This window comes from Nocardioides donggukensis (genome assembly GCF_014842875.1).
In the GTDB taxonomy this organism is placed as follows: Bacteria; Actinomycetota; Actinomycetes; order Propionibacteriales; family Nocardioidaceae; genus Nocardioides; species Nocardioides donggukensis.
This window is the reverse complement of record NZ_JACYXZ010000003.1, coordinates 450951-506899: the sequence shown is the minus strand read 5'-3', so window position 1 is coordinate 506899 and position 55949 is coordinate 450951. Positions and strand designations below refer to the sequence as shown.

59 protein-coding genes and 1 tRNA gene (2 of these 60 cut by a window edge) are annotated in these 55949 nt (G+C 72.7%); 33 read left to right on the top strand and 27 right to left on the bottom strand.

Annotated elements, in window-relative coordinates:
* The 3 genes from IE331_RS12675 to IE331_RS12665 all read right to left on the bottom strand — a co-directional run.
* Positions 1–725, bottom strand: partial view of a hypothetical protein gene (locus IE331_RS12675; RefSeq protein ID WP_192143771.1) — the 5' portion only. The gene continues 16 nt to the left of window position 1, outside the view; 725 of the gene's 741 nt are visible here — the first part of the coding sequence; it begins with the start codon at positions 723–725; its stop codon lies beyond the left edge, outside the window.
* A 116-nt stretch (positions 726–841) separates the two neighbouring features.
* Positions 842–2194, bottom strand: a complete 1353-nt coding sequence (locus IE331_RS12670; protein WP_192143770.1) for an O-antigen ligase family protein — start codon at positions 2192–2194, stop codon at positions 842–844.
* Positions 2195–2203: 9 nt separating this feature from the next.
* Positions 2204–2944 (bottom strand): YveK family protein, encoded by a 741-nt coding sequence (locus tag IE331_RS12665; RefSeq protein ID WP_192143769.1) that lies wholly within the window; start codon positions 2942–2944, stop codon positions 2204–2206.
* Between the two features lie 112 nt (positions 2945–3056).
* Between IE331_RS12665 and IE331_RS12660 the strand changes: the two genes are divergently transcribed.
* On the top strand, positions 3057–3728 hold the full coding sequence (locus IE331_RS12660) for a hypothetical protein (RefSeq protein ID WP_192143768.1): 672 nt from the start codon (positions 3057–3059) through the stop codon (positions 3726–3728).
* Here IE331_RS12660 and IE331_RS17010 read toward each other — a convergent pair.
* The 8 genes from IE331_RS17010 to IE331_RS12620 form a co-directional block, all read right to left on the bottom strand.
* Positions 3667–4848 carry a GNAT family N-acetyltransferase gene (locus tag IE331_RS17010; protein ID WP_192143767.1) on the bottom strand — a complete coding sequence of 394 codons (1182 nt, stop codon included), beginning with the start codon at positions 4846–4848 and terminating at the stop codon, positions 3667–3669. The two genes, IE331_RS12660 and IE331_RS17010, sit on opposite strands and share 62 nt — an antisense overlap.
* A complete protein-coding gene (gene wecB / locus IE331_RS12650) occupies positions 4845–6032 on the bottom strand; it encodes a non-hydrolyzing UDP-N-acetylglucosamine 2-epimerase (protein ID WP_318646822.1) in 1188 nt (395 codons plus the stop codon). The genes IE331_RS17010 and wecB overlap by 4 nt, the downstream gene beginning before the upstream one ends.
* A gap of 4 nt (positions 6033–6036) precedes the next feature.
* Positions 6037–7293, bottom strand: a complete 1257-nt coding sequence (wecC, locus tag IE331_RS12645; protein WP_192143766.1) for a UDP-N-acetyl-D-mannosamine dehydrogenase — start codon at positions 7291–7293, stop codon at positions 6037–6039.
* Between the two features lie 43 nt (positions 7294–7336).
* The gene (locus IE331_RS12640) at positions 7337–8113 is read right to left on the bottom strand and encodes a WecB/TagA/CpsF family glycosyltransferase (protein ID WP_192143765.1); all 777 of its coding nucleotides are present in this window, start codon (positions 8111–8113) and stop codon (positions 7337–7339) included.
* Positions 8106–9260: a hypothetical protein gene (locus IE331_RS12635; protein ID WP_192143764.1), complete on the bottom strand. Its 1155-nt coding sequence runs from the start codon at positions 9258–9260 to the stop codon at positions 8106–8108. The genes IE331_RS12640 and IE331_RS12635 overlap by 8 nt, the downstream gene beginning before the upstream one ends.
* Positions 9260–10297 (bottom strand): TolB-like translocation protein, encoded by a 1038-nt coding sequence (locus IE331_RS12630; RefSeq protein ID WP_192143763.1) that lies wholly within the window; start codon positions 10295–10297, stop codon positions 9260–9262. Before IE331_RS12630 ends, IE331_RS12635 begins: the two co-directional genes overlap by 1 nt.
* Positions 10294–11478, bottom strand: coding sequence for an MFS transporter (locus IE331_RS12625; protein ID WP_201931754.1), 1185 nt, complete (start codon positions 11476–11478; stop codon positions 10294–10296). Before IE331_RS12625 ends, IE331_RS12630 begins: the two co-directional genes overlap by 4 nt.
* A gap of 400 nt (positions 11479–11878) precedes the next feature.
* Complete coding sequence (locus IE331_RS12620; protein WP_192143762.1) at positions 11879–12571, bottom strand: hypothetical protein; 693 nt, start codon at positions 12569–12571, stop codon at positions 11879–11881.
* Positions 12572–12763: 192 nt separating this feature from the next.
* On the opposite strand from IE331_RS12620, the gene IE331_RS12615 reads away from it, so the two are divergent.
* The 15 genes from IE331_RS12615 (at position 12764) to IE331_RS12545 (ending at position 26169) form a co-directional block, all read left to right on the top strand.
* Positions 12764–13555, top strand: a complete 792-nt coding sequence (locus IE331_RS12615; RefSeq protein ID WP_318646821.1) for a 3'(2'),5'-bisphosphate nucleotidase CysQ — start codon at positions 12764–12766, stop codon at positions 13553–13555.
* A gap of 41 nt (positions 13556–13596) precedes the next feature.
* Positions 13597–14001, top strand: a complete 405-nt coding sequence (locus IE331_RS12610; RefSeq protein ID WP_192143760.1) for a VOC family protein — start codon at positions 13597–13599, stop codon at positions 13999–14001.
* Positions 14002–14245: 244 nt separating this feature from the next.
* Positions 14246–17773 carry a transcription-repair coupling factor gene (gene mfd / locus IE331_RS12605; protein WP_201931753.1) on the top strand — a complete coding sequence of 1176 codons (3528 nt, stop codon included), beginning with the start codon at positions 14246–14248 and terminating at the stop codon, positions 17771–17773.
* A complete protein-coding gene (locus IE331_RS12600; protein WP_192143758.1) occupies positions 17770–18462 on the top strand; it encodes a hypothetical protein in 693 nt (230 codons plus the stop codon). The genes mfd and IE331_RS12600 overlap by 4 nt, the downstream gene beginning before the upstream one ends.
* Before the next feature lie 3 nt (positions 18463–18465).
* A complete protein-coding gene (locus IE331_RS12595; protein WP_201931752.1) occupies positions 18466–19095 on the top strand; it encodes a MazG family protein in 630 nt (209 codons plus the stop codon).
* 136 nt (positions 19096–19231) lie between these two features.
* On the top strand, positions 19232–20512 hold the full coding sequence (gene eno, locus IE331_RS12590) for a phosphopyruvate hydratase (protein ID WP_192143757.1): 1281 nt from the start codon (positions 19232–19234) through the stop codon (positions 20510–20512).
* Positions 20513–20678: 166 nt separating this feature from the next.
* Positions 20679–21074 (top strand): FtsB family cell division protein, encoded by a 396-nt coding sequence (locus tag IE331_RS12585; protein ID WP_201931751.1) that lies wholly within the window; start codon positions 20679–20681, stop codon positions 21072–21074.
* Between the two features lie 32 nt (positions 21075–21106).
* Positions 21107–21601 carry a DUF501 domain-containing protein gene (locus IE331_RS12580; protein ID WP_192144015.1) on the top strand — a complete coding sequence of 165 codons (495 nt, stop codon included), beginning with the start codon at positions 21107–21109 and terminating at the stop codon, positions 21599–21601.
* Positions 21598–22536, top strand: a complete 939-nt coding sequence (locus IE331_RS12575; protein ID WP_201931749.1) for a Ppx/GppA phosphatase family protein — start codon at positions 21598–21600, stop codon at positions 22534–22536. Before IE331_RS12580 ends, IE331_RS12575 begins: the two co-directional genes overlap by 4 nt.
* 309 nt (positions 22537–22845) lie before the next feature.
* Positions 22846–23139, top strand: a complete 294-nt coding sequence (locus tag IE331_RS12570) for a hypothetical protein (protein WP_192143756.1) — start codon at positions 22846–22848, stop codon at positions 23137–23139.
* A 22-nt stretch (positions 23140–23161) separates the two neighbouring features.
* On the top strand, positions 23162–23995 hold the full coding sequence (locus tag IE331_RS12565) for a uracil-DNA glycosylase (protein WP_192143755.1): 834 nt from the start codon (positions 23162–23164) through the stop codon (positions 23993–23995).
* A gap of 20 nt (positions 23996–24015) precedes the next feature.
* The gene (locus IE331_RS12560) at positions 24016–24534 is read left to right on the top strand and encodes a glycine cleavage system protein R (RefSeq protein ID WP_192143754.1); all 519 of its coding nucleotides are present in this window, start codon (positions 24016–24018) and stop codon (positions 24532–24534) included.
* The gene (gene def / locus IE331_RS12555) at positions 24531–25088 is read left to right on the top strand and encodes a peptide deformylase (RefSeq protein WP_192143753.1); all 558 of its coding nucleotides are present in this window, start codon (positions 24531–24533) and stop codon (positions 25086–25088) included. The genes IE331_RS12560 and def overlap by 4 nt, the downstream gene beginning before the upstream one ends.
* Before the next feature lie 16 nt (positions 25089–25104).
* A tRNA-Leu gene (locus tag IE331_RS12550) sits at positions 25105–25178 on the top strand.
* 112 nt (positions 25179–25290) lie between these two features.
* Positions 25291–26169, top strand: coding sequence for a Bax inhibitor-1/YccA family protein (locus tag IE331_RS12545; protein ID WP_192143752.1), 879 nt, complete (start codon positions 25291–25293; stop codon positions 26167–26169).
* Positions 26170–26344: 175 nt separating this feature from the next.
* Here the strand turns inward: IE331_RS12545 and IE331_RS12540 are convergent, their stop codons facing one another.
* On the bottom strand, positions 26345–27364 hold the full coding sequence (locus IE331_RS12540; protein WP_192143751.1) for an SGNH/GDSL hydrolase family protein: 1020 nt from the start codon (positions 27362–27364) through the stop codon (positions 26345–26347).
* A 64-nt stretch (positions 27365–27428) separates the two neighbouring features.
* Between IE331_RS12540 and IE331_RS12535 the strand changes: the two genes are divergently transcribed.
* Both IE331_RS12535 and IE331_RS12530 read left to right on the top strand, forming a co-directional pair.
* Positions 27429–28850: a cystathionine beta-synthase gene (locus IE331_RS12535; RefSeq protein WP_192143750.1), complete on the top strand. Its 1422-nt coding sequence runs from the start codon at positions 27429–27431 to the stop codon at positions 28848–28850.
* Between the two features lie 12 nt (positions 28851–28862).
* Positions 28863–29642: a TSUP family transporter gene (locus IE331_RS12530; RefSeq protein ID WP_192143749.1), complete on the top strand. Its 780-nt coding sequence runs from the start codon at positions 28863–28865 to the stop codon at positions 29640–29642.
* 98 nt (positions 29643–29740) lie between these two features.
* Here IE331_RS12530 and IE331_RS12525 read toward each other — a convergent pair whose 3' ends face one another.
* Genes IE331_RS12525 through IE331_RS12510 form a run of 4 tightly spaced genes read right to left on the bottom strand, consistent with a single transcriptional unit; the run spans position 29741 to position 33384 of the window.
* Positions 29741–30691 (bottom strand): glycine betaine ABC transporter substrate-binding protein, encoded by a 951-nt coding sequence (locus IE331_RS12525; RefSeq protein ID WP_192143748.1) that lies wholly within the window; start codon positions 30689–30691, stop codon positions 29741–29743.
* A 49-nt stretch (positions 30692–30740) separates the two neighbouring features.
* Positions 30741–31550: an ABC transporter permease gene (locus IE331_RS12520; protein WP_192143747.1), complete on the bottom strand. Its 810-nt coding sequence runs from the start codon at positions 31548–31550 to the stop codon at positions 30741–30743.
* Entirely contained in the window at positions 31550–32743 is a 1194-nt protein-coding gene (locus IE331_RS12515; protein WP_192143746.1) for a betaine/proline/choline family ABC transporter ATP-binding protein, read from the bottom strand. Before IE331_RS12515 ends, IE331_RS12520 begins: the two co-directional genes overlap by 1 nt.
* Positions 32740–33384: an ABC transporter permease gene (locus tag IE331_RS12510; RefSeq protein ID WP_192143745.1), complete on the bottom strand. Its 645-nt coding sequence runs from the start codon at positions 33382–33384 to the stop codon at positions 32740–32742. The genes IE331_RS12515 and IE331_RS12510 overlap by 4 nt, the downstream gene beginning before the upstream one ends.
* Positions 33385–33592: 208 nt before the next feature.
* Between IE331_RS12510 and IE331_RS12505 the strand changes: the two genes are divergently transcribed.
* The 3 genes from IE331_RS12505 to IE331_RS12495 are packed head-to-tail and all read left to right on the top strand — an operon-like array spanning position 33593 to position 35377.
* Positions 33593–34348, top strand: a complete 756-nt coding sequence (locus tag IE331_RS12505) for a VOC family protein (protein ID WP_192143744.1) — start codon at positions 33593–33595, stop codon at positions 34346–34348.
* Between the two features lie 10 nt (positions 34349–34358).
* Positions 34359–34889 (top strand): DinB family protein, encoded by a 531-nt coding sequence (locus IE331_RS12500; protein ID WP_192143743.1) that lies wholly within the window; start codon positions 34359–34361, stop codon positions 34887–34889.
* Positions 34886–35377: a GNAT family N-acetyltransferase gene (locus IE331_RS12495; protein ID WP_192143742.1), complete on the top strand. Its 492-nt coding sequence runs from the start codon at positions 34886–34888 to the stop codon at positions 35375–35377. Before IE331_RS12500 ends, IE331_RS12495 begins: the two co-directional genes overlap by 4 nt.
* On the opposite strand, the gene IE331_RS12490 is transcribed toward IE331_RS12495, so the two are convergent.
* The gene (locus tag IE331_RS12490; RefSeq protein WP_201931748.1) at positions 35312–35941 is read right to left on the bottom strand and encodes a GNAT family N-acetyltransferase; all 630 of its coding nucleotides are present in this window, start codon (positions 35939–35941) and stop codon (positions 35312–35314) included. The two genes, IE331_RS12495 and IE331_RS12490, sit on opposite strands and share 66 nt — an antisense overlap.
* Positions 35942–35989: 48 nt before the next feature.
* Between IE331_RS12490 and IE331_RS12485 the strand changes: the two genes are divergently transcribed.
* The 3 genes from IE331_RS12485 to IE331_RS12475 are packed head-to-tail and all read left to right on the top strand — an operon-like array spanning position 35990 to position 39876.
* Positions 35990–37414: a MoxR family ATPase gene (locus IE331_RS12485; RefSeq protein WP_192143741.1), complete on the top strand. Its 1425-nt coding sequence runs from the start codon at positions 35990–35992 to the stop codon at positions 37412–37414.
* A complete protein-coding gene (locus tag IE331_RS12480) occupies positions 37411–39504 on the top strand; it encodes a vWA domain-containing protein (RefSeq protein WP_192143740.1) in 2094 nt (697 codons plus the stop codon). The genes IE331_RS12485 and IE331_RS12480 overlap by 4 nt, the downstream gene beginning before the upstream one ends.
* A gap of 45 nt (positions 39505–39549) precedes the next feature.
* Positions 39550–39876, top strand: a complete 327-nt coding sequence (locus IE331_RS12475) for a putative quinol monooxygenase (protein WP_192143739.1) — start codon at positions 39550–39552, stop codon at positions 39874–39876.
* Here IE331_RS12475 and IE331_RS12470 read toward each other — a convergent pair whose 3' ends face one another.
* From IE331_RS12470 to msrA, 5 genes are all read right to left on the bottom strand, one after another.
* Positions 39877–41214, bottom strand: a complete 1338-nt coding sequence (locus IE331_RS12470; protein ID WP_192143738.1) for an ABC1 kinase family protein — start codon at positions 41212–41214, stop codon at positions 39877–39879. It abuts the gene before it with no gap.
* Positions 41215–41237: 23 nt separating this feature from the next.
* Positions 41238–41645, bottom strand: a complete 408-nt coding sequence (locus IE331_RS12465) for a nuclear transport factor 2 family protein (protein WP_192143737.1) — start codon at positions 41643–41645, stop codon at positions 41238–41240.
* Between the two features lie 33 nt (positions 41646–41678).
* On the bottom strand, positions 41679–41930 hold the full coding sequence (locus tag IE331_RS12460; protein ID WP_192143736.1) for a hypothetical protein: 252 nt from the start codon (positions 41928–41930) through the stop codon (positions 41679–41681).
* 289 nt (positions 41931–42219) lie between these two features.
* Positions 42220–42573 (bottom strand): hypothetical protein, encoded by a 354-nt coding sequence (locus IE331_RS12455; RefSeq protein WP_201931747.1) that lies wholly within the window; start codon positions 42571–42573, stop codon positions 42220–42222.
* A gap of 99 nt (positions 42574–42672) precedes the next feature.
* On the bottom strand, positions 42673–43317 hold the full coding sequence (msrA, locus tag IE331_RS12450) for a peptide-methionine (S)-S-oxide reductase MsrA (RefSeq protein WP_318646820.1): 645 nt from the start codon (positions 43315–43317) through the stop codon (positions 42673–42675).
* 89 nt (positions 43318–43406) lie between these two features.
* On the opposite strand from msrA, the gene IE331_RS12445 reads away from it, so the two are divergent.
* The 4 genes from IE331_RS12445 to ilvA are packed head-to-tail and all read left to right on the top strand — an operon-like array spanning position 43407 to position 48629.
* The gene (locus IE331_RS12445; RefSeq protein ID WP_192143734.1) at positions 43407–44567 is read left to right on the top strand and encodes a cystathionine gamma-synthase; all 1161 of its coding nucleotides are present in this window, start codon (positions 43407–43409) and stop codon (positions 44565–44567) included.
* Between the two features lie 22 nt (positions 44568–44589).
* Positions 44590–45984, top strand: coding sequence for a glutamate mutase L (locus tag IE331_RS12440; protein WP_192143733.1), 1395 nt, complete (start codon positions 44590–44592; stop codon positions 45982–45984).
* A gap of 10 nt (positions 45985–45994) precedes the next feature.
* Positions 45995–47422, top strand: a complete 1428-nt coding sequence (locus IE331_RS12435) for an AI-2E family transporter (RefSeq protein ID WP_201931746.1) — start codon at positions 45995–45997, stop codon at positions 47420–47422.
* Entirely contained in the window at positions 47415–48629 is a 1215-nt protein-coding gene (gene ilvA / locus IE331_RS12430; protein ID WP_192143732.1) for a threonine ammonia-lyase, read from the top strand. The genes IE331_RS12435 and ilvA overlap by 8 nt, the downstream gene beginning before the upstream one ends.
* A gap of 18 nt (positions 48630–48647) precedes the next feature.
* On the opposite strand, the gene greA is transcribed toward ilvA, so the two are convergent.
* Together greA and IE331_RS12420 are read right to left on the bottom strand one after the other, a co-directional pair.
* Complete coding sequence (gene greA, locus IE331_RS12425; protein WP_192143731.1) at positions 48648–49142, bottom strand: transcription elongation factor GreA; 495 nt, start codon at positions 49140–49142, stop codon at positions 48648–48650.
* 203 nt (positions 49143–49345) lie between these two features.
* Positions 49346–49735: a DUF4307 domain-containing protein gene (locus IE331_RS12420; RefSeq protein ID WP_192143730.1), complete on the bottom strand. Its 390-nt coding sequence runs from the start codon at positions 49733–49735 to the stop codon at positions 49346–49348.
* 43 nt (positions 49736–49778) lie between these two features.
* Here IE331_RS12420 and mca point away from each other — a divergent pair, with 43 nt between their 5' ends.
* Positions 49779–50660 carry a mycothiol conjugate amidase Mca gene (mca, locus tag IE331_RS12415; RefSeq protein ID WP_192143729.1) on the top strand — a complete coding sequence of 294 codons (882 nt, stop codon included), beginning with the start codon at positions 49779–49781 and terminating at the stop codon, positions 50658–50660.
* Between the two features lie 29 nt (positions 50661–50689).
* Positions 50690–50986: a hypothetical protein gene (locus IE331_RS12410; RefSeq protein WP_192143728.1), complete on the top strand. Its 297-nt coding sequence runs from the start codon at positions 50690–50692 to the stop codon at positions 50984–50986.
* Positions 50987–51022: 36 nt separating this feature from the next.
* On the opposite strand, the gene IE331_RS12405 is transcribed toward IE331_RS12410, so the two are convergent.
* From IE331_RS12405 to IE331_RS12395, 3 genes are read right to left on the bottom strand one after another with little or no spacing between them, the layout of a single operon-like run.
* Complete coding sequence (locus tag IE331_RS12405) at positions 51023–51652, bottom strand: class I SAM-dependent methyltransferase (RefSeq protein ID WP_192143727.1); 630 nt, start codon at positions 51650–51652, stop codon at positions 51023–51025.
* Between the two features lie 54 nt (positions 51653–51706).
* The gene (gene fdhD, locus IE331_RS12400; protein ID WP_192143726.1) at positions 51707–52540 is read right to left on the bottom strand and encodes a formate dehydrogenase accessory sulfurtransferase FdhD; all 834 of its coding nucleotides are present in this window, start codon (positions 52538–52540) and stop codon (positions 51707–51709) included.
* Between the two features lie 9 nt (positions 52541–52549).
* A complete protein-coding gene (locus IE331_RS12395) occupies positions 52550–53548 on the bottom strand; it encodes a YihY/virulence factor BrkB family protein (RefSeq protein WP_201931745.1) in 999 nt (332 codons plus the stop codon).
* A gap of 99 nt (positions 53549–53647) precedes the next feature.
* Here IE331_RS12395 and IE331_RS12390 point away from each other — a divergent pair, with 99 nt between their 5' ends.
* From IE331_RS12390 to IE331_RS12380, 3 genes are all read left to right on the top strand, one after another.
* Positions 53648–54295, top strand: coding sequence for an SDR family oxidoreductase (locus IE331_RS12390; protein WP_192143725.1), 648 nt, complete (start codon positions 53648–53650; stop codon positions 54293–54295).
* 229 nt (positions 54296–54524) lie between these two features.
* Positions 54525–55250 carry a (Fe-S)-binding protein gene (locus tag IE331_RS12385; RefSeq protein ID WP_192144011.1) on the top strand — a complete coding sequence of 242 codons (726 nt, stop codon included), beginning with the start codon at positions 54525–54527 and terminating at the stop codon, positions 55248–55250.
* Positions 55247–55949, top strand: partial view of a lactate utilization protein B gene (locus tag IE331_RS12380; RefSeq protein ID WP_201931743.1) — the 5' end (the start) only. The gene runs 788 nt beyond the window's last position; 703 of the gene's 1491 nt are visible here — the first part of the coding sequence; its start codon is at positions 55247–55249; its stop codon lies off the right edge, out of view. The genes IE331_RS12385 and IE331_RS12380 overlap by 4 nt, the downstream gene beginning before the upstream one ends.

Genomic DNA, 55949 nt, shown 5'->3' with positions numbered 1-55949 from the left:
TCGCCCATCTCGGGGCCGTCCGCCCAGACGTTCGCGGACCAGAGATTGCCCTCGGCGGTCCAGTTGGCGACGACGCCCCAGTGGCCGGAGCTGGGCCAGAACCGGGTCGAGAACGCGTTGTCCCGGACCTGGATCCCGCCGTCAGCGCCGCCCGGTCCGGCGTACACCGAGTAGCCGCCACCGCCGATGAGGTTGCCCTCGAGCACGCCGCTGCTCGGCCCGTACCGGGCGTCGCCGACCCAGACGGCAGCGGTCTGGTCGTGGGCGTTGAGGATCGTGTTGCCGGTGATCGACCATCCGGAGTGGCCGTCCGCGGTGACCCCGTCGTTGTGACGACCGTCACCTCCGCTGAGGTCGTGGACGAAGCTGTCGGCCAGGACGCAGTCGTCGGCGAGCCGGACCCCGTCCTCGGCCCCGGAGACGTCCAGTCGGCGGGCGACGAACTGCCCGCCCTCGGCCGCCGCGAGCGACGCCGTGGACTCCGGCCCACCGGTCAGCGTGGAGTCCTCGATCAGGACGTCGCGACCACTGACGAGGATCGCGTAGTAGCCCTCGCTCACCACCCGGACGTTGCGGACCACGACGCGATCGGCGTCGATGGTCAGCTGGCCGCGGATCTCGACATCGGCCAGCACCGTGCCGTCCTCGGTCACGGTCAGCCCCTTCCGCACGGGCAGCTCGCCGCGGGCGCCGACGCTCGTGGCGTCCGGCCAGGTCCTGGCCACCACGGAGGGCGTGCCGACCCGGACCTCGTCCGCTGCCGGGGATGCACCCCTGCACCCTGTGGGGGCCAGCAGCAGCGCGGCCGCTGCGACAGCGACCGCGGCGCGCCGACGCGCGGTCATGTCCCGTCCGGGGCGGGGACCGGCTCGGGACTCGAGTCGTCCCGGGGGCCGATCCGTTCGTGCACCTCGCCGTACCGGACCAGCCGGTACAGCGCACCGGCCATGCCGAGCAGGAGGAACATGACTCCGGTCGCCATCGGGAAGCTGAAGCCGTCGTAGAAGGCCAGGCCGAGCGAACCGCCCACGAGCCCCGCAGCCAGGGCCTGGGCGTGCTCGGCGAGCACCGGGTCGGAGGTCAGCCGCCGGGTTCGTCGGGCCGCGTCGATCCCGGCCACCAGCACCGCGAGCACCGTCACGAGGCCCACCACGCCGACCTCCACGAGGAGTAGGAGGTACTGGTTGTCGAAGATCCGGTACATCGGCAGGAACGTCGAGTAGCCGCGTCCGAAGAACGGCGCGGTCTCGAAGAACTCCCAGGCGAACGGGTAGGAGCCGGTCCGTGACGCCACGCTGTTGTCGGTGCCGGCGGTGACGAACAGACCTCGGATGCTGCCGAGCATCCCCGGCACGGCGATGGCGACGAACACGAAGATGCCCGCCACGGCGGCGACCAGCATCCGTCGTGCCCGGGGCTGCCACCCCGCGGCCACCACGATCAGGGCGGCGCCGGCGCAGATCAGGGCGGACCGGGACACGGAGACGACCACGCCGAACCCCATCAGGGCGGCCGGTGCCCAGCTGAGCAGCCAGGGCCGTGCGGAGGGTCGATGCGCCCACGAGATGGCGAGGGGGAGGAGCATGCTGATCACCGCGCCGTACTCGATGGGGTGCAGTGCGGTGCCGAACGGACGCGTGAACCCGTTGCGCATCCCCAGGCCGGGCAGGGCGTCGTCACCCACGAGGCCGGGCAGGCTCAGTGCCCGCACCAGCGGGTCGCCCGTGACGAACTGTGCCACCCCGAGGGTCCCCAGGAACGCTCCGGCCACCACCACCCGGGTGATCAGCGTGTCCATCCGGACGAAGGTCGGGACCCCGTCGAGGGTCAGCAGGGCCACCCCCATCCAGCTCAGCACGGTCAGCAGGCCGAGGTGCGCCGTCCCGGACTCCAGTCCGGTGATCGGCCGGGTCATCGCCGCGACGAAGCTGGCGAGGAAGGCCACGGTCATCGCCAGGAGGGCACGCCGCAGCGGCTCCGGCCCGACGCCGGTGGGCAGCGGACGCTGGACGTGGTGGTAGGCCCACCACGCCAGACTGGCGCAGGCCACCAGGAACGCCGGTCGGCCGGCGCCGCCGAGCGGGCCGATGACCAGCCGGGACTCGACGAGGAACAGGGTGGCCAGGTAGACCGTCAGCGCCGAGACGGCGTCCAGCTGGCTGCGCCGGACCGCGTCGCGTCGTGAGAGGTCCATCCTGGCCACCTAGCCGCGCAGCCCGCGGCGCCTCAGGCGCTGGACGACCTCGCCCGCGTCCGGCTCCGGACGGTCGGGTGCCGCGACCGCTGTCAGCGTGGTGGGCGGGTCCTCCACTGGGTCCGGGGCATCCTCGGCGGCTGCCCGGCGCTGGGCGCGGCGGAGCACGAGACCGTCGATCGCCGCGGTGAGCAGGGCGGCGCCGAGCAGCAGCCCCGCCGCCAGCACGGCCAGCACCCTCACCTGTCCCTTGCGGTTGACCTCCGGCTCCGGGCCGGCCGCGACCTGAACGACGGTGATCTGGTTGCCGGCGTCGATCCCGATGGAGCGCTGCAGCTCGGCGAGATTGGTCGAGACCCGGGCCAGCGCCGCCTCGAGCAGGTCGGTGGCCGACGCCGGGTCGGGAGCCTCCACGAGCACGAGCAGGATCGGCGCACTCGTGGTGTCGTCCTTGTCGACCTCGTACGTCGCACCCGGTGCCACACGCTCCAGGTCCTGGGCGGTCTCCTCGGAGAGCATCGAGCGAGCCAGCACCTCCACGGAGTCGGAGAGGCTGCCGAGGTTGAGATAGCGGTTCGCGTCGGGTGTCTCGACGGTCTTGGGCGGGATCAGCACCAGGCTGGCCTTCACCTCGTACGTCGGCTTGACCAGTCCGGACGCGAACCAGCAGAGCCCGGCCGCGATGCCGAGGAGCACGACCAGCACGTACCAGCGGCGACGGAGGCTCGCCCGGAGCTCACTGAGGTACATGCCCTGCTCCTCCTCGGCCGGGTCCGACCGTGTCGTCCGGGATGCTCGACGCTTCCGGGTGATCGTGACCGCGGGCGCGGAGCCGTGTGTCAAGATCGGATCGGAGGCGGGAATGACGACCGGTGACGTGGTGCGGGCGATGGTCAGCCGTTGGTACGTCACGGCCGGCGGCCTGCTCGCCACTGCCGCGGTGGTCCTGCTGCTGCAGGGCGCCCCCGGCGCCTACACCACCACGGTCGACGTGCAGTTCCTCGCCCCCCGAGGTCCGACGGCTCAGCCCGGGAATCCGCGTGCCGACCTGATCGCCCTGGCCGGGCTGGTCGAGCGCGAGGTCGGCTCGGGCGTGCAACGGGAGACACCCGTCTCCCCGGACGTCGGCCTGGCCGGCCTCGGCGTCACCGAGGGCACGATGGTCTTCGTGCCGAACTCGGGCGGCCAGTGGAACTACTTCTTCGACGATCCGGTGGTGCGGGTCCAGGCCGTCGCCCCCTCGGACGGCCGGGCGGCCGAGCTGCGCGACGCTGCCGTGACCCGGGTCCGGAGCACGCTCGAGGACCTCCAGGTCGCCGACGGCGTGCCGGCGGCGAGTCGGGTCGGCACCCGGTTGGTGCCGGCCCGCCCACCGGTGCTGCTCGAGCAGGGCTCGGCCCTGCGGGCGATGGCCGTGACGGCCCTCCTCGGGGCCGCCCTCACCTGCCTGGCGGCGGTCCTGTTCGACCGGTTCATGCGGCACCGGGCCCACCTCCCCGCGTCGCCACCATCCGCGCCCGCCACCAGCGCCTGAGCTCGGCCGCCCGACCCCCGCGCTCGGCGGCGGCCCGACCGGCCCGGAGGATCCGGTCCTCGGCCCACAGCAGAGCCCTGACCGCTCCGGGCCGAGGACGCCGGGCGAACAGCAGGACGTCGGCCACGGGCACGCTGGAGCTGGCGAAGCGTTGCTTGTAGTCGGCGTCGCCCGGCCCGTAGTCGATGCGCGTGATGTGCGGGTCGTCCGCCGCGGCCTCGAGCATCCTCCGCAGCGTGTAGTAGCCCACGCGGTCCTTCGCGTGCTCGGGCACGAATCCGGGGGAGCCGATCGTCAGCACGCCGCCGTGGACGATGCCCCACCAGAACGCCACCGGCGCGTCGTCGATGTAGAGCATCCACACCCGCAGGCGGCCGCGCTCCTGCGCCCGGGTGAGCAGTGCCTCCTGGACCGGCCCGTCGACGAGGCTGACCCCGAGGCCACGCTGGTAGGAGACGGCGGCGACGGTCCGGAGGTCGGGCAGCAGCCTCTCGGCGTGCTCCGGGTCGTGCAGCGGGCGCAGCGTCAGCCGGTCGCCGTAGGCGCGCCTGAGCTTGTTGTCGTCGTAGCGGATCTGGCGCCGCGACTTCGACGAGCGAGCCGCCAGCAGCTGCTCCCAGGAGTCGGGGAGATCGGTGAACCAGCGAGGCTGGACCGCGCGTACGAGCGTCCCCCGCCGCCGCCCGCCGCCCGCGGTCACGTGGGTGAACCAGGGTGAGTCCGTGGCCACCTTCTGCAGGACCACGAGGTCGGCGGTGCCCGACGCCAGCACGTCGTCCAGCGCATCCGTGACCGCGGCCCGCAGCTCCGGGGTCTCGGCACCGACCACGCCGTCGAAGGCCACCACGAGGGCGCGGGCCCGCACGGAGCCGAACCTGGCGCCGGCCACACCGGGGCGGAACCGCTCGTCGACCAGACGTGCCGCCACCAGCGCGGGTGGCAGGTCACCGGCGCGCACCCGGAGCGCGTAGGGGCTGACCACCGAGGTGTCCGTCCCGGCCACGGTGAGGAAGTAGTCCAGCTCGGCGTCGACGTCGCCGATGGGCAGCAGCTCCCACCAGGAGCGCCAGGACTCCACCTGGGCCTCGGTGCTGGCCACGTCCGTCGTGTAGGTGCTCACCCCTCACCCCACTCCGGCAGCCGGGTGCCGACCCCGAGGAACTCCTCGACCGCGGCCCGGATCCGGCCCGAGGCCAGCCCGTCGCCGTACGGGTTCGTCGCCCGCGCCATCTCGTCGTGGGCGTCGGGATCGGTCAGCAGCAGGCGGGTCTGCTCCACGATGAGGTGCTCGTCGGTGCCCACGAGCCGCACCGTGCCGGCCTCCACGGCCTCGGGCCGCTCCGTGGTCTCGCGGAGCACGAGCACGGGCTTGCCGAGGCTGGGTGCCTCCTCCTGGACGCCACCGCTGTCGGTCAGGATGAGGGTGCTGGCGTCCATGGCGCGGGCGAAGTCGCCGTAGGACAGCGGGTCCGTGACAGTCACGTTGGGCAGCCCCTCCAAGGGCGGGAGCAGCACCTCTCGGACCGTCGGGTTGAGGTGTGCCGGCAGCAGGAACGCCACGTCGTCGAACTCCTTGGCCAGTCGGCCGACGGCGGCGGCCGTCCGCGCCATCGGCTGACCCCAGCTCTCCCGGCGGTGGCTGGTGACGAGCACGCAGCGGCGACCGTCGAGGGCGGCGACGGCCGGGTCCGCCACGGGCAGTCGCCGGGAGACCACGTCCAGGAGGGCGTCGATCACGGTGTTCCCGGTGACGACGACGTCCGCAGGGGCGATGCCCTCTCGCAGCAGGTTGTCGCGGGAGGTGGGTGTGGGCGCCAGGTGCAGGGAGGAGAGCTGGGACGTCAGCCGCCGGTTGATCTCCTCGGGGAAGGGGTCGTAGCGGTTGTCCGTGCGCAGCCCGGCCTCGACGTGGACCACCGGCACCTGCTCGTAGAAGGCGGCCAGGCCGGCGACGAACGAGGTCGTCGTGTCGCCCTGCACGACCAGGGCCGACGGCCGCTCGGCGCGGATCACCTCGGTCAGTCCGGCCAGGACCCGGTGCGTCACCTCGTGGAGCTGCTGCCGGGGGCGGATGATGTCCAGGTCGTGCTGGGGGACGATGCCGAAGAGCGTGTTGACCTGGTCGAGCATGGCGCGGTGCTGCCCGGTGACCACCACGGTCACCTCCACCGTCGCCGACCTCTGGAGCTCCCGGACGACGGTGGCCAGCTTGATCGCCTCGGGGCGGGTGCCGTAGACGACCATCACCCGCGGCCGGGCGGACCGGGTGCCGGAGGACGGGCTGCCGGAGGACCTGGAGCTCACGACCTCACCTCCACAGACCGCGGGTGTCGTAGACGACCTTGCCCTCGAGCCGGGAGCGGCTCAGGGACCGGAAGTGGTCGTGGTCCACGAGGAGCACGACGATGTCGGCGTCCTCGATCGCCTCGGTCGCACGCTGCAGCCGCACGTGGGAGAAGCCGCTCAGCTCCTCCGGCAGGGTGGTCGCGAACGGTTCGGCGACCCGGAGGTCGAGGTCCGGCAGGGCCTTGGCGATGTCCACGACGATGTCGAGCGCCGGGCTCTCCCGGAAGTCGTCCACGTTGGCCTTGTACGTCAGCCCCAGGCAGGCCACCGTCGGAGTGCGGAACCGCTCGGTCTTCCGCACGATCTGCGCGGCGACGTGGTGTGGCTTCTCGTCGTTGATCTCGCGGGCGACGCGGATCAGCCGGGACAGGGCCGGGGCCGCACCGACGATGAACCACGGGTCGACCGCGATGCAGTGTCCGCCGACGCCCGGTCCGGGGGTGAGAATGTTGACGCGGGGGTGGTGGTTGGCCACCTTGATGACCTCCCACACGTCGAGCTGGAGCTCCTCGCTGATGAGGGAGAGCTCGTTGGCGAAGGCGATGTTGACGTCGCGGTAGGCGTTCTCCACCAGCTTGGCCATCTCGGCGCTCGCGGCGTCGGTGAGCACCATCTGCCCCTGGCTGAAGACCCGGTACACCTCAGCCGCCTTCTGCGCGCACCGCGTGGTCACGCCGCCGATCACCCGGTCGTTGGTGACCATCTCGATCATGATCCGTCCCGGCAGCACCCGCTCCGGGCAGTGCGCGACGTAGAAGTCGGGCACCCCCTCGCTGGTGTGGGGCGCGACCAGGTCCGGACGCAGCTCGGCCAGCCAGGTGCTCAGCGTCTCGGTGGTGCCCGGGGGCGAGGTCGACTCCAGGATGACCACCTCACCGCCGTTGAGCCGGGGGGCGATCTGCTCGACGGCCGACCGCACGAAGGTCAGGTCGGCCGTGTGGTCGTCGAGGAACGGCGTCGGGACGGCGATGATGAAGGCGTCCGCCTCGGGCGTCTTCGTGCTGGCCTCGAGCCTGCCCATCGACACCGCGCCGCTGACGCCGACCGCCAGCTCCGGCTCGACGAAGGGCACCTCGCCGCGGGAGATCGACTCCACGGTGCGCTCGTTCACATCGACGCCTACGACCTCGATGCCGCGGGTGGCCAGGGAGACGGCCGTGGGGAGCCCGATGTATCCGAGCCCGATGACGGCGGCTCGTCCGGTGAATACCTCGTCCATGGTGGTTCTCTCTCCGGTGGATGGGTGGATGGTCGGTGGCAGGTCAGTGCGGGGTCGGTCGGTAGGGCGGTCGCCGGTGCAGTCGCTCGCCGAGGAGCAGCAGCAGGAAGGCCGAGTTGGTGACGAGGTAGCGCCGCCACAGACGGCGGGGCTCCTGCAGCACCCGGTAGGCCCACTCCATCCCGCTGGCCTGCCAGCGCTCGGGCGCCCGACGGGTGACCCCGGCCATCACGTCGAACGACCCGCCGACGCCGTGCAGCACGGGGACCCCGAGCCCGTCGCCGTAGGTCCCGAGGAAGATCTCCTTGGCCGGTGTGGTCATCCCCAGGAACAGCATGTCCGCGCCGGAGGAGCGGATCTCGGCCGCGACGTCGTCGGCCTCGGTCGGGGCGAAGTAGCCGTCCCGGGAGCCCGCGACGGTGGCTCCGGGGAACCGGTCGGCCACGACCCGCTCCACGGCGGCCAGCACCTCCGGTCGCGCCCCCAGCAGGTAGACCCGGTAGCCCTTGCGGTCGGCGAGCGCGAGCAGCTCCTCGAACAGGTCGATGCCGGCGACCCGGGCCGGCAGGTCGCGGCCGAGGAGCCGACTCGCCCACACGACGGACTGACCGTCGGCGAGCAGCAGGTCGCACGTCAGCAGCGACTCGCGCAAGAACCCGTCGGCCTTCAGCTTGACCACCTTGGCCGCGTTCACGACGCCGATCTGGAGCCGTTGCCGGGTCTGCAGGGCGTGGTCGGCCAGCGCCACCGTCTCCGCCATGGTCACGGCGTCCACGGTGAGCCCGAACAGCACCTGGCGCCGGTGTGCGGTCTCAGTCATCGAGGTCACCCCCGTCCAGCCAGGCGTAGAGCAGCCAGCCCAGCTCGTAGGGCCGACACTCGTGGTCCACCGACGCGGGGGGCAGGATCCGGTCCAGTCCGGGGAGCCGGTTCCCCGCGCGTACCGAGCTGGTGGCCGCCTGGGCGGCCCGGGCCGCCTTGAGTCGCTCGCGCCGAGCCACCTTCCGCCAGACCAGGCCCCACCGCTCGGACACCAGTTCCTCGACGACCTCCGGGTGCGAGTCGAGCCAGTGCACACCGCGCGCGACCTCCGCGCGGTGGTCGTCGCCGCCGGCGTCGAGCAGGTCGAGCAGCGCCATCGGTGCCATCGCGTGCTGGTGCACGCTGTAGACGGGGAAGCCCTCCACCACGGTGCCGTCCCGCACGTCGTAGTGCCACCACCACTGGCCCTCGCGGCCCTGGCGCCCGCAGATCATCCGGGCGGTGGTGTTCGCCGCCGCCAGCCACGAGCTCTCGCCGGTGAGCGCTGCTGCCCGCGCGAGAGCCTGGATCGGGTAGACCTGGTCGGCGAAGCAGCCGACGTGGGCCCGCCAGCGGGGGAGCGCCTGCGGCGGCAGCAGGTGCGGGAAGGTCCCTTGGTCGCCGGCATGCGCGAGCAGCCGCTGGGCGGCAGGCTCGAGCACGTCGCGGGCGGGCCCCAGGCCGTCGGCGGCGACGGCCGCGGTGAGCATCCATGCCGTGTCGACGGTCGGCAGCGGCCGGCCCCCGGAGAGCAGGTCCCGCAGCCGTCCGAGCAGCCGGCCCGGGTAGGAACCGGTCAGCTCCGCCTCCGCCCAGGCGGCGAGGGCGACCGCTCCCGGATCGGTCGACCCGAGCACCCGGGCCGCGGTCATGGCGGCGACCTCGCTCGCCGTACGGCCGCCGAGCACGTCGTGCTGCACCTCCAGCGGCACCCGCGACAACCCCATCGCCGCGATCGCGGCGTAGCGCGGGTTCACCCCCTCGGGGCGGATCCGCACGGTCGGGCTCCCGGCGACGCCCCGGACCGTCTGGGCGAACTCCGCGCTGTCGGGCAGGTACGCCGCTGCCAGGCCCCGGGGCGCGAGCTCGAGCAGCCGCTCGACCAGGCGAGCCGCTCCCTGGTCGACCTCTCGCTGCCGGCGCGTCGCCGCTGTGCGTGTGTGCATCACTGCTCTCCTGACTGCGGGGCGGTGCGGATCACTGACGGCGACCAGGCGTGCGCGATCAGCAGCTGCGGACGCGCCCCCCTGCCGGTCCCGATCGACCACACGTCGGTGACCCCGGGCTGGTCGGCCCGGGGCAGGCCGTAGAGAAGGGTCCGTCGGTCGAGCCACTCGACCTGGTCGTCGACGCCCTCGGGGCTGTGCGCGAGGATCGTGCGCTTCCCGGTGCTCAGGTCGAGCACGGCCAGCTGCCACAGCTTCTCGGGCCCGCGGGCCACGTCGACCTTGAACGCGACCCTCGTCCCGTCGGGGGAGACCGCGGGGCACTCGGCTCCGCTCCCCACGGAGGTGAGGGTGCGCTCCACGAGGTCGCCCTCGACCAGGTACGTCCTCCCCCCGGTTCCGACGGTCGCGTAGAACGTGCGGTCGTCGACGAAGGTGACCCCCCAGACGTTGCGGTCGCGCGGGGAGGAGGCCCGCCCGTCCAGGCGAAGGGTGAACTTCTCGAGGTTCCCGTGGTCGGTGCCGTCGAGCTCGTGGATCTCGGTCGCGGTGGAGAAGCCGGAGCTCATGTAGGAGTGTCCGGCGACGAACGAGGTGGTGGCCACGAGTCGGCCGTCGTCGGAGAGCCGGGTGCGGCTCGGGATGCCCGGCAGCGGCTCGGCGCCGACCTCGGTCCAGGTGTCGTCGAGGAGGGCGGCCTCGAACCTGGTCACCACGCCGCGCTCGGTGCGCAGGCAGGAGGCGCCGTGCTCGGTGGCGTCGACCCGGTCGCACTCGGCCTCGGTGAAGGCGCGCGGGCCGGACGGGTCCGCCAGCGGGACCAGCGCGACCCGGCCGTACCGCTCGTCGAGCCCGGTGTGCCGGAACGCCACCCGGGGGCCGCCCTCGACCTGCCCGATCGTGGTCTGAGCGTCCTCGGTGGACACGGAGAAGGTCTCCTCATGACGCTGGGCCTCCCGGGCCGCGAAGGCGGAGGCGACGAGGGTCGCGACCACGGCCACGACCGCGAAGAGCACCCACCGGGACCGGCTGCTCATGGCGTCACCGGAGCCCGGTCGAGCGGGCGGACCTGCGTGGCGGCGACCGCCGTGGCCAGCACCAGCGCCGCGGCGACGGCGGCCATGGCGGTCGCCGGCCCGACGAGCACCCAGAGGACGCCGAAGCCCACGGTGGCCAGCATCCGGGCCAGCGCGACGACGGTCTGCGCGGCGGCGATGCCGCTGGCCCTGGCCTGTACCGGCACCAGCCGTCCGGCCATGGCCGCGATCACGCCGTCGGTGGCGGCGTAGAAGAGGCCCAGCAGCGCGAGCGTGGCGAGGGTGGGCACCGTCCCGGAGGCGGGAACTGCCGCGCAGACGTAGGCGCCGGCCAGCGCCACGTGGCCGCCCACCAGCACCCTGGCGCGTCCTGCGCGGTCGGCGGCCCAGCCGACCGGCATCGCCAGGACGAGGTAGACCACGTTGGTCCCCACGTAGAGGAGCGGGAACCACTCCGCGCCGAAGTCGCTGCGCTCCAGCAGCGTGAGGTAGAGGAACCCGTCACCGATCGTGAGGATGCCGAGCCCGGCGGCCAGCACGAGAAGCCTGGTCAGTCGACGGTCGGTCAGGTCCTTCCACACGAACGGCGGCGATGCCGGACGAGAGGTCGGGCGGGGGCGTGGCGGGCGGATCCGCTGGTCCGGGGCGATGAGGCCGAGCAGGGCCACCCCGATGACCGCGAACGCCAGGCTGATCACCATCACCGTGAGGTATCCGTCCGGGATCCACCACAGCACCAGGAAGGCGATCAGCGGACCCATCGCCGCCCCGACCGTGTCGAGCGCGCGGTGCACGCCGAACGCCAACCCGAGGTCCTCGCTGCGCGTGGCCGACGAGATCATCGCGTCCCGGGGCGCCGTCCGCAGGCCCTTGCCCACGCGGTCGGCGGCCACGACGGCGGCGATCGAGCCGGCGCCGGCCGCGAAGAGGAGGAAGAAGCGCGCCACGCACGACAACCCGTAGCCGGCGAAGGCGACCCACTTGGGTCGATCGGTGCGGTCGGAGATCCAGCCCCCGCCCAGCCGGACCAGCACGCTGGCGCCCTGGTAGAGACCGTCGATGAGACCGAACGCGACGGGGGAGAGCCCCACGACGACCGTCAGGTAGAGCGGGAGGATCGCGGCGACCGACTCCGTCGAGATGTCGGTCAGCAGGCTGACCATGCCCAAGGTGAGCACCACGCGTCCGACCCGTGGCCGTCGGCGCGGGTGCGGAGCCGTCGCCGGCGTGACGTCGGAGCTGCCCGCACCACCTGTGCGCGGCGGTCGGTCCCGGACGGAGAGGTACATCCTCAGGCCCCCGCACACCCGGAGCGGCCGGCCCGCAGGCGCAGACCGACGCGTCCGCAGGCGCTCTGCGTCCGCGTGCTCGTCGTCCGCCTCGTCACGTCATCCCCCCCAGGCCCGTCGTTCCACGGTACGGGCGAAATCGGCCCGTGCGGCCTCGTCCGCCGCGAACTGGGGCCGGCCTGCCCAGATGGGCCACCACCCGAGGACGCACCCCCCGAGGAGGTGGGACTGGGGTTGCGGATACCGATCAGCGCGGGCCTCTCCGTCCCGACCACGACAGTGGGGGAGCCGGTCAGCTGCGGCGAGCCCACAACGTCGCCAGGAGCGAGTAGTGCGTCGTGGAGCCGGCGTCGCGAGTCGTGATGGTGACGGTGTCCCGACCGCGCCGGAACACGGTGGCCTCGGAGCCGGCCACGGCGACGATCGGGGCCTCGCGGAAGCCCCGCTCCGCGAGGCGGCGCCGGTAGTGCCGGAGCACCCCCTCGGGCGTCCGGCCCGATCGGGCGCTCAGGCCGACCTGCAGGCTTCGTCGCGCCGGCGAGACGCTGGTGGCCAGGGCGTCGCTGCGCGCAACCGGCGACAGGGCCGGCCGCGGATATCCGGCGACCACGCCGCCACCGCTGGCGGCGGCCGGAAGGGGCAGGGAGACCAGGGGCCTCCGGTCGGCCCGCGGAGCACGGGGCAGCCGGGCCGTGCCGCTGGTCAGCACCGTCCCCTCACCGCCCGTCGCCTCCGGCGGGGCCGTGCCGCGAGGGCTCGGTGAGTCCGTCGTGGGCGGGTCGGGCAGCCCCGCGCGACCGGTGCCGGACGGCAGTGGCGCAGCAGGGCCGGGTGTGGACTCCTCGTCCTGTCCCGCGGCCTGCCCCACGGACGGCGTACCGCTCGCCCCTGGGGTCGGACCGGCCTCGGTGGAGGCCTGGCACCCGGTGCCCAGCAGCAGCAGCGCTCCGGCCAGTGCGCCGGCTCCCCCGCAACACTTCAGCATCGACGATCTCCCCCGGGGGGAACGGACATCCCCCACTTTCCAGCCCCGACTCCGGAGTCTAGGTACGGCGGGCGGTGGTCCGAGCCGGTCTGGCCGAGGACTGGGGTGACCCCCGGGGGGTCGTGGCCCGTTGTGGCCATGGCGCGGGGCGCGGCCGTCCTGCACGGACCTCACTCGTGGCAGAGTTGGCCCGTGACCTTCGATCCCGGAACCCCGCCGCCCGCCGCCGCCCACGACGACCACGTGCTCGCCACCTGGCTGGCCGGCGTGGCCGGCGACCGCCTGCTCGAGGTGCGGGAGGAGGGGCACGAGGGCAAGGCGCTCAAGGATGCCGGTGACCTGGCCGCGCACGACCTGCTGATGTCGCTGCTCGCCGAGCACCGGCCCGACGACGCGGTGCTCTCCGAGGAGGCCCTCGAGAACGCCGCCGACAAGGACGCCCGGCTGAGCGCCAAGCGGGTCTGGATCATCGACCCGCTGGACGGCACCCGTGAGTTCTCCGAGCCCCCGCGCGACGACTGGGCGGTGCACGTGGCGCTCTGGCAGGAGGGCGAGCTGGTCGCTGGGGCCGTGGCGCAGCCGGTGCTGGGGGAGACCTTCAACACCGGCACCCCGTCCGTCGTGCCGCCGCGCACCGCGCAGCGGCCCCGGATCGCGGTCTCCCGCAGCCGTCCGCCGGCGTTCGTCGAGGCGCTGGCCGCCGAGATCGGCGCGGACCTGGTGCCGATGGGCTCGGCCGGGGTGAAGGTGATGTCGGTCGTGCGCGACGTCGCCGACGCCTACGTGCACGCCGGGGGACAGTACGAGTGGGACAACGCGGCGCCGGTCGCGGTGGCCCGGGCCGCTGGCCTGTTCTGCTCCCGGGTGGACGGCTCGGAGCTGGCCTACAACCAGTCCGACGTGTCGCTGCCCGACCTCATCGTCTGCCGCCCCGAGCTGGCCGAGCCGATCCTGGCCTTCGTGCGCGAGCACGGCACCGACTGAGGGCTGTCGACGCAGGTCTCGCGCGGGTGCACGCTGGTGCCATGACGTCCTACATCGCGCACACCAGCGTCGACTGCGTCGACGCCTACCGGCTCGCGGAGTGGTGGAGGCAGGTCCTGGGGTACGTCGACCCACCCGACGACCCCAACGACCCCGAGCACAGCGAGTGCCTGATCCAGAGCCCGGACGGTGAGCGCCAGCTGCTGTTCATCGAGGTCCCGGACGAGAAGCTGACCAAGAACCGCCTGCACTTCGACCTGCGGCCCTCGGCCGGAACACGGGACGAGGAGGTCGAGCGGCTGCTCTCGCTGGGGGCGACCGAGCTGGCCGACCACCGCGACCACTACGGCCCCGGCGTCGGCTGGGTGGTCCTCGCCGACCCCGAGGGCAACGAGTTCTGCGTGCTCCGCAGCGAACCCGAGCGCGCCGCCGCCGAGTCCCCCTGACCCGTCGCTTGTGTCGGCTCTGGAGTCGTCGACGCCGGCGACCCGGCGTACCGGTCCGGCCGACTGCGGCCCGCGCCCCGCCCGCACGTATCATCGGATTGCACCCCCTCGTCCATGGACAGGGGGCTTCCGTGGTGTCCGAAGTCCCGCAATTGCGGCCGAATGACACAGAATCGGCTCGCCGATGTGTCACACGGCCGCAATTGCGGAGTTCCGGCGCCTCCGCTCACCTGAAGGGACCCCCGTGCGCCTGCAGGGCCTCGCCGATGCCGTCCTGGCCGATGACACCCTCGACGCCGCGCTGCGCGACGTCGACGGCGTGGATGCCCTGGACCTGACCGGGCCGGCCGGTCTGCGGCCGTTCGTGGTCGCCGGGCTGGCCCGCGGCGACCGCACGGTGCTGGTGGTCACCGCGACCCAGCGCGAGGCCGAGGACCTGGTCGAGTCGCTCACCGACCTGGTCGACCGCGACGAGGTCGGCTACTTCCCGAGCTGGGAGACCCTGCCGCACGAACGGCTCAGCCCGCGCAGCGACACCGTGGGTCAGCGACTGGCGATCCTGCGCCGCATCTGCCACCCCGAGGAGGGGCGGCTGCGGGTGGTGGTGGCCCCGGTCCGCAGCATCCTCCAGCCCCAGGTGCCCGGCCTCGGCGACCTCGCCCCGGTCGAGGTCCGGCCCGGCGACAGCGTCGAGCTCGACGATCTCGCCCGTCGGCTCACGGACGCCGCCTACACCCGGGTCGACCTGGTCGAGCGGCGCGGCGAGTACGCCGTGCGCGGGGGCATCGTCGACATCTTCCCGCCCACCGAGGAGCACCCTCTCCGGGTGGAGCTCTGGGGTGACGACGTCGAGGAGATCCGCAGCTTCGCGGTCGCCGACCAGCGCACCCTCGAGGCGGTCGACCGGCTGTGGGCGCCGCCGTGCCGCGAGCTCCTGCTCACCGACGAGGTACGCCGCCGCGCGGCGGACCTGGGCGAGCAGCACCCGCAGCTGCTCGAGCTGACGGACAAGATCGCCAACGGCATCGCCGTGGAGGGCATGGAGTCGCTGGCTCCGGCCCTTGTCGACGGGATGGAGCTGCTGGTCGACCTGATGCCGAAGGACACCCACGTCCTCGTCCTCGACCCGGAGCGGGCCCGGACCCGCGCCCACGACCTGGTGGCGACCAGCGAGGAGTTCCTCGGCGCCTCCTGGGCCGCGGCGGCCAGCGGCGGCCAGGCGCCGATCGACCTCGGCGCCGCGTCGTACTGGGCGCTCGCCGACGTCCGCGAGCAGGCGCTGGGCCGGGGCCTGGCCTGGTGGTCGGTGAGTCCGTTCGGCATCGACGACGCCGACGCGCCGGCGGGTCCGGTGACCGGGAGCGACACGGGCGCGGTCGAGACCCGCACCGTCCGCGCCAACCCGGTCGAGGCGTACCGCGGTGACGTGGAGGCCGCGATCCGCGACATCCGCGGCTGGCTCGACACCGGACGCCGCGTGGTCGTCGTGCACCAGGGGCACGGCCCGGCGGAGCGCATGGTCGAGGCCCTGGGCGAGCACGACCTGCCGGCCCGGCTCGAGGACGAGGTCAGCGGCGAGGGCGTCGGGGGAGTGGTCACCGTGACCACCGGCTGCCTGGTGCACGGGGTGGTCACCGACCACGTCGCGGTGCTCACCGGCGAGGACATCTCCGGCCAGAAGTCCAGCACCCGCGACATGCGCCGGATGCCGGCCCGCCGCAAGAAGCAGATCGACCCGCTCGAGCTGGCCCCAGGCGACTACGTGGTCCACGAGCAGCACGGTGTCGGCCGCTACGTGGAGATGAAGCAGCGCGAGGTCGGCGGCGCCACCCGCGAGTACCTCGTCCTCGAGTACGGCGCCTCGAAGCGCGGCGCGCCGCCGGACCGGCTCTACGTGCCCGCCGACGCGCTGGACCAGGTGACCCGGTACGTCGGCGGGGAGCAGCCCTCCCTCGACCGGCTCGGTGGCGCCGACTGGGCCAAGCGCAAGGGCCGGGCCCGCAAGGCGGTGCGTCAGATCGCCGCCGAGCTGATCAAGCTGTACGCCGCCCGGCAGGCGACCCGGGGCCACGCCTTCGGCCCGGACTCGCCGTGGCAGGCCGAGCTGGAGGACGCCTTCCCCTTCCAGGAGACCCCCGACCAGCTGAGCACCGTCGACGAGGTCAAGGGCGACATGATGCGGCAGGTCCCGATGGACCGGCTGGTCTGCGGCGACGTCGGCTACGGCAAGACCGAGATCGCCGTCCGGGCGGCGTTCAAGGCGGTGCAGGACGGCAAGCAGGTCGCGGTCCTGGTGCCGACGACGCTGCTGGTGAACCAGCACCACTCCACCTTCGCCGAGCGCATGAGCGGCTTCCCGGTGAACCTCGAGGCGCTGAGCCGGTTCCAGACCGACAAGGAGGCCCGGGAGGTCACCGCCGGCCTGGCCGACGGCAGCGTCGACGTCGTGATCGGCACCCACCGGCTGCTCAACCCCGACATCTCCTTCAAGGACCTCGGGCTGATCATCGTCGACGAGGAGCAGCGGTTCGGCGTCGAGCACAAGGAGCTGATGAAGCGGCTGCGCACCAGCGTCGACGTCCTGTCGATGTCGGCGACGCCGATCCCGCGCACCCTGGAGATGGCGATCACCGGCATCCGCGAGATGTCGACGATCGCCACTCCGCCCGAGGAGCGGCATCCGGTCCTGACCTACGTCGGGGCCTACGAGGACCGGCAGGTGGTCGCGGCGGTGCGTCGCGAGCTGCTGCGCGACGGTCAGGTGTTCTACATCCACAACCGGGTGAACTCCATCGAGAAGGCGGCGGCCGGGATCCGCGAGCTGGTGCCGGAGGCACGCGTGGCCACCGCCCACGGGCAGATGAACGAGCGCCAGCTCGAGCAGGTGATGGTCGACTTCTGGGAGAAGCGCTTCGACGTGCTGGTGTGCACCACGCTGGTGGAGTCGGGCCTGGACGTGTCGAACGCCAACACCATGATCATCGAGCGCGCCGACACCCTCGGGCTCTCCCAGCTGCACCAGCTCCGCGGCCGGGTCGGACGGTCCCGCGAGCGGGCCTACGGCTACTTCCTCTACCCGAGCGAGAAGCCGCTGACCGAGACCGCCCACGAGCGGCTCGCCACCCTGGCCCAGCACTCCGACCTCGGTGGCGGCATGGCGATCGCCATGAAGGACCTGGAGATCCGGGGCGCCGGCAACCTGCTGGGAGGAGAGCAGTCGGGTCACATCGCCGACGTCGGCTTCGACCTCTACGTGCGCCTGGTCGGTGAGGCGGTCCAGGAGTTCCGCGGCGACGCCGAGCCGGAGCTGGCCGAGGTCCGCATCGAGCTCCCGATCGACGCGCACCTGCCGCACGACTACATCCCCTCCGAGCGGCTCCGGCTGGAGATGTACAAGCGGCTGGCCGAGGTCCGCGCCGACGCCGACGTCGCCCAGCTGCACGAGGAGATGCTGGACCGCTACGGCAACCCGCCGCCCGCGGTCACCAGCCTCCTGCAGGTGGCCAGGTTCCGCGCCCGCGCAAGGGAGGCGGGCATCTCGGAGGTGACGGTGGCCGGCCGCAACGTGCGCTTCCACCCGGTGTCCCTGCCGGACTCGCGGGTGGTGCGCCTGAACAGGCTCTACCCCAAGAGCCTGGTCAAGGCCGCCACCGACACCGTGCTGGTGCCGCGCCCGCAGACCGGCCCGAACGCGCTGCGTGACGAGGCCCTGCTTGAATGGGCCCGCAACGTCATCGACACCGTGCTCGACCCGAAGGAGACCCCGGCGTGAGGACCCGTCCGCTGCAGAGGTACGCCGCCGCCCTCGTCGGCCTGATCGCGCTCACCGGCTGCGGGTCGGCCGACCTGTACCCCGGCGACGCCGCGGTGGTCGGCGAGCGGTCGGTCTCGATGTCGGAGGCGGACCGGTTCGCCGAGGCCTACTGCGAGATCAACCGGCCCTCGCTGGAGCAGAACGACGCCCGCCTCTCGATGGCGCGGATCCGGGCCCTCGCCCTGTCCCTGCAGGTGGCCGGGATCCAGGCCGAGGAGTATGCCGAGGAGTTCGACATCGAGGTCGGCCCCGAGTACGCCCGCGCCGTCAACGACCTGGAGGACCGGGTCCGCGAGCAGGACCTGCCCGACGACGAGCGGGACGCGGTCCTCGAGGTCCTCACCACGAACACCTACGTGGGCGCCGTCTTCAACCAGATCGGCCAGCGCGAGCTCGGCTCGGAGGCGGACCCGCAGGAGCTGGATACGGCCGGTGGCGAGGTGTTCTCGGCCTGGGCGGCCGAGCAGGACGTCGAGCTCGACCCGCGCTTCGGCACGGTCGACCAGGAGCTGGCCTACACCGCTCCGGACGAGTCCCTCTCCGCCCCGGTGTCGGACCTGGCCAGGCTGGGCGCGGACGGCGCGGACCCGACCGAGGCCGACACCGAGTACGCCGACGCGCTGCCGGCGTCCCAGTCCTGCGGCTGAGCCGTGGCACCGGGTGACCGGCTCGTCGAGCTGGCCGGGGTGATGGCCAGGCTCCGGACGGAGTGTGCCTGGAAGGCCGGGCAGACCCACCGCTCGCTGGCCCGCTACCTGCTCGAGGAGACCCACGAGACGCTGGAGGCGATCGACACCGGCGACGCCGAGCACCTCCGCGAGGAGCTCGGGGATCTCCTGCTCCAGGTCTTCTTCCACGCCGCCATCGCCGCCGAGTCGGAGGGCTTCACCGTCGACGACGTCGCGGGCGACCTGGTCGCCAAGCTGGTGCGGCGCAACCCGCACGTGTTCGGCGACGGCGAGCCGGACGCCGAGGACCGGCCCGACGCCGCGACCGTGAACGAGATGTGGGAGGCGATCAAGGCCGAGGAGAAGCGGCGCACGTCGGTGCTCGACGGCCTGCCCCCGACGCTGCCGGCGCTGCTGCTCGCCGACAAGGTCCTCGACCGGCTCGCGCGCACCGGCGTCGCTCCCGAGGTCGCTGCCGGTCCGGATGCGGGTCTCGGGGAGCGGATGCTCGGCCTGGTCGCCGAGGCGCGGGCGGTCGGGGTCGACCCGGAGCAGACCCTGCGTGACGCCGTACGCCGGGTGGTGGCCGCCGACCGGCCGACGACCGGCTGACCACCGGCTGAGCACCGGCTGACCACCGGCTGAGCACCGGCTGACCCGTCCCACGCCCGCCGGGCCTGCCGGGCGGGGCGGCCCGACGGCGCTAGGCTGACGGTGCCCGTCCGCCCCCAGCAGCAGGAGCACCACCATGGCTTCCATCGCAGCCGTCGGCGCCCGCGAGATCCTCGACTCGCGCGGCAACCCCACCGTCGAGGTCGAGGTCCAGCTCGACGACGGTGCCTTCGCCCGTGCCGCCGTCCCCAGTGGCGCCTCGACGGGTGCCTTCGAGGCCGTGGAGCTGCGCGACGGCGGCAGCCGCTACGTGGGCAAGGGCGTCGAACAGGCGGTGACCGCGGTCATCGACCGGATCGGCCCCGCCGTCGCCGGCATGGAGGCCGACGACCAGCGGCTGGTCGACCAGACGATGCTGGACCTGGACGCCACGCCCAACAAGGCGACGCTGGGCGCCAACGCGATCCTCGGCGTCTCCCTCGCCGTCGCCCGGGCCGCCGCGGACTCCGCCGGGCTGCCGCTCTACCGCTACGTCGGCGGCCCGAACGCGCACGTGCTCCCGGTCCCGATGATGAACATCCTCAACGGCGGCTCGCACGCCGACTCCAACGTGGACATCCAGGAGTTCATGATCGCGCCCGTCGGGGCGCCGACCTTCCGCGAGGCCCTCCGTCAGGGCGCGGAGGTCTACCACGCGCTGAAGTCGGTGTTGAAGAAGAAGGGCCTGGCCACGGGTCTCGGCGACGAGGGCGGCTTCGCCCCCGACCTCGACTCGAACCGGGCCGCCCTCGACCTGATCGCCGAGGCGGTCTCGGCGGCCGGGCTCACCCTGGGCACGGACATCGCGCTGGCCATGGACGTCGCGGCGACCGAGTTCTGCTCCGACGGGGTCTACTCCTTCGAGGGCGGGTCGAAGAGCGCCGCCGAGATGACCGCCTACTACGCCGAGCTGTGCGCGGCGTACCCGATCGTCTCCATCGAGGACCCGCTCGACGAGGACGACTGGGAGGGCTGGAAGACCATGACCGACCAGCTCGGCGACGCGATCCAGATCGTGGGCGACGACCTGTTCGTCACCAACGTCGAGCGTCTGCAGCGCGGCATCACCGAGGGCCAGGCCAACGCGCTGCTGGTGAAGGTGAACCAGATCGGGTCCCTCACCGAGACCCTCGACTCCGTCGACCTCGCGCACCGCAACGGCTACCGCTGCATGATGAGCCACCGCTCGGGCGAGACCGAGGACACCACGATCGCCGACCTCGCGGTGGCGACGAACTGCGGACAGATCAAGACCGGCGCGCCGGCCCGCTCCGAGCGGGTCGCGAAGTACAACCAGCTCCTGCGCATCGAGGGCGACCTCGGCGACGCGGCCCGGTACGCCGGTGCCGCCGCGTTCCCGCGCTTCGACCGGGGCTGATCGCGCCGTGCCCGACCGCCGGACGAGGGGCGGCCCCCGCGGACCCCGGGGGCCGGTCGGCCCGCGCCCGCAGCGGAGCCGCTCGTCGAGTGCGGCGCCTGGCCGCCCGGGCCCGGGCGGCACCGTCCGGCCTCGCCTGACCGGCCGGGCCACGGTCCTGGTCCTGGTGGTGGCCGTGCTGGCGGTGTCCTACGCCTCGAGCATGCGCGCCTACCTGCAGCAGCGCGACCACATCGCCGACCTCAACGCGCAGATCGCCGAGACCGGGCAGGACATCGAGGCCCTGGAGCGGGAGAAGCAGCGCTGGCAGGACGACGCCTACGTCGAGATGCAGGCCCGCGAGCGGTTCGGCTACGTCATGCCCGGCGAGACCGGCTACCAGGTGATCGACGAGAACGGCGAGCCGCTCGACTCCCCGGACCAGCTCAGCGACCCGGACTCGGTCGAGGGGATCGAGCCGACGCCGTGGTGGGAGACCGCCTGGGCCTCGGTGGAGGCCGCCGGCGACCCGGAGGACCCGGCCGACCGGCCCGAGCAGAAGATCCAGGCCCCGGCCCCGTGAGCCAGCCGCCCAGCCCTGTCCCGGCCGGACCGATCGGCCTGGACGACGAGTCCGCGATCGAGGCCCAGCTCGGCCGCCCGCCGCGCTCGATCCACGGCATCGGTCACCGGTGCCCGTGCGGCAACCCCGACGTGGTGGCCACCGAGCCGAGGCTCGACGACGGGACGCCGTTCCCCACGACCTTCTACCTGACCTGCCCGCGGGCGGCGTCGCGGATCGGGACGCTCGAGGCGTCCGGGCTGATGCGGGAGATGCAGCAGCGGCTCGCCGAGGACCCCGACCTTGCGGCCTCGTACGCCGCCGCGCACGAGGCCTACCTGGCGGCGCGAACCGCGATCGGCGAGGTCCCCGAGATCGCCGGTGTCTCGGCGGGCGGGATGCCGGACCGGGTCAAGTGCCTGCACGTCCTCGCCGGCCAGGCGCTGGCCCAGGGGCGCGGTGTGAACCCCCTCGGCGACGAGGTCCTGGACCTGCTGGGCGAGTGGTGGTCCTCGGGTCCGTGCGTGCCGCGGGGCTCTGCCACGTGAGGGTGGCCGCCGTCGACTGCGGCACGAACACGATCAAGCTCATGGTGGCCGACCTGCCCTCGGGCGAGGTGCTGGCACGGGAGACCCGGATGGTCCGGCTGGGGCAGGACGTCGACCGCACCGGTCGGCTGGCGCCGGAGGCCCTGGAGCGGGCCTTCGCGGCGCTCGACGAGTACGCCGCCGTCCTCGAGCGGCTCCCCGTGGAGCGGCTGCGGTTCTGCGCCACCTCGGCGGCCCGGGACGCGACCAACGGCGACCTCTTCGCTGCCGGGGTGCGGGAGCGGCTGGGTGTCGACCCGGAGGTGCTGGCCGGGCACGAGGAGGCGCGGCTCGCCTTCGCCGGCGCCGTCCGCCACCTCAGGGTGGATCCGGAGCCCCCGGTGCTGGTCGTGGACATCGGCGGCGGGTCGACCGAGCTCGTCCTGGGCCCCGCGCGGCCCGGCGAAGGGCCGCCGGAGGGTCACTCCATGGACATCGGGTCCGTGCGGATGCACGAGCGGCACCTGCGCACCGACCCGCCGACGGCCGCGGAGGTGGCCGCGGCCACGGCCGACATCGACGCCGCCCTCGACGCCTGTCCGGTCCCGGCGTCCGAGGCGGCCACCGTGGTCGGTGTCGCCGGGACGGTCCTGACCGTCGCCGCCGGCGTGCTCGACCTGCCGGCGTACGACCGGGACGCGCTCGACCAGGCGGTGGTCGACGCCCGCGGGGTGCATGCCATGACCGCCCGGCTGCTGGGCATGACGGTGGCCGAGCGGCTGGAGCTGCCATACCTGCACCCCGGCCGGGCGGACGTCATCGGCGCCGGCGCCCTGATCCTGGACCGCGTGCTGCGGCGCACCCGGGCGGACCGGCTGGTGGTGAGCGAGGCGGACATCCTGGACGGGATCGCCTGGTCGCTGATGGAGTCGAGCGAGGAACGAGCGAGCGACTGAGGCGACCGGAAGAGCGAGGTCGCTGATGGAGTCGAGCGAGGAACGAGCGAGCGACTGAGGCGACCCGAAGGGGTGTGGTCGCTGATGGAGTCGAGCGAGGAACGAGCGAGCGACTGAGGTGACCGGAAGAGAGTGGTCGCTGATGGAGTCGAGCGAGGGACGAGCGAGCGACTGAGGCGACGGGTCGGGGCACATGATCCCGGCCGGGAGCGGGTACGGCTCCCTCGCGGGCGGTTGCCCGACCCTCGTCGCGCGCCCGAGCCGGGCGGCGATAGGTTCGAGGGGAACGTACATCTCGAGGAGGGCCGAATGATGGGCAAGCTGAAGATCCTGATCCTGGTCGGGGTGGGCTACGTGCTCGGCGCCCGCGCCGGGCGTGAGCGCTACGAGCAGATCCGCGACCGCGCGAAGCGGTTCGCCAACAACCCGAAGGTGCAGGACACCGTCTCCAAAGCGGAGGAGACCGTCCGCCACCAGGCGCCGGTCGTGAAGGACAAGGTCAGCGACGCCGCCAACGCGGCCGCGGCGAAGGTCTCGCGCAACGGTGACGACGACTCGGGCGACTTCCCGGCCGACCCGGGGCGTCCGGGCGCCCCGTCCTGATCGACGGACCCGACCGCTCAGCATGACCGAACCGCTGCCCCATCCGTTGACGGGGCAGCGGTTCGCGTCTCCGGTGCCACCGGGGTCGGGCTGGCCCGACGATCCGGCGGTCGCGGACACGGACGTGGCGCACACCCCGGACGACGTACGCCGCCTGGCCGACGCCCCGCTCGACGAGATCGACGCTCGGGTCTCGGTCTGCCGGGCCTGCCCGCGCCTGGTCACCTGGCGCGAGGACGTCGCCCGGGACAAGCGGGCGGCGTTCGCGGGGGAGCCCTACTGGGGCCGCCCGATCTCGGGGTGGGGCGATCCGCGGCCGGGGGTGCTGATCGTGGGCCTCGCCCCGGCCGCGCACGGCGGCAACCGGACCGGCCGGATCTTCACCGGCGACCGGTCCGGCGACTGGCTGTTCGCGAGCCTGCACCGGGTCGGCCTGGCGGTCCAGGAGACCTCCGAGCACGCCGGTGACGGCCAGCGCCTGGTCAATGCGCGGATGGTGGCCGCGGTCCGCTGCGCGCCGCCGCTGAACAAGCCGACGACGCAGGAGCGGGACACGTGCGGCCCCTGGGCCGCGCGCGAGATCGCCCTCGTCGCGCCGTACGTCCGCGCCGCGGTGGCGCTCGGCGGCTTCGGCTGGGACGCCGCGCTGCGGTCGTTCGCGGCCGCGGGTTACGCCGTACCCCGGCCCAAGCCACGCTTCGGGCACGGCGTCGAGGTCCTGCTGGAGCGCGGGACGGGGGAGGCGGTCACGCTGCTCGGCTGCTACCACCCGAGCCAGCAGAACACCTTCACCGGGCGGCTCACCGAGCCCATGCTGGACGCCGTCCTGGGCCGTGCCGCGGACCTGGCCGGCTGAGACTGGCAGAATCACGCCGCGTGACCCACCACGCCATCACCGTCCTCGGCCATGACCGCCCCGGAATCATCGCCGAGGCGACCCGGATCCTCGCCGACCTCGGCATGAACCTCGAGGACTCGACGATGACGCTCCTGCGGGGGCACTTCGCGATGACGCTCGTCGGCTCGGGCGAGGTCGAGGCCGCCGCGGTCGAGGAGGCCCTGGCGCCCCTGACCGCGGCCGGCGACCTCACGGTGTCGGTGCGCGAGGTGCCCGAGGAGCAGGTGTCCGCCCGCGTCGGGACGTCGTGGGTGCTGACGGTGCACGGCGGCGACCGGCCCGGGATCGTCTCCACGATCGTCGGCCAGGTGGCCGAGCTCGGCGGCAACATCACCGACCTCACCACACGGCTCGCCGGTGAGCTCTACCTGCTGGTCGCCGAGGTGGACCTGCCGGCCGGGGTCGACGTCGAGTCGCTGCGTACGGCGCTGCGCGCGGCCGGCGACGACCTGGGTGTCGGCGTCAGCCTGCACGAGGTCGAGGCCGACGACCTGTGAGCACGCCAGCGGAGCTGGTGGGCTGGGACGTCGCGCGGCTCGGCGTGGACGGACGGGTGCTCGAGGTCGTCCGCGCCCCGGCGCCGGTGCTGTCGACGCCGGGCGAGGCGGTGGACCCCAGGGCCGCGGACACCGTGCAGCTGGCGGCCGACCTGGTGGCCACCATGCGGGTCTCGCCCGGCTGCGTCGGGCTGGCGGCACCGCAGGTCGGTGTGGGGGCCCGGGTGTTCTGCGTCGACGTCTCCGAGCACCCGAAGACCCGCGACCACCACGGCACGTTCGTGCTCTGCAATGCGGAGGTGCTGGAGTCCTCCCGCAACGACCGGTCGCGCGAGGGGTGCATGAGCGTGCCGGACTTCACCGGCGAGGTGAAGCGGGCCAGCCGGCTCGTCGTCCGCGGTGAGCTGCCGGGGACCGGGGAGCAGGTGCTGGTCACCGCGAACGCCTTCGAGGCCCGGGCGCTGCAGCACGAGATGGACCACTGCGCCGGCTTGCTGTTCCTCGACCGGGTGGCTGGCGCACACGCCGTACATGCCCGCAAGACCTACCTGTAGCGGGCACAATCGAGGGGCCCCCGTATCCCAATCGGCAGAGGAAGAGGTCTTAAAAACCTCGCAGTGTGGGTTCGAGCCCCACCGGGGGCACCGGCCTGGAACAAGCCCCGCTCGACGTTCGTTGAGACAGTGAGCGACTACTATGGAAGCGTGGTGCACGTCAGACCGACGGTGCACGTCCGGCCTCTTAGGAGAGACCACGATGAAGAGCAACAACCCGGTGTTCAACCGCTCTGCGGAGTTCAGCGGCGCGGGGAGCAACGCCTACGGCAACCAGAGCTACCAGGGCGGCGGCACGACGTACCCGTCGTACGGCCAGCAGCCCGGGAGCGACCCGTCGCAGTGGGGGACCGGCACTCCCGGAGCCCCGACCACGCCGGTCACCGAAGGCCCGATGACGGTCGACACCGTGGTCCAGAAGACCGCGATCTCGGTCGGCCTGGTGATCCTGACCGCCGCCGTGACCTGGTTCCTGACCCCGGACCTCAGCGACCCCGCCGCAGCCCTCGGCCCGCTGTACCTCGCGATCATGATCGGTGGGTTCGGCGCGTTCGGCCTGTCGATGGTCAACTCGTTCAAGAAGGTGGTCAGCCCGGCGCTGGTGCTGGCCTTCGCGGTCCTCGAGGGCGTCGCGCTGGGCGCGTTCAGCAAGCTGCTTGACGCCCAGTTCGGTGGCCAGGAGAACATCGTCGTCCAGGCGGTGATCGGCACCTTCGCGGCCTTCGCCGGCACGCTCGCGGCGTACAAGTTCTTCGACATCAAGGTCGGTGACAAGTTCCGCACGTTCGTCGTCGCGGCCATGTTCGGCATGATCGCCCTCGGCCTGCTCGAGATGGGGCTGAGCATGTTCAGCAACGAGCTCGGGCTGTTCGGCTTCGGCGCGCTGGGCCTGCTGTTCGCGATCGGCGGACTGGTGCTGGGTGTGTTCATGCTGATCCTCGACTTCGACTTCGTCGAGCGCGGCGTCGCCGCACGCCTCCCGGAGCGCGAGTCCTGGCGCGCTGCGTTCGCGATGACCGTCAGCCTGGTGTGGATCTACACCAACCTGCTGCGGATCCTCGCGATCATGAACTCCGACTGACCGATTCCGGTCGGAGGCCAGCCTCCACGCCGAGCCGTCGTGGGTGTGCCCTTGAGGTGCACCGTCACGACGGCTCGGTGCATTTCGGGCCGACACAAGCGACGGGTCGGTGCATTTCGGGCCGACACAAGCGACGGGTCGGTGCATTTCGGGCCGACACAAGCGACGGGCCGGCTCAGGCCGGGTCGGGGGCCTCGGCATGGTCGGGGGCCTCGGACTCGGTCCGCGGGCCGCGCCGGCGGTGCCGCAGCTCGACCCAGAGCCCGCGGACGCCCCGGGGCGCACCGGCCACCTCCGCGCCGCCGAGCTCGGTGCCCGGGGTCCGGGCCGCCTCGACGGCCGCCCTCGCGATCGGCAGCACACCCTCGCCACGCAGCGCCTCGGGCGTCGCCTCCTCGTCGGGGATCACGCCGAGCGCGGCGAGGATCGAGGGCAGCATCACCGCGCCCAGGGAGGCGTACCCCTCCGCGGAGGGGTGGAACCGGTCCGGTCCGAACAGCAGCGCCGGGGCGGCGGCGAACTCCGGGCCGAGGATCGAGCCCAGGGAGACCGTCCGGCCGCCCGCCTCGACGACCGTGATCGCCTGGGCGGTGGCCAGCCGGCGCGACCAGGCCCGCGCCACCTGACGCAGGGGCGGCGCGATCGGCTTGATCGTCCCCAGGTCCGGGCAGGTGCCGACCACGACCTCGACGCCGGCGTCGCGCAGCCGGCGCACCGCCTCGGCCAGGAAGCGCACCGAGGCTGCCGGCAGCACGGTGTGGGTGACGTCGTTGGCGCCGATGAGGATCACCGCGATGTCCGGCTCGACCGGCAGCGCCTTCTCGACCTGTGTCGCGAGGGCGCTGGACTGGGCGCCGACGACCGCGAACTCCTTGAGGTAGACCCTCCGGTCGGCCCGCTCGGCCAGGCCGGAGGCGAGCACGGCGCCGGGGGTGTCCTCGACGCGCTCCACGCCGTAGCCGGCCGCGCTGGAGTCGCCGAGCAGGGCCATCGTGTACGCCGGCCCGGGCCGGCCGCGGCCGTACCAGCCGGTCGCGTCCGGCGGCTTCCGGTCACCCGGCTCGCCGATCGCCTTCCGGGCCAGGCGCGCCTCGGCGGTCAGCACGCCGTACAGACCGGCGCCCAGCACCGACAGCCCGCCCCCGCCGTACGCGGCGGTGGCGGCGAGTCTCCGAGCGGCAGCAGCTTTCCCCACGCAGGACAGGATAGTGACCGGGCCGACTGTGCTCACGCCGTCCCACGTCAACTAGCCTGCGGGGGTGGACTACGTGAACTCCCTCCTCGACCTCATCGGCAACACCCCGCTGCTGCGGCTCTCGACCTCCCTGGACGGCCTCGGGGACACCGGTGACGCCGAGGGCGGCCCGGGCGCGGGCCCGATCGTGCTCGCCAAGGTGGAGTACCTCAACCCCGGCGGCTCGGTGAAGGACCGGATCGCGACCCGGATGATCGAAGCGGCCGAGGCCAGCGGCGAGCTGCAGCCGGGCGGCACGATCGTCGAGCCGACCTCCGGCAACACCGGGGTCGGGCTGGCGATGGTCGCGCAGGCCAAGGGCTACCACTGCGTCTTCGTGTGCCCCGACAAGGTCAGCGAGGACAAGCGCAACGTGCTCAAGGCGTACGGCGCCGAGGTGGTCGTGTGCCCCACCGCCGTCCCGCCGGAGCACCCCGACGCCTACTACAACGTCTCCGACCGGCTGGCGGCCGAGCCCGGTGCCTGGAAGCCGGACCAGTACTCCAACCCGCACAACCCGCGCTCGCACTACGAGACCACCGGCCCGGAGATCTGGGCGCAGACCGAGGGCCGGATCACCCACTTCGTGTGCGGGGTCGGCACCGGCGGCACGATCAGCGGGGTCGGGCGCTACCTCAAGGAGCAGAACCCGGCCGTGCAGGTGGTCGGCGCCGACCCGGCCGGCTCGGTCTACTCCGGCGGCAGCGGACGGCCCTACCTCGTCGAGGGAGTGGGCGAGGACTTCTGGCCCGACACCTACGACCGTGACGTCGCCGACCGGATCATCGAGGTCTCCGACGCCGACTCCTTCGCCTACACCCGGCGGCTGGCGCGCGAGGAGGCGCTGCTGGTCGGCGGCTCCTCCGGGATGGCCGCCTACGCCGCCAAGCAGCTCGCCGAGGAGCTGGCCGGCACCCCGGAGGGGAAGGACGCCGTGATCGTGGTGCTGCTGCCCGACTCCGGCCGCGGCTACCTCACCAAGGTCTTCAACGACGAGTGGCTGGGTCAGTACGGCTTCGTCTCCGGCTCCGGCGACGAGACCGTCCGCACCGTCGGCGAGGTGCTGCGCGGCAAGGACGGCCGGCTCCCCGACCTCGTGCACACGCACCCGGCGGAGACCATCGCGGAGGCCGTGCACATCCTCCAGGAGTACGGCGTGTCCCAGATGCCCGTGGTCCGCGCCGAGCCGCCGATCGTCGCGGCCGAGGTGGCCGGGTCTGTCTCCGAGCGGACCCTGCTCGACGCGCTGTTCGCGGGCTCGGCGAAGCTCACCGACAAGGTCGAGGACCACATGTCCGACCCGCTGCCCTCCATCGGCTCCACGGAGGCCGCCCAGGACGCGGTGGCGCTGCTGGAGTCGGCGGACGCCGTGCTCGTGCAGGAGGACGGCAAGCCGGTGGGGGTGCTGACCAGGCAGGACCTGCTGGCCTACCTCGCCCGTGCCTGAGGGACTCCGGCGGTGTCCGATCCGTCACTGACCCTTCTTCTGCTGCTCGGGCTGGCCGCGCTCGCAGCGGGGTACGTCGACGCGGTGGTCGGCGGCGGTGGGCTGATCCAGCTCCCCGCACTCGTGGTCGCGTTCCCGGGGGCCGCCCCGCTGCAGGTGCTGGCGACCAACAAGCTGGCCAGCGTCTGCGGCACGACGGTGAGCTCGGCGACGTACTACCGGCGGGTGCGGCCGCACGCCGGGACGTTCCTGCCACTGATGGGGTTCGCGTTCCTCGGCGCCGTCGGCGGCGCGCTGGCCGCCGCGCTCATCCCGAAGTCGGCCTTCAACCCGATCATCCTCGTCGTGCTGGTCCTCGTGGGTGCCTACGTGCTGCTCAAGCCCGCGATCGGGGAACTCACCGAGCTCCGGTTCGCCGGGCACCGGCACACCGCGGCGGCGATGCTGACCGGTCTGGTGGTCGGCTTCTACGACGGGGCGCTGGGCCCCGGCACCGGCTCGTTCTTCGTGTTCACGCTCGTGGGACTGCTCGGCTACAACTTCCTCGAGGCCTCGGCCAAGGCCCGGCTGGCGAACTGGGCCACGAACGTGGCGGCACTGGTCGTGTTCGTCCCCCAGGGCGTCGTGCTCTGGGAGGTGGGCCTGCTGATGGGCCTGGCCAACCTGGTCGGCGCCTACGTCGGCGCCCGGATGGCCGTGGCCCGCGGCGCCCGCTTCGTGCGGGTGTTCTTCGTGGTGGTGGTCTCCGCCTTCATCGTCCGGATCGGTGGCGACGTCGCCGGCCTGTGGTGACGTGACCGCCCCCACCACGTGCGACAGGCAGGCCCCGGATGACCGGGACCTGCCTGTCGGGTGCTCGTCGGTGACCCGCGTGGGTCATCCTGTTGTGCTCAGAGCAGGCCGTTCTCGTTCAGCCAGTCCTCGGCGACCTTCTCGGGCTGCAGGAGGTTGACCGAGACCTCCTCGTTCATCCCGTTCATCGCGTCCTGGGTGAGCGCCTCGGCGATCGGGTCGAAGATCTCGTCGAGCGCGTCGCCGTACTCGTCGTAGATGTCCTGGGTGAACACCGGGCTCGGGTTGTAGAGGGGGAAGAAGCCCTCGTCGTCCTCGAGCACGGTCAGGTCCAGCGCGGCGATGCGGCCGTCGCTGGTGAACACCTCACCGAAGTTGCACGGGTCCTGCTTGTCGGCGGCCGTGTAGACCAGCGCGGTGTCGAGCACCGTCACCTGGTTGTTGGGCACCTCGAAGCCGTAGGCCTTCTCCATGCCCGGGAGGCCGTCGTCGCGGGTGGAGAACTCGCTCTCCACGCACACCGACGCCGCGGACGGGTCGCTCTTCAGGAGCTCCCCCAGGTCGGAGATCGTCTCGGGGTTCCCGAGCTCGTCGGCCGCCTCGGTCGGGTAGGCCAGACCGTAGGTGTTGTTGAACTCGGCCGGGGAGAGCCAGACCAGGTTGTTCTGCTTCTTGTCCCGCTCGGCGACCGCCTCGTACTGCTCGATGCGGTCCGGGATCGGCTTGGTCTCCTTGAAGAAGGAGATCCAGGCGGTGCCGTTGTACTCCCAGTAGGTGTCGATCTCACCGGAGGTGAGCGCCGCGCGGGCCGCGTCGGTGCCGCCCAGGTTGATCTGGTCGGTGACGTCGGCGCCGGCGTTCTCGAGCGCCAGCTTGCTGATGTTGCCCAGGATCAGCTGCTCATCGAAGTCCTTGGACCCGACGGTGATCGAGGCTCCCTCGAGCGTCCCCTCGCCCCCGCCGGAGCTGTCGTCTCCACCGCAGGCGGTGAGGGCCAGGGCGAGGGTCATGGTCGCCCCCGTGGCGGCCAGGAAGTTCTTGCTTCTCATTGTCGTCCTTTCGATCGTTCGGTCGGGCGTCGTGGGCGGAGGTGTGGGATCACAGTCCGCGGGGTGAGAGGAAGTGCCCGGCGACTCCCGCCAGGTAGTCGACGAGCAGCGCCAGGCCGGAGGCCATGACGACGCCGGTGATCAGGACCGGGTCCCGGTTGAGCCCGATGCCCTGGAAGATGACGAACCCGAGCCCGCCGGCACCGAAGAAGGTGGCGAGGGTCGCGGTGCCGACGTTGATCACCAGCGCGGTGCGGATGCCGGCGATCATCACCGGGATCGCGAGCGGGAGCTCGACCTGCATGAGCACCTGCATCGGGGAGAGCCCCATGCCGCGGGAGGCCTTGATGAAGCTGTGGTCCACCTGCTGGAGCCCGACCATGGTGTTGCGCAGGATCGGCAGCGCGGAGTAGGCCACCAGCCCGATGATCACCGGGGTGAAGCCGATCCCCATCCAGATGACCACGATCGTGATCAGTCCGAGTGAGGGGATCGCCTGGCCGCCGTTGGCGATGGCCAGCGTGATCGGCACCGCCCTGCGTGCGAACGGGCGGGTCAGGATGACGCCCAGCGGGATCGCGATCGCGATCACGATGGCGGTCGAGACGGCGACCAGCTGCAGGTGCTCGACGAGCTTCTCGGTCAGCACCCGCTGGTTGAGCACCCGCTGCTCGATGCTGTCGAGCTCGCGGCCCTGGATCCAGATGTAGGTCGCGCCCAGGATCAGGATCAGGAAGACCGGCATCCCGAACCAGCCGATGAGCGAGCGGTGCGTGCTCGAGGTCTCGATCTTGACCGGGGTCCCGGTCTGGGCCCCGATGGTCTCCTCGGGGTGCTCGGTGGCGGTGTCCGTGGCCATCAGACCTCCACGGTGTCGGGGTTCTTGGCCGCGAGGTAGAAGCGCGCGTGCTGCTCACGCATCGCCCGCACGGCGGCCATGATCGTCTCCAGGTCGACCACGCCGAGGTAGGCGCCGTCGCCGTCGGCGACGATCGCGCAGCCGCCGTTGGAGCTGATCAGCTCGTTGAGCGCGTCGGAGAGCGTGGCGTGCGGCTCGACCACCGCCCGCGCCTTGAGGCCCATCGTCGTGGGGTCGAAGCCCGGTCGCCTCAGGTCCTGGGCGTTCACCCACCGCGTGGGGCGCTTCCGGTCGTCGAGCAGCAGGATCGCCGACCACTCCGAGGCGTCGAGTCGCCTGGCCAGCTCGTCCGCGGGCTCGTCCATCCGCCCGATCGGGGCGTCGGTGGCCATCTCGATGTCCCGGATCCGCGAGAGGTTGAGCCGCTTGAGCGAGGCACCGGACCCGATGAAGTCCGCGACGTAGTCGTCGGCCGGGTTGGTGAGGATGGCCTCGGGGGTGTCGAACTGCGCGATGTGCGACTGGTCGCGGAGCACCACGATCCGGTCGCCCATCTTGATCGCCTCGTCGATGTCGTGGGTGACGAAGATGATCGTCTTCTGGATCTGCGCCTGGAGCCTGAGGAACTCGTTCTGCAGTCGCTCCCGGGTGATCGGGTCGATCGCGCCGAACGGCTCGTCCATCAGCATCAGCGGCGGGTCGGCGGCCATGGCACGGGCCACGCCCACGCGCTGCCGCTGCCCACCGGAGAGCTCCTTGGGGTAGCGGTTGCGGTAGACGTCGGGGTCCATCCCGACCATCGTCAGCAGCTCGTCGACGCGCTCGGAGATGCGCTGCTTGTCCCACCCGACCAGCTTCGGCACGGTCGCGATGTTGTGCGCGATGGTGCGGTGGGGGAGCAGGCCGGTCTCCTGGATCACGTAGCCGATCCGGCGGCGGAGCTCGTCCGGGTCGCTGTTGGTGACGTCCTCGCCCTCGAGGATGATCCGGCCGGAGGTCGGTTCGATGAGCCGGTTCACCAGCTCCATGGACGTGGTCTTGCCGCAGCCGGACGGGCCGACGAAGACGACGATCTCGCCCTTCTTCACCGTGAGGCTGAGCTTGTCGACGGCGGGGTTGGCCTGGCCGGGGAAGTGCTTGGTCAGCTCGTCGAGCTCGATCATCACTTCGTTGCTGGATTCGGTCTGGGTCATCGGATACCTCGCGGTGTCGTGAAGCGTCGGACAAGGACGAAGGCGCCGTCGAAGGCGAGCGCGATCACGACGATCGCGAGCGTGCCCCCGTAGACGAGGTTCTCGGCGCCGGGGTTGCCGAGCGACCGGATGCCTCGGAAGATCTCGTTGCCGAGACCCGGGCCGCCCACGAAGACGGCGATCGCGGCGATCCCGATCGTGACCTGGGTGGAGACCCGGAGCCCGGTGACGATCACCGGCCAGGCCAGGGGGAGCTCCACCAGCCCGAGCCGGCGCCAGGAGCCCATCCCCATGCCGCGCGAGGCCTTGACGATGGCCGGGCTGACCGAGGAGAGGCCGGCGACCGTGTTGCCGACGATCGGCAGCAGCGCGTAGAGCGTGAGGGCGACGATCGCCGGCGGTGACCCCAGCCCGAAGACCGGGATGAAGATCGCGAAGAGCGCGAGCGAGGGGATCGTCAGGAAGAAGGAGGTGGTGCTCATGATCGGTGGTCGCAGCACCGAGGACCGGTGGGCCAGGATCCCGAGCGGCACTCCCACGGCGGTCGCGATCAGCATCGTGATGGCGACCAGCTGCAGGTGTTCGAGGGAGAGCTCTATGAGGTTTTCGTAGCTGTTGGAGAGGTACTCGGAGAAAGTCATGAGCTCCATCTCGTCGGGGACAGGGTCGAGCGTGTGCGACCGTTTCCTCCCCGGCCGAGCACCCTCACGCGGGCCGACCCGAGCGGCACGCGCCCCGTCAATCTAGCCGAGTCGGCACGATCATGCCTGCTCAGGACGCTGTCTTTAGCGAATCGATATCCGGCGGCGGCGGTGCCGCGGCGGCCGCCGGGCGCCGTACGGTGGCCCGATGAGCCCGTTCTGGATCTCGGCGTTCCTCGACCTCACGACCGACGACCTGCCGGTCTCGGTGCCCTTCTGGCGGGCGGTGACCGGCTACCGGATGTCGCCGCCGCGCGGCGGGCTCGACGAGTTCGCGTCGCTGCTCCCCGCCGACGGCGACGACTTCCTCCGGGTCCAGCGGGTGGTGGACGGGCCCTGCGGGATCCACCTCGACCTGCACGTGCAGGATCCCCGGACCGCCGCCGACCAGGCCGTCTCGCTGGGCGCGACCGAGGTCGTCGACGAGGGGTACGTCGTGCTGCGCTCGCCGGGCGGCATGACCTTCTGCCTCGTGTCCCACCCGGCGTCCCGGCGGCCGGCTCCGGTCGACTGGGGCGACGGCGCGACCAGCCTGGTGGACCAGGTCTGCCTCGACATCCCCGCCGAGGCGTTCGACGCCGAGCGGGACTTCTGGATCGCGCTCACGGGGTGGCAGCCGACCGGGCACGCGCGGGAGGAGTACCTGCCGCTGTTCCGGCCGGCCGGCATCCCGTTGCGCCTGCTGCTCCAGCGGCTCGACGAGCCGTCCGGGCCGGTGCGCGCCCACCTCGACCTGGCCAGCGACGACCGAGCCGCGGAGGTACGCCGCCACGTGGGGCTGGGCGCGGTCGTCGAGGCCGAGCAGCCCACCTGGACGCTGCTGCGCGACCCGGCCGGCGCGGCGTACTGCGTGACCGACCGGCTCCCGGAAACCGGGCTGCCGAGGGAGGCCGAGGACCGCTAGCGTCGCCGGCATGGACGACGACGACCGCACCCGACCACCGACCTCCGGCGACGAGGTGGCCACCCTGGTCGGGTTCCTCGACCACCACCGCGACACCCTCCGGTGGAAGACGGCCGGGCTGGACGGGGAGGAGCTGGCCCGGCCGCTGCCGCCGTCCACGATGACGCTGGGCGGTCTGCTCAAGCACCTGGCCCTCGTGGAGGACTGGTGGCTCTCCGAGGTGCTGCTGGCACGCGAGGCCGACCCGGCCTTCCGCGAGGTCGACTGGGACGCGGACCCGGACTGGGAGTGGCACACCGCCGCCGAGGACAGCCCCGAGGAGCTGATCGCCCTCTTCGACCGGATCGTCGCCCGGTCGCGGGCAAACCTGGCGCTCGCGCTCGACGAGGGCGGGCTGGACCGGCCGGCCGACCGACCCGGACGCGGGGGCGAGCGCCGCAGCCTGCGCTGGATCCTCGTCCACCTGATCGAGGAGTACGCCCGCCACAACGGCCACGCGGACCTGCTCCGGGAGGCCGTCGACGGGCAGGTGGGCGAGTGATCCGCGACGCCACCGACAAGGACTGGCCGGCGATCTGGCCGATCTTCCACACGGTGGTCGAGGAGGGTGAGACCTACGCCTACCCGTCCGGGCTCACGTCCGAGGAGGCCCGGGAGCTGTGGACCGCGGGAGCGCACGTGGTCGTGCTCGAGGAGGACGGCGTCGTGCTCGGCACCGCGCGGATGGGTCCGAACCGGCCCGGCAGCGGCTCGCACATCGGGACGGCGAGCTTCATGGTCGCCGACGCGGCCCGAGGCCGGGGTGTCGGCCGCCGGCTGGGGGAGCACTGCGTGGCCTGGCACCGCGAGGCGGGGTTCCGCGGCATCCAGTTCAACGCGGTCGTGGAGACCAACACCGCCGCCGTCCGCCTCTGGCAGGAGCTCGGCTTCACGATCGTCGGCACGGTCCCGGGGGCGTTCCGCTCACCCACCCAGGGCTACGTCGGCCTGCACGTGATGTTCCTGCCGCTCGACCGAGACCTCGACTGAGACCTCGACGGGGACCTCGACTGAGACCTCGTCCGGGCTTCCGATGGGGCTCCCGACCGACTCCGGCAGGGCCATCAGCAGAACCGGCTCCCGGTCGGCCGGCAGCCAGGCCGGGCGGGCCTCGCCGACCACCTGCCAGCCGCGGTGCCGGTACACCTCGACCGCGGTGCCGTGGGTGCGCACCACGTCGAGCACCGGCAGCCGGCCGGTGCCTCGGATGAAGGCGACCGCCTCGTCCAGCAGCCGGCCCCCGACACCGCGGCCGACCAGGTCGACGGCCACGAAGAGCACCGAGATCGCGGCCACCCCGACCCCTCCGGTCGCGCCGCGGAGCACCTCGCGGACCCCGAGGTCGCGGACCTGGCCGACGGCGGCGTGCCCGACCACCCGACCGTCGACCTCGGCGACCCAGGCCCGCTCCTCGTCGTCGCGGACCAGGAACTCCTCGACCGGGAACGGCAGCGGCCAGCGCACGGGGTAGCCCGAGGACGGCTGCTGCTCGCCCAGCAGCCGGACCAGCTCGGGCAGGTCGTCCGGGCGCCGCGGCCGCAGGGTGGTGGTCACCGGGAGACCGTATCCCGAGGCTTGACCCGCAGGACTAGCGTGAAACCCGTGACTGCCACGACCTCCACGTCCACGGGGCAGCCCCCCGCCACCACCGTCGGCGAGCTGCGCGCCAGCGGGCACCGGGCGAAGTCGGTCCGCAGTGAGATCCGGGACAACCTGCTCGCCGCGCTCGCCGAGGGCCGGGACCCCTGGCCCGGACTGCACGGCTTCGAGGGCAGCGTCATCCCGCAGCTGGAGCGGGCCCTGATCGCCGGCCACGACGTGGTCCTGCTCGGCGAGCGCGGCCAGGGCAAGACCCGGGTACTGCGCACGCTGGCCGGCCTGCTCGACGAGTGGACACCGGTCCTGGCCGGGTCCGAGATCGGCGAGCACCCCTACGAGCCGGTCACGGTCGCCTCCATCCGCCGGGCCGCCGAGCTCGGCGACGAGCTCCCCGTGGTCTGGCAGCACCGCGACGAGCGGTACGCCGAGAAGCTGGCCACCCCGGACACCTCGGTGGCGGACCTGATCGGCGACGTCGACCCGATGAAGGTCGCCGAGGGGCGCAGCCTGGGCGACCCGGAGACGATCCACTTCGGGCTGATCCCGCGCAGCCACCGGGGCATCGTCGCCATCAACGAGCTGCCCGACCTCGCCGAGCGGATCCAGGTGGCGATGCTGAACGTGATGGAGGAGCGCGACATCCAGATCCGCGGCTACGTGCTCCGGTTGCCCCTCGACGTCCTGGTGCTGGCCAGCGCGAACCCCGAGGACTACACCAACCGCGGCCGGATCATCACCCCGCTCAAGGACCGCTTCGGCGCCGAGATCCGCACCCACTACCCGCTCGAGCTCGCCGACGAGGTGGCGGTGATCCGGCAGGAGGCGCACCTGGTGGCCGAGGTGCCCGACGTGCTGGTCGAGATCCTGGCCCGCTTCACCCGGGCGCTGCGCGGCTCGAACGCCGTCGACCAGCGCTCCGGCGTCTCGGCACGGTTCGCGATCGCCGGTGCCGAGACCGTCGCCGCGGCCGCCCTGCACCGTGCCACCGTGCAGGGCGAGGAGGGAGCCGTGGCCAGGGTCGTCGACCTCGAGACGGCCGTCGACGTGCTCGGCGGGAAGATCGAGTTCGAGACCGGCGAGGAGGGGCGGGAGCGCGAGATCCTCGACCACCTGCTGCGCACCGCGACCGCCGAGGCGGTGCGCGACCACTTCCGGGGCCTCGACCTCGGAGCGCTGGTCGAGGCCATCGAGGACGGCGCCACCGTCGTCACCGGCGAGCAGGTCACCGCCCGCGACTTCCTCACCGGGCTGCCGCCGCTGCCGCCCTCCGAGGCGGGCGAGGCCGACGTCTACGACCGGATCTGCGAGCGGCTCGGCGCCACGGACGACGGCAGCCGGGCGAGTGCCGTCGAGCTGGCCCTGGAGGGGCTCTACCTGGCCCGCCGCGTGGCCAAGGAGTCCGGTGACGGGGAGACGGTCTACGGATGAGTCCCCCGCGGCCCGAACGGCCTAGGCGGACCGGGCGGCCCGGCCGGCCGGGCCACCGCTCCCGCTACGGCAGGTACGCCGGTGGGCCGGACCCGCTCGCGCCGCCGGTGGACCTGGGCGAGGCGCTCGACGCCATCGGCGAGGACGTCATGGCCGGCTACAGCCCGGAGCGGGCGATGCGGGAGTTCCTGCGCCGCGGCGGGCAGGACCAGGCCGGGCTCGACGAGCTGGCTCGCCGGGTGGCCGCGAAGCGCCGGGAGATGCTGGACCGGCACGACCTCGACGGGACGATGCGCGAGGTCCGGGAACTGCTGGACCGGGCGGTGCTCGAGGAGCGCAAGCAGCTGGCCCGCGACCTCGACGACGAGGCCCGGTTCGCCGAGATGCAGATCGGCAGCCTGCCGCCCTCCACCGCGGCTGCGGTGGCCGAGCTCAGCGACTACTCGTGGCGCAGCCCGTCGGCGAGGGAGGACTACGAGCGGATCAAGGACCTGCTCGGTCGGGAGCTGCTGGACCAGCGGTTCGCCGGCATGAAGCAGGCACTGGAGGGCGCCACCGACGAGGACCGCGAGCGGGTCGACGCGATGCTCGGCGACCTCAACGAGCTGCTCGAGGCCCACGCCCGGGGTGAGGACACCACCGAGCTCTTCGACGAGTTCATGGACCAGCACGGCGACTTCTTCCCCGAGCGCCCGGCGAACGTGGAGGAGCTGCTGGACTCCCTGGCACAGCGGGCCGCCGCCGCCCAGCGGATGCGCAACTCGATGACGCAGGAGCAGCGCGACGAGCTCGACGCGCTCGCCCAGCAGGCGTTCGGGGGACCGGGGCTCCAGCAGGCGCTCTCCCGGCTGGACCAGAACCTGCAGTCCCTGAGACCCGGCGAGGACTGGGGCGGCTCCGAGCGCTTCGACGGCGAGCAGGGCCTCGGGCTCGGGGACGGCACCGGCGTGCTCCAGGACCTGGCCGACCTCGACGAGCTCGCCGAGCAGCTCTCGCAGGCCTACCCCGGGGCCAGGCTCGACGACGTCGACCTCGACACCCTCTCCCGGCAGCTCGGACCCGAGGCGGCGGTGAGCGCCCGCACCCTGGCCGAGCTCGAGCAGGCACTGCGCGAGTCCGGCTACCTCGACCGTGGGACCGACGGGCAGCTCCGGCTCTCGCCGAAGGCGATGCGCCAGCTCGGCAAGGCGCTGCTCAAGGACGTCGCGACCCGGATGTCAGGCCGGCAGGGCGCCCGCGACCTGCGCCAGGCCGGAGCCGCCGGCGAGCGCAGCGGAGCCTCCCGGCCCTGGGAGTTCGGCGACACCGAGCCGTGGGACATCCCGCGGACGGTGACGAACGCGGTGCTCCGCCAGGCGGGTGGTCCCGAGACGGTCGCCGGCGGTCCCGCACCGACCAGCGGGCGGGTGCGGCTCAGCGTCGAGGACGTCGAGGTGCAGGAGACCGAGGCCCGCACCCAGGCGGCGGTGGCCCTGCTCGTGGACACCTCGTTCTCGATGGCGATGGACGGCCGCTGGGTGCCGATGAAGCGCACCGCCCTGGCCCTGCACACGCTGATCCGGAGCCGGTTCCGCGGCGACGCCCTCCAGCTGATCGGCTTCGGCCGGGAGGCCCGCGTGATGGAGATCGAGCAGCTCACCGCGCTCGACGCCCGCTGGGAGAAGGGCACCAACCTGCACCACGGGCTGCTGCTCGCGAACCGGCACTTCCGCCGGCACCCGAGCGCCCAGCCGGTGCTGCTGATCGTCACTGACGGCGAGCCGACCTCACACCTCGGGCCCGGCGGCGACGTGATGTTCGCCTACCCGCCGCACCCGCACACGATCGCGCTCAGCGTGCGCGAGCTCGAGGGCTCCGCCCGGCTCGGTGCCCAGACCACCTTCTTCCGCCTGGGGGAGGACCCCGGCCTGGCCCGCTTCATCGAGCACCTCGCCCGACGGGTGGACGGGCGGGTGGTCGCCCCGGAGCTGGACGACCTCGGCGCCGCCGTGGTCGGCTCCTACCTGGGCTCGCGAGGCCCCGGGGGCCCGGGCGGACCGCCCGGCGCGGAGCCCGGCGGCTGGTTCGGCCGCGGGTTCTGGGTGGGCTGAGCCGCACGGACCACGACCGAACAACGAACCGGAGAGGAGCCGACGATGATCTTCATCTGCGTCAAGTGGAAGGTGAAGCCCGAGCATGCCGATCAGTGGATCGAGCTGACCCGCGACTTCACCGAGGCGACCCGGGCGGAGGAGGGGAATCTCTTCTTCGACTGGTCGCGCAGCGTCGAGGACCCGAACCAGTACGTCCTCATCGAGGCGTTCCGCGACGATGCCGCCGAGGCCCACGTCACCAGCGACCACTTCAAGCGTGCCCAGGCCGAGCTGCCGGCGTACGTCCAGGAGACCCCGCTGGTGCGCAACGTCCTCATGGAGGGCGACCACTGGGACCGGCTGGGGGAGTTCGAGATCCCCCAGGCCTAGTCAGGCCGGCTCGGCGAACCCGGGCAGCGACTCGGTGAGGATGTCGCGGAAGCCGACCTCGGCCTCGAGCTGGCTCAGCACGCCGATCGCACCCAGCCAGGTGCGGTGGATGAGCAGGTACGACGGCGGCAGGTTCAGCTTCAGGGCGATCGTGTACGACGGGTTGCGGGGGTTGTTGACCCGCTCGAACTGCTCCCGCATCCAGGCGCGGGAGAACCGGAACGTCTCGGTGCGGGTCGGCTCCACGAACGGCGAGAGGTAGTCGAGCAGCTCGACCGGGTCGATCCTCACCCGGTCCTTGACGAACCCCTCCGCCCGGAGCCCGGCCAGCAGGTGCTCGTGGTCCCTGCGGGTGGCGATCCGGATCAGCGAGCCCATCGCGGAGGGCAGGCTCCGGTCGGGGAGCCGGGCGACGGCGCCGAAGTCGAGGACCCCGAGCCTCCCGGGACCGCCGTCGGCACCGGGCAGCAGCCGGTAGTTGCCGGGGTGCGGGTCGGCGTGCAGCATGCCGGTGCGCGCCGGGCCCGCGAACAGGAACTTCACGAAGCGCTCGGCGTAGTGGTCCCGCTCGGCCTGGCTGCCGTCCGCGATCACCGACGCCAGGGAGGCGGGCGAGTCCATCCACTCGGTGACCAGGACGGTGGCGCCGACGGCCACCACGTCGGGCACCACGATCTGCTCGTCCTCGCGGAACGCCGCGGCGAAGGCCCGCTGGGCCTCGGCCTCGAGCTCGTAGTCGAGCTCGTCGTTGGCCCGGTCCTGCAGCTCGGTGACCAGCGGCTTGAGGTCGAAGCCGGGGAACAGCGGCCCGATCGTGCGCGCCAGCCGGGAGATCTGGCGCAGGTCGGAGCGGAGCGCCTCACCGGCGCCGGGGTACTGCACCTTGACCGCGACCTCGCGGCCGTCCGCCCAGCGGCCCTTGTGCACCTGGCCGATCGAGGCGGCCGCGGCCGGGGCGCCGTCGAGGTGGACCAGCCGCTCGTTCCAGTCGGCCCCGAGGTCGCGAGCCAGGATGTCGCGGACCGTCTGGGTGGGCATCGGCGGCGCCGAGTCCTGGAGCCTGACGAGCTCGTCGCGGTAGGGCGCCATCTTGTCCTCGGGGAGGGCCCCTTCGAGCACCGAGAGCATCTGGCCGAACTTCATCGCGCCGCCCTTGAGCTCCCCGAGCGTGCGGAACAGCTGCTCGGCTGTGCGCTGCTGCACGTCCGCCAGGACCGCCTCGGCCGGCTTGCCGCCGAGCCGCTTGCCGAGCCCGACCGCGTTGCGTCCGGCGTAGCCCAGCGGCAGTGCGGCGAGCCGCGCCGTACGCGCTGCCGCCTTGCGGGGAAGATCGTTCACCGGGGCCGTCCTCTCGGGTTGGCTCAAGTGTGCCGGACGCCCCCATGCCCGAGCCGTTCCGCCATCCGCTCCATCAGCGCGTGCAGCGCCCGGACCGGGCGCACCATGACCGTGAAGGCGACGATCCGACCGTTGTCGTCCCAGGTGATCCGGTCGATGCCGGAGATCTCCAGGTCGCCGACGGTGGAGGTGAACTCGAGGATCGCGTCGCGCTCGCGGATCCACTCGTCGACGTAGCTGAAGCCGTCACCCAGCACGACCATGGCCGCGCCGAGGTAGGCCGCCACCAGCTCACGACCCTCCTGCGGGGCGTGCACGGCGGGGGAGCGGAAGACGGCGTCCTCGGCGATCAGCTCCGGCAACCGGTCCGGGCTGTGCGAGGCGATGACGTCGTGCCAGCGGGCGAGGCCGATCTCGGCGGGTGTGGGCATGCCCGATTCGACCACACGGCACCGCCGGGCTGGTCAGTCCCGGGTGCTCCGGATGCCGATCGCGACGCCCTGCGCGACGATCCCGACCAGGAGCATGATCGACCCGATCGAGGCGATCAGCGCCCCCATGATCACGCTGCTGCGCTCGTCGGCGTTGCCGAGCACGAGGCCGCCGACCAGGCCCACGACCCAGCCGACGAGGATGTATCCGGAGGGGCTCAGTCCCAGGACCGCGTCCCCGACGAGGCCGCGGTCATCCGAGGTTTCCTGCTCTGCGTTCGTCATGCCACAGGACTGTAGAGGCGCCGCGCCCGGCCGCGCCGCGGATCGCGGGCATCGCGGAGACCGGGTCGTGTGCCTGAGGACGGTCTAGAGCGCGTTGTCAGGCACACGACCCGAGGTCATCGGCGGCTTAGGCGTCCTTGGGGAACGGGACTCCGGTCGCGGAGTGGCAGCGGTAGCCCCACGGCACCTTGGCGAGGTACTGCTGACCGATCCGTCGACGTAGCGAGTTGGCTTCAGGCAGGGCCCGGATCGCGGCATCAGGTGCCGACGTCCGGCGGCCTGTCCCTCGTCAGCCGTCGGCGTCGTCAGCGGCTGCGTGTGGCTCCAAGTAGCTCACGGCCACCCCGAGCGACCGCGCATGGTCGATCTCGCGGCGGGTGCTCTCCCCGACGTGGTCGCCCACGTTGACGACGAGGACCTCGTCCGCCATCGAGACCTTCTGGAGGTGCACCCGGCCGAGCCATGCGCGTTCCTCCGCGTCGAGATCCCGTGACGGCGCCAGCGCGGCCGGGGTCAGCACCACGTGCCCGGTGAGCGTCAGCTCGGCGTCGAGACGCTCGAACTCCCGACGGAATCGCATGGAGCCGCAGAGCGTGATGACGGTGAACTCATCGGGCGCGGTGCGCGGCTTCCCACGTGGCACGCCAAGGAGGCTAGCAACACCCGGGTCGGAGGCCGGGTCGTGTGCCTGAGGACGGGCCATGGCGCGTTGTCAGGCACACGACCCGAGGTCATCGGCGTCTTAGGCGTCCTTGGGGAACGGGACTCCGGTCGCGGAGTGGCAGCGGTAGCCCCACGGCACCTTGGCGAGGTACTGCTGGTGCTGGTCCTCGGCGTAGTAGTAGGTCCCGGCCGGCTCGATCTCGGTGGTGATCTCGCCGTAGCCGGCCGCGGCCAGGGCGGGCGCGTAGGCCTCGGTCAGCTCCCGGGCGACGCGCTCCTGCTCGGGCGTGGTCGTGTAGATCGCCGAGCGGTACTGCGTGCCGCGGTCGTTGCCCTGGCGCATCCCCTGGGTCGGGTCGTGCACCTCGTAGAAGGCGCGCAGCAGGTCGGCGTAGGACACCACGGCCGGGTCGTAGACGACGCGCACGGCCTCGGTGTGCCCGGTGCGTCCCGAGCAGACCTCCTCGTAGGACGGGTGCGGCGTGGAGCCGCCCGCGTAGCCGACCGAGGTGGACCACACGCCCGGCAGCTTCCAGTAGACCTCCTCGGCACCCCAGAAGCACCCGAGCCCGAAGATCGCCACCTCGTGGCCCTCGGGGACCTCGTCGGTGACCAGCGGGGCGTCGAGGACGGCGTGCCGGGTGGCGAGGTGGAACGGGCGCTCGGCCCGGCCGGGCAGCGCCTCGTCGGCGGCGGGGACGGTGGCGGGCTTGCGAGAGAACACGGTGCGACTCCTCGTCATCGGGGGACACCTGCTCCAACGAACGGGGCGGCCGAATCCTTCCCGCCGGGCCCGGGTCTAGGCTCGGCCGCATGACCCAGGAGCACAGCAACAAGTCCGGCTTCGAGACGCGTGCGATCCACGCAGGCTACGAGCCGGACCCGATGACCGGCGCGGTGATCCCCCCGATCTACGCCACCAGCACCTACAAGCAGGACGGCGTCGGTGGCATGCGCGGGGGCTACGAGTACAGCCGCTCGGCGAACCCCACCCGCACCGCGCTCGAGGGTGCGATCGCGGCCCTGGAGGAGGGGGAGCGGGGCTTCGCCTTCGCCTCCGGGCTGGCCGCGGAGGACACCCTGGTCCGCGCGCTGTGCCGGCCGGGCGACCACGTGGTCATCCCCGACGACGCGTACGGCGGCACCTACCGGCTCTTCGACAAGGTGGAGAAGGTCTGGGGCCTCGAGCACAGCCCGGCGCCGGTCTCCGACGTCGAGGCCGTCCGGGCCGCGATCCGACCGGGCCGGACGAAGCTGGTGTGGGTGGAGACCCCGACCAACCCGCTGCTGAACATCGGGGACATCGAGGCACTGGCCTCGGTCGCCCACGACGCCGGGGCGCTGCTCGTCGTCGACAACACCTTCGCCTCGCCGTACCTCCAGCAGCCGATCCCGTTGGGCGCGGACCTGGTCGTGCACTCCACGACCAAGTACTGCGGCGGCCACTCCGACGTGGTCGGCGGCGCCCTGGTCGTGCGCGACCTCGACGTGGCCGAGCGGATCGCCTTCCACCAGAACTCCATGGGCGCGGTCCCGGGGCCCTTCGACGCGTTCCTCACCCACCGCGGGCTGAAGACGCTCGGGGTCCGGATGGACCGGCACTGCGACAACGCCGAGCGGGTCGTGGAGTTCCTCGCCGCGCACCCGAGGGTCGAGCAGGTGATCTACCCCGGCCTGGAGGAGCACCCGGGGCACGCGGTCGCGGCGCGGCAGATGAAGCGCTTCGGCGGCATCGTCAGCTTCCGGGTCACCGGCGGTGAGCGGCAGGCGCTCGACGTCTGCGCGAAGGCGGAGGTCTTCACCCTCGGCGAGTCGTTGGGCGGCGTCGAGTCGCTGATCGAGCACCCGGGCCGGATGACTCACGCCAGCGTCGCCGGCACCGACCTGGAGGTCCCGGCGGACCTGATCCGGCTCAGTGTCGGCATCGAGACCGCCGACGACCTGATCGCCGACCTCGACCGTGCCCTCGGCTGAGTCCGCAGGCCCGGCAGGCCCCGTGGGCGCTGCAGTCGGTGCCGCGCTGTGCGTCGACTTCGGCTCGACGTTCACCAAGGCGGTCCTCGTCGACCTGGGCGAGGGACGGGTCGTGGCCACGGCCGACCACCCGACGACGATCGGGAGCGACGTCCTCGACGGCTTCGACGCCTGCCGCGCCGAGCTGGCCCGGCAGGACCCCCGCGCCGCCGACGCCGAGGTCATGGCCTGCTCCAGTGCGGGCGGCGGGCTCCGGATCGCGGTCGTCGGCAACGAGGAGCTGGTCACCGCCGAGGCGGGGCGCCGGGTCGCGCTGAGCAGCGGCGGGAAGGTGGTCGCGGTCATCGGCGTCGCCGGCCGGTCGGCGGACGACCACCCCTGGACCGCGGAGCTGCTGGCCGCGGAGCCGGACGTGGTGCTGCTGACCGGGGGCACCGACGGCGGCAACGAGCGGGTGATCGTCGACGCGGCGCGGGCGCTGGCCGGCTCCGGCTGGACCGGACCGGTCGTCGTGGCCGGGAACGTCGCCGCGCGGGACGCGGTGACCCCCATCCTGGTCGGGCACCCGCACGTGCTGGCCGACAACGTCGTGCCGCGGATCGGCGTACTCGCTCCCGAGTCGGCGCGGGCGGCGATCCGCGAGATGTTCCTGGCCCACGTCATCGGCGGCAAGCACCTCAGTGCCCGGGCCGACTTCACCGAGATGGTCCGTGGCGCCACCCCCGACGTCGTGCTCGACGGTGTCGAGCTGCTGGCCAGGGGCGACGGCCCGGACCGGCCCGGGGCCGGCGACGTCGTGGTCGTCGACGTCGGGGGCGCCACCACCGACGTGCACTCGGTGGTCGAGCTGGACCCCGAGGACGCCGGCCTCTCGCGCGAGGTCGTGGCCACGACCCCGGTGACCCGCACCGTCGAGGGCGACCTCGGGATGCGCTGGTCTGCCACCACGACCTACGACGAGGCGGTGGCGGCGGGCCTGGTGGCGCCGGACGCCGGGCTCGAGGACGCCGCCGCCCGCCGACTCGCTGATCCCGGCCTGCTCCCCGACGGCCCCGAGGAGACGGCGTACGACGTGGCGATCGCGACCGCCGCGGTCCGGCTCGGACTGCGCCGGCACGCCGGCCGCTCCCGGGTGGTGCTGGGGCCGGACGGCCGGGTCGTGGAGCGGACCGGCAAGGACCTCCGGCAGGTGCACCTCCTCGTCGGCTCCGGCGGGGTGCTCCGGGCCGGGGACGCCGACACGGCCCGGAGCGTGCTCGGGTCTGCCACCGGCGTGGACCAGGACGGCTGGCAGCTGCCGGAGCACCCGGACGTGGTCGTCGACACCGAGTACGTGCTGGCGGCCGCCGGACTGCTGCGGACACGACACCCGGACGCGGCCCACCGGCTCGTCCGTCGGTTGACCGGCGTGACATAGCCTGTCGCTCGTGAGCAACGACGCGGACGAGCAGGCCGGACAGCGGCCGGACGCGCCGACGTCGGAGACGGCCCTGGAGCCTGCCCGCAACCCGGGCCAGCAGCCCAGGGTCCGGGCGATTCGCCGCTCGTCGCGTCGGCAGCGCGACGACGAGCGCTTCGCCGAGCGCGTGGCCTCGCAGTTCGCGGCCCAGTGGGCGGTCGCTCGGGCCGAACGACGCCCCGAGCCGGCGCCGATCGAGTCCGGACCCACCAACATGGCGCGGGCCCAGGTGCCGTGGGCCCTCGACCTCGCCGCGTCCTGGGCCTGGCGCTTCGTCGTGATCGCGGGGGCGCTCTACGCCGTCCTGTGGGTGCTGGCCTACTTCGCCGTCATCACCCTGCCGCTCGTGATCGCGATGCTGATCGCGGCACTGGGCAACCCCGCCGTGCGGGCCATGCAGCGGATCGGGATCCGCCGGGGCGCCGGGGCGGGGTTGATCGTCGTCGGTGGCCTCGGCCTGGTCACGGCCATGCTCACGTTCGTGGGCACCCAGGTGGTCAACGGTGTCTACGACCTGGCCGACCAGGTCGCCGACGGGCTCGGCACGATCCGGGCCTGGGTCCGCGACGGGCCGCTCAACGCCAGCGACTCCCAGATCAACGGCTGGCTCAAGGACGCCCAGGACTCGATCACCTCGCGCACCCAGGACGCCGAGGTGTTCAGCCAGGTGACCGAGGTCGGGACCGCCCTCACCCATGTCGTGGCGGGCTTCTTCATCGTGCTGTTCGCCACCTACTTCTTCCTGGCCGACGGGCACCGGATCTGGGCCTGGGCGGTGCGGATGTTCCCGCGCGCGGCGCGGGAGCGGGTCGACTCCAGCGGCCGGATCGCCTGGACCTCCCTGACCCAGTTCGTGCGGGCGACGGTGATGGTCGCCCTCGTCGACGCCGTCGGGATCATGGCCGTGGCCGCGATCCTGGGCGTCCCGCTGATCGTGCCGATCGGGGTGCTGGTCTTCCTCGGTGCGTTCGTCCCGATGATCGGGGCGACGATCGCCGGTCTGGTGGCGATCCTGGTCGCGCTGGTGGCGCAGGGCCCGATCGCCGCGCTGCTCATGCTCGGCGGCGTGATCCTGGTCCAGCAGATCGAGGGCCACGTCCTCCAGCCGTTCCTGATGGGGCGGTTCGTCTCGCTCCACCCGCTGGGCGTGATCATCGCCATCGGCTGCGGAGTGATCGTGGCCGGCATCGCCGGTGCGCTGATCGCGGTGCCGCTGGCAGCCGTCGTCAACGCGGTCGGCCTGCACCTCGCAGCCGGGGGCGAGCCCAGTGAGGATCGTGAGGATCCCGAGCTGGCGCTGGCGCGGGAGTCCGGTCCCGACCCGGGGGCCGCCCAGGCGCAGGACACCCTCCGGGCCGGCGAGGGCACGGACGACCGGGGAGGTCCGCGTGACTGAGATCCCCACCGTGAGCCTGGCCGACATCGAGGCCGCCCGGGAGGTCCTCGACGGGGTCGCCGTGCGCACCCCCATCGAGGAGTCCCGCTGGCTCACCGGCCTGGCCGGGGGCCCGGTGCTCCTCAAGTGCGAGAACCTCCAACGCACCGGATCCTTCAAGATCCGAGGTGCCTACCTGCGGATGTCACGACTCTCCGAGGCCGAACGGGCCGCCGGCGTCGTGGCCGCGTCGGCTGGCAACCATGCCCAGGGGGTGGCGCTGGCCGCCCAGCTGCTGGGCATCAAGGCCACCGTGTTCATGCCCGAGGGGGCGCCGATCCCGAAGGAGAAGGCCACCCGCGGGTACGGCGCCGAGGTGGTGTTCCACGGGCGCTACATCGACCAGGCGCTCGACCGGGCCCGGGAGTTCGCGGCCGAGACCGGGGCGGTGCTGATCCACCCCTTCGACCACGAGGACATCGTGGCCGGCCAGGGCACCTGCGGCCTCGAGATCCTCGAGCAGGTGCCACAGGTGCGCACCGTGTTGGTGCCCACCGGTGGCGGCGGACTCATCGCCGGTGTCGCGACGGCGATCAAGGCCCTACGTCCCGACGTACGGGTCGTCGGCGTGCAGGCCGAGGGCGCCGCGGCCTTCCCCGAGTCGCTGCGCTCGGGGGCGCCGCTGGCGCTGGAGTCGATGGCGACCATGGCCGACGGGATCGCGGTCGGGCGACCCGGCGACGTCCCGTTCCAGGCGGTCCGTGAGCACGTCGACGACGTGCTCACGGTCTCCGAGGAGTCGCTCTCGCAGGCCCTGCTGTCGCTGGTCGAGCGCGCCAAGATGATCGTCGAGCCGGCCGGCGCGGCGGCCGTGGCGGCGATCCTCGACGAGCCGGGAGCCTTCGAGACGCCGGTCGTGGCGGTGCTCTCGGGCGGCAACATCGACCCGCTCCTGCTCGGCAAGGTGATCCGGCACGGCATGGCCTCGGCCAGTCGGTACCTCAACCTCAGGGTGCTGATCCCCGACGTCCCCGGCGGGCTGGCCCGGCTGCTCGGCGAGCTCGCCTCGGAGCAGGCCAACGTGCTCGAGGTCGTGCACGAGCGGATCTCGCCGTCGCTGCACCTCGACGAGGTCGACGTGCACGTGCAGCTGGAGACCCGAGGCGAGTCGCACGCCGAGGCCCTGCTGGCCCGGCTGCGCGAGTGCGGCTACCGCGTCTTCGAGTGAGCCGGGGAGGGCCCGGGATCAGGCGGTGTAGGGCACCGCGTCCATGATCTCGACCTTCATCTCCTTGCCGTTCGGCGCCTCGTAGGAGACCGTCTCGCCCTTCTTGTGGCCGTGGATGGCCTCGCCGAGGGGGGACTGCGGCGAGTAGACCTTCAGGCCATCGGGCTCGATCTCGCGGGCACCGAGCAGGAACTTCTCGGCCTCGTCGTCGTCGTCGCCGACGAACTTGTAGGTCACGACCATGCCCGGCTCCACGATGCCGTCGTTCGCGGGGGTCTCGCCGACCTCCGCGCGACGCAGCATGTCCTCGAGCTGGCGGATCCGGCCCTCCACCTTGCCCTGCTCCTCGCGGGCCGCGTGGTAGCCGCCGTTCTCCTTGAGGTCACCCTCGTCACGGGCGTTGCTGATCCGCTCGATGACTTCCTGGCGAACGGGTCCACGGAGGTTCTCGAGCTCCTCCTGGAGCTTCTCGTAGGCGTCCTTCGTGAGCCAGATGGTGCCCTGCTCGGTCATAGCGTCACTCCTGCATGTGGCCGGTGGGGGTGGAGCCCGTGGCCCGACCCGCCCTGGTCAGTGGTGTCACCTCGGTCGGCGTCCGGCACAGCACGGAACCGGGGAGGGCACTCGCGTGCGATGCTCCGTCGGCAGCACGGCGTGGCCCCTGCGCGAGGTGTCGAAAGAACTAGGCTAGCAAAAGGCCGCGACGGACGCCGAACTCAACGCGGTCTGGGCTGGTCAGGGGTGGTGCAGCCGACCAGGTCCACCGAGGTAGCCTCCCGCTCGGTGCGGATGCTGACGTCGTTGCGACCCTGGACCGGCACGAAGCTGATCTCGCCGACGACCGCGTGGTCCTCGCTGAACGCCCGGACCCGGCACCGGGCCTCGGCGCCGTCCTCGAGCTGCACCGAGACGTCGGCGGTGCTCGTGTGGGTGTCCACCACCTCGAAGCCGGTCAGCTCCGAGGCGACCTCGGGGGTGGAGTGGAACCACGTCGCCCACGCCAGCCAGCCGAGGAACACCGCGGCCATCGCGGCGCTCAGCGTCACCACCAGGCGTCGCCGCCTGGGGCGGGCGGTGCCGTAGCGCGCGGCGAGGTCGGTGGTCACGCCCCCCATTTTCGCACGGGGGGCGAGCCCTAGAATCGCGGGCATGCCCCACGCGTCCCGGTCCGGTCTCCGGCTCATGCACGTCCACGCCCACCCCGACGACGAGTCGAGCAAGGGCGCGGCCTCCACCGCCCGGTACGTCGCCGAGGGGGTCGACGTCCACGTGGTGACCTGCACCGGTGGGGAGCGGGGGTCGGTGCTGAACCCCAACATGGACCGCCCCGACGTGCTGGCCAACATCACCGAGATCCGGCGCCGCGAGATGGAGGAGGCCCGCGACATCCTGCAGGTGACGCAGGACTGGCTCGGCTTCGTCGACTCCGGCTGGCCGGAGGGCGACCCGAAGCCCCCGCTGCCCGAGGGCTGCTTCGCGCTCCAGGACGTCGACCACGCGGCCGAGCCGCTGGTCCGGCTGATGCGGTCGTTCCGCCCGCACGTGGTCACGACGTACGACGAGAACGGGGGCTACCCGCACCCCGACCACATCCAGTGCCACAACGTCAGCGTCGCGGCGTTCGCCGCGGCCGGGGACCCGGACCGGTACCCCGACGCGGGAGAGCCCTGGCAGCCGCTGAAGCTCTACTACCACCACTCGTTCAACCGGCCCCGCACGCTGGCCATCCACGAGGCGATGCTCGCGGCCGGGCTGGACTCGCCCTACGCGGAGCGTCTCGAGAAGTGGGAGGCCGACCCGAAGCACGACGCCCGGATCACCACCAAGGTGCCGTGCGCCGACTTCTTCGAGGCCCGGGACCGGGCGCTGCTCGCCCACGCCACGCAGATCGATCCCGATGGCCCGTGGTTCGCGATCCCGCTCGTCATCCAGCAGGAGGCCTGGCCCACCGAGGACTACGAGCTGGTGGTCAGCCACGTCGAGAGCAGCACCCCCGAGGACGACCTGTTCGCGGGGATCCCGCCGCAGTGAGGGGTGCCGGCGCCTGAGAGAATGGCGTCATGCACACCCTGGTCGTCTCGTTGCTGGCTGCCGAAGAACAGGTCCCCGAGGCCGAGGACGTCAAGGCCGGCTGGCTGGCGTTCGGCATCTTCCTGCTGCTGGTGCTGGCCGTCGTCGTCCTCTGCTTCAGCCTGGTCAAGCAGCTGAGGAAGGCCCAGGCGGCCAAGGACGCCGGCGTGTACGGCGACCAGCCGGCCGGCCAAGCGGGCGCTCCTGGCGCTGCCGGGTCGGAGGAGTCGGAGGGACCGGCCGGGTCCACCGGGTCCACCGGGTCGGGGGGCCCGGACCGGGGCTAGCCCCGACCGCGCTACCAACGTCCTGGCCGGGTACACCTAGTCCCGGACGAGGTGGACCAGGCAGTCCCAGGCGGTGGCCGAGGGAGCGTCGCCGTGGCCCGTCTCGGCCGGGGCGGCCGGCACCTCACGGGCCACCCGCTCGGCACGCACGGTGCGGAACGCCTGGTCGGCCAGGTCGCCCAGCACGTCGTCCGCGGTCATCAGCACCGAGGCGTCCTGCGGTCCGCCGGTGCCCTCGGTGAGGTTGGTCGTGTCGTGCGCGACGAGGAAGAACGTGCCTCCCGGGCGCAGGGCCGCGAAACCACGGCGTACCGCCTCGCGGCGCTGCTCCGAGCGCAGCTGGAGGTAGGCGACGACGACCAGGTCGACCGGCTCGTCGGCGCTCCAGGTCAGGACGTCGGCGCACACCCAGCGCACCGGCCGCTCGGGTGGCCGGCCGGACTCCAGCTCCCGGCCCTTCTCGATCCCGGCCGCCGAGAAGTCGACCGCGGTCACCTCCCAGCCCAGCGAGGCCAGCCACAGGGCGTTGCGGCCCTCTCCGGCGGCCAGGTCGACGGCGCGACCCGGGGGGAGGTCGGCCAGGGCCCCGGCCACGAAGCGGTTCGGGGTCGCCGACCAGACCAGCTCGGAGGCGGCGTACCGCTCGTCCCAGGAGTGTGCGTCCACGCCGTCGACGCTAGCGTCCGCACGACGCCGGGTCGAGCGGACGCGGGAGCGGGCTCAGGCGCCGACGTCGGGGACGCCCGTGGCGACCCGGCGGAGCCCGGTGTAGACGTTCATCGACGAGCCGCGGGCGAAGCCCACCAGCGTCAGGCCGGCCTCGGCGGCGAGGTCGACCGCCAGGGTGGACGGCGCCGAGACCGCGGAGAGGATCGGGATCCCGGCCATCCACGCCTTCTGCACCAGCTCGAACGAGGCCCGGCCGCTGACCTGCAGCACCGTCCCGCGCAGCGGCAGGCGGTCCTCGGTCACCGCCCAGCCGACCACCTTGTCGACCGCGTTGTGCCGCCCCACGTCCTCACGCAGGCAGAGCAGCTCGCCGTCGGCGGTGAACAGCCCGGCCGCGTGCAGGCCGCCGGTGCGCTCGAAGACCGCCTGGCTCTCCCGCAGCAGGTCGGGGAGCAGCGCGAGCACGGAGGTGGGCACGACGGTGTCGTCCTCGTCGAGCGACCAGTGGGCCGTCGTCCGCACCGCGTCGAGGCTGTCCTTGCCGCAGACGCCGCAGGCGCTGGACATGTAGGACTGCCGACGCGACGCGGGCGGCTCGACGCCGTCGGCGAGGGTCACGTCCAGGACGTTGTACGTCGGGTCGGGGCGCCCCTCGTCGCAGTACCGGATCTGCCGGACGTCGGCGGCCCCGGCCAGCGTGCCCTCGGAGACCAGGTGTCCGGCCGCGAGCTCGAAGTCGTCCCCGGGGGTGCGCATCGTCAGCGTGAACCGCTCGGCGTCGACCCGGATCTCCAGCGGCTCCTCCACGGCGAGGGTGTCCGGGCGGGTGCTGGCGTCGTCGCCACGCACCCTCAGGACCCGCCGTCGGTCCGATCTCCTGCCCATGGTCCCGATTCAAGCACGGGAGGCGGCGGAGCCCGCACGGACCGTGCGGCCGTGCGGTCGGCCGGGGTCGTCGTCCACCGGTCGCGGGTCGGCGGTGCGCATGGCCTCGAGCTGGGCGCACACCGCGGTGCCGTAGAAGAGCGCCATCGAGGAGAGCAGCGCCCAGAGCAGCAGCGCGAAGACGCCCGCCAGCGGGCCGTAGATGTCGCCGAAGGAGGCGCTGAGCTTGACGTAGGCGGCCAGGCCGCCGGTGGCGAGCATGCTGGCGAGGACCGCGATGCCCGACCCGAGGGCCAGCCAGGACAGGGCGGGCTGTCGCCGGCGCGGGGCGTGGTCGAGCAGCACCGCGATCGCGAAGACGAGCAGCGCCAGCCCGACCGGCCACCGGGCCACGTCCCATGCCGTGACCGCGCCGGGGGACCAGCCGTAGTTCTCCGCCATCGCGTCGCCGAACGCGCCGCCGCCGACCAGCAGCATGAACCCGGTGCCCACCGGCACGGCGAGGATCGCGGTCAGCACCGCGGCCCGGCCGTACTTCGGGAGCGCGGCCCGGTCGCGGGCGATCCCGTAGATGCGGTTGCTGCCGCGCTCGACCTGGGCCATGGCGGTGGTCATCGAGAGCAGGGCGAAGAACAGGCCCACGGCGAGGGCGATCTCGCCGGCCTGCTCGCTGCTGTTGGCGCCGGTGACCGCGGCGGCGAGCGCGTCGCCCTGCCCCGAGCCGGGCGAGACCGCGTCGATGGTGCTGGCCACGACCCGGGCCGGCCGCTCCCGGTCGAGGTCGGCGGCCAGCCCGGTGAGCGCGAGCAGGAACGGGACCACCGCCAGGCACGCCTGTAGCGCGAGCGCCCGGCTGTTGGTGAAGCCGTCCCCGAAGCGGAACCGGACGAAGGAGTCGACCGCGATCCGCCGCAGCCCGAACCGCCGGACCAGGTGCCAGGCATCCTCGGCGTCCAGCTCCTCGCCGGACATCTCGGTGGTGACCGGCACGGTGCGGGCGGTGGTCACGAGGGTTCCCGCCCAGGCACGTCGGTCATGGCCGGAGTCTAGGGGCGAAACCACCTCCGACGTACGGTCGGGAGGAGGACTTTCGAGCAGGAGGTAGGGATGATGAGGATCGCTGTCGTCGGTGGCCACGGGAAGGTCGCGCTGCACCTGGCGCGCGAGCTGACCGGCAAGGGGCACCAGGTGAGTTCGCTCATCCGCAACCCCGACCAGTCCGAGGACGTCGAGGAGACCGGTGCGTCCGCGGTGGTCGCCGACGTCGAGAGCCTGGACGTCGCCGGCATCGCCGAGGTCTTCTCCGGGCACGACGCCGTCGTGTGGGCGGCCGGCGCGGGCGGCGGCTCCGCGGAGCGGACCTACGCCGTCGACCGGGACGCCGCGATCCGGTCGATGGACGCCGCCGGCCAGGCCGGGGCGAAGCGGTACGTGATGATCTCCTACTTCGGGGCCGGCCCCGACCACGGCGTGCCCGAGGACGAGCCGTTCTTCGCCTACGCCGAGGCCAAGGCCCAGGCCGACGCCCACCTGCGGGCCTCCGGGCTCGACTGGACCGTGCTCGGCCCCAGCCGGCTGACCCTGGAGCCCGCCACCGGCCTCATCGAGACCGGCGAGGGAGTCGAGGGCGACGAGGTCTCCCGCGAGGACGTCGCCCTGGTCACCGCCGCGGTGCTGGGCGACGACTCGACGATCGGGCGGACGATCGAGTTCAACAACGGCCGCACGCCGATCGAGTCCGCGATCCGCGGCTGAACGTCGGGCGGCAGGGTCCCGCCGCGGTCGTGCACGTAAGTCCGGTCGGGGTCGTGCACGTAACCCCGGTCGCGATCGTGCACGTAACCCCGCAATTGCGGCCGTGTGACACATTTCCGAGCGGAATCCATGTCAGACGGCCGCAATTGCGGCTGTTGGGCGCGCGGGGCACTGAACGGTTCACCCCGCGCCCTGTGTCTGCGAGGGTGGCACGGTGAAGGTCGCCCTCATGGTCACCTGCGTCAACGACGCGATGTTCCCGGACACCGGCAGGGCAGTGGTGTCCCTGCTGCGCCGGCTGGGCGTCGACGTGGAGTTCCCCGAGGCGCAGACCTGCTGCGCCCAGCCGATGGTGAACACCGGCTACCTCGGCGAGGCCGTGCCGGTGGTCCGCACCTTCGTCGACGCCTTCGCCGGGTACGACGCGGTGGTGACGCCGTCCGGGTCGTGCGCCGGGTCGGCCCGGCACCAGCATGGCCTGGTGGCTCGTCGCTCCGGCGACCCGGGGCTGGTGGCCGCCGTGGAGCGGACCGGCCCGCGGGTGTTCGAGCTCAGCGAGTTCCTCGTGGACGTGCTCGGGGTCGAGGACGTCGGGGCGTACTTCCCGCACACCGTCACCTACCACCCGACCTGCCACTCCCTGCGGATGCTGGGGGTGGGCGACCGCCCGGTCCGGCTGCTGCGTGCGGTCCGGGGGCTGCGGCTGGTGGACCTGCCCGGCGCCGAGGAGTGCTGCGGCTTCGGCGGCACCTTCGCGATGAAGAACGCCGACGTCTCGGTCGCCATGGGCGGCGACAAGGCCCGGCAGGTCCGGGGGACCGGTGCCGAGGTGCTGGTCGCCGGTGACAACTCGTGCCTGACCCACGTCGGGGGGCTGCTCTCCCGGCAGCAGTCCGGGGTCCGGGTCATGCACCTCGCCGAGATCCTCGCCGCCACCGAAGGGGCCGCGTCGTGACCGGCACCTTCGTGGGCATGCCCGCCTTCCCGGCCGCGGCCCGGACCGCGCTCGCCGACACCCAGCTGCGCAGCAACCTGGCGCACGCCACCAGCACGATCCGCGCCAAGCGCGAGGCCGTGGTGGGGGAGGTCGAGCAGTGGGAGGAGCTCCGGCTGTCCGGCGCGGCCATCAAGGACCGGGCGCTCCTCGACCTCGAGGACCACCTGGTCCGGCTGGAGGCGGCGCTGCAGGACCGCGGCGTGACGGTGCACTGGGCCCGTGACGCCGACGAGGCGTGCGCGATCGTCGGGGACGTCGCGCAGGCGCACGGCCTGGACGAGCTCGTGAAGGTCAAGTCGATGGCGACCCAGGAGATCGACCTCAACGAGGCGCTCGCCGCCCGCGGCATCGCCGCCTGGGAGACCGACCTCGCGGAGCTGATCGTCCAGCTCGGCGACGACCTGCCCTCGCACATCCTGGTGCCCGCGATCCACCGCAACCGGGCCGAGATCCGGGCCATCTTCCGTCGGGCGATGGCTGCCGCGGGTCGCCCGGCGCCCGACGACCTCTCGGACGAGCCGGCGGAGCTGGCCGCGGCCGCCCGGCTGCACCTGCGCGAGAAGTTCCTGCGGGCCCGGATGGCGGTGTCGGGGGCGAACTTCGCGGTCGCCGAGACCGGCACGCTGGTCGTCGTCGAGTCCGAGGGCAACGGCCGGA

What these genes read in the sequence shown, in the direction of transcription:
- IE331_RS12670 (WP_192143770.1), bottom strand. Translation starts at nt 2,194, where the DNA reads ATGGACCTCTCACGACGCGACGCGGTCCGGCGCAGCCAGCTGGACGCC.
- IE331_RS12665 (WP_192143769.1), bottom strand. Translation starts at nt 2,944, where the DNA reads ATGTACCTCAGTGAGCTCCGGGCGAGCCTCCGTCGCCGCTGGTACGTG.
- IE331_RS12660 (WP_192143768.1), top strand. Translation starts at nt 3,057, where the DNA reads ATGACGACCGGTGACGTGGTGCGGGCGATGGTCAGCCGTTGGTACGTC.
- wecC (WP_192143766.1), bottom strand. Translation starts at nt 7,293, where the DNA reads ATGGACGAGGTATTCACCGGACGAGCCGCCGTCATCGGGCTCGGATAC.
- IE331_RS12640 (WP_192143765.1), bottom strand. Translation starts at nt 8,113, where the DNA reads ATGACTGAGACCGCACACCGGCGCCAGGTGCTGTTCGGGCTCACCGTG.
- IE331_RS12635 (WP_192143764.1), bottom strand. Translation starts at nt 9,260, where the DNA reads ATGCACACACGCACAGCGGCGACGCGCCGGCAGCGAGAGGTCGACCAG.
- IE331_RS12630 (WP_192143763.1), bottom strand. Translation starts at nt 10,297, where the DNA reads ATGAGCAGCCGGTCCCGGTGGGTGCTCTTCGCGGTCGTGGCCGTGGTC.
- IE331_RS12620 (WP_192143762.1), bottom strand. Translation starts at nt 12,571, where the DNA reads ATGCTGAAGTGTTGCGGGGGAGCCGGCGCACTGGCCGGAGCGCTGCTG.
- IE331_RS12610 (WP_192143760.1), top strand. Translation starts at nt 13,597, where the DNA reads ATGACGTCCTACATCGCGCACACCAGCGTCGACTGCGTCGACGCCTAC.
- eno (WP_192143757.1), top strand. Translation starts at nt 19,232, where the DNA reads ATGGCTTCCATCGCAGCCGTCGGCGCCCGCGAGATCCTCGACTCGCGC.
- IE331_RS12570 (WP_192143756.1), top strand. Translation starts at nt 22,846, where the DNA reads ATGATGGGCAAGCTGAAGATCCTGATCCTGGTCGGGGTGGGCTACGTG.
- IE331_RS12565 (WP_192143755.1), top strand. Translation starts at nt 23,162, where the DNA reads ATGACCGAACCGCTGCCCCATCCGTTGACGGGGCAGCGGTTCGCGTCT.
- IE331_RS12545 (WP_192143752.1), top strand. Translation starts at nt 25,291, where the DNA reads ATGAAGAGCAACAACCCGGTGTTCAACCGCTCTGCGGAGTTCAGCGGC.
- IE331_RS12525 (WP_192143748.1), bottom strand. Translation starts at nt 30,691, where the DNA reads ATGAGAAGCAAGAACTTCCTGGCCGCCACGGGGGCGACCATGACCCTC.
- IE331_RS12520 (WP_192143747.1), bottom strand. Translation starts at nt 31,550, where the DNA reads ATGGCCACGGACACCGCCACCGAGCACCCCGAGGAGACCATCGGGGCC.
- IE331_RS12515 (WP_192143746.1), bottom strand. Translation starts at nt 32,743, where the DNA reads ATGACCCAGACCGAATCCAGCAACGAAGTGATGATCGAGCTCGACGAG.
- IE331_RS12510 (WP_192143745.1), bottom strand. Translation starts at nt 33,384, where the DNA reads ATGACTTTCTCCGAGTACCTCTCCAACAGCTACGAAAACCTCATAGAG.
- IE331_RS12505 (WP_192143744.1), top strand. Translation starts at nt 33,593, where the DNA reads ATGAGCCCGTTCTGGATCTCGGCGTTCCTCGACCTCACGACCGACGAC.
- IE331_RS12500 (WP_192143743.1), top strand. Translation starts at nt 34,359, where the DNA reads ATGGACGACGACGACCGCACCCGACCACCGACCTCCGGCGACGAGGTG.
- IE331_RS12480 (WP_192143740.1), top strand. Translation starts at nt 37,411, where the DNA reads ATGAGTCCCCCGCGGCCCGAACGGCCTAGGCGGACCGGGCGGCCCGGC.
- IE331_RS12475 (WP_192143739.1), top strand. Translation starts at nt 39,550, where the DNA reads ATGATCTTCATCTGCGTCAAGTGGAAGGTGAAGCCCGAGCATGCCGAT.
- IE331_RS12465 (WP_192143737.1), bottom strand. Translation starts at nt 41,645, where the DNA reads ATGCCCACACCCGCCGAGATCGGCCTCGCCCGCTGGCACGACGTCATC.
- IE331_RS12460 (WP_192143736.1), bottom strand. Translation starts at nt 41,930, where the DNA reads ATGACGAACGCAGAGCAGGAAACCTCGGATGACCGCGGCCTCGTCGGG.
- IE331_RS12445 (WP_192143734.1), top strand. Translation starts at nt 43,407, where the DNA reads ATGACCCAGGAGCACAGCAACAAGTCCGGCTTCGAGACGCGTGCGATC.
- greA (WP_192143731.1), bottom strand. Translation starts at nt 49,142, where the DNA reads ATGACCGAGCAGGGCACCATCTGGCTCACGAAGGACGCCTACGAGAAG.
- mca (WP_192143729.1), top strand. Translation starts at nt 49,779, where the DNA reads ATGCCCCACGCGTCCCGGTCCGGTCTCCGGCTCATGCACGTCCACGCC.
- IE331_RS12410 (WP_192143728.1), top strand. Translation starts at nt 50,690, where the DNA reads ATGCACACCCTGGTCGTCTCGTTGCTGGCTGCCGAAGAACAGGTCCCC.
- fdhD (WP_192143726.1), bottom strand. Translation starts at nt 52,540, where the DNA reads ATGGGCAGGAGATCGGACCGACGGCGGGTCCTGAGGGTGCGTGGCGAC.
- IE331_RS12390 (WP_192143725.1), top strand. Translation starts at nt 53,648, where the DNA reads ATGATGAGGATCGCTGTCGTCGGTGGCCACGGGAAGGTCGCGCTGCAC.
- IE331_RS12385 (WP_192144011.1), top strand. Translation starts at nt 54,525, where the DNA reads ATGGTCACCTGCGTCAACGACGCGATGTTCCCGGACACCGGCAGGGCA.